The sequence below is a fragment of the Sphingobacterium sp. UBA3549 genome (assembly GCF_002376635.1).
In the GTDB taxonomy this organism is placed as follows: domain Bacteria; phylum Bacteroidota; class Bacteroidia; order Sphingobacteriales; family Sphingobacteriaceae; genus Sphingobacterium.
Window position 1 is genome coordinate 1 of record NZ_DFOE01000015.1, and the last position, 57,671, is coordinate 57,671.

Sequence of the window (57,671 nt, forward strand, 5' to 3'; positions counted from 1 at the left end):
AATAAATTTGAGACAGCTTCTTCTATAAATTTTAATGAGCATATTTCAACGGCCTATTTAGGGACTAATTCTTCAGTATATTATCAATTTTTTGGGTGATATCTACCAGATCAAAGGGTTTTGCGATAAAACCATTGGCCCCTAAGCCGCTTGCGATCTCTGGTCCATCCACGCTCGCCGAAAGCACGATGATGGGGGTATCTTTAATTTCGGGTGTGCTTCGGATCATCTTGATCAGTTGATCGCCGGAAATTATTGGCATCCAAAGATCCAATAACAATAGGTCCGGCTGATGAGAAATTAATTGCTTCGTCAGGTTGGTACTATTTGATTCGCATATGACATTAAATCCTTCCATATCTAAAAAAAGTTCGAGCATTTCGAGTATCCCTCGGTCATCATCACAGATCATTATCTTTTTAGTCTGCATATTTGTTAGTTATTGTTTACAATGGGTAATGTAAAATTAAAAGTAGATCCTTCCCCCAGCTCACTTTCTACCCACAATGTACCGTTGTGATTGACAATGATCTCGTGCGAAACGTAGAGACCAATGCCCAAACCCGGAAACTTTTTTTGTATATGGCTGACGCGGAAAAATCTTTCGAAAATCTTTAATCTGTCCTGATAGCTTATTCCCATACCGTAATCTCGCACAGAGACCTTTACAAAGTTAGCAACCCTATGAATACTAACTTCAATTTTCTTAGATTCTGGCGAATATTTAATAGCGTTTGATAGCAGATTATTGAGTACTTGGATAATCTGTAGTTCATCACCCTCCACGATACTATCCGAACTGCCTGAAAAATGAATATCAGCGTCAGGCACGGCCAGTCGCATACTCTCTACGGCGTCTTGAATCGTCTTATCGATCTCAAATGGTTCCATGTGCAGTTCCAAATTTCCAGATTGAATTTTAGAAGTATCCAAGAGTTTGGCTATAAGCAGGTTTAGCCGGTCGATATAGGATGCTATTTTATCTAATGTAGAAATATACTTTGGATCTGTATTTTCGACACTGAGCCGCTGTACAATCTGAAAAAGCCCCTTAATCGTTGTCAGTGGCGTTTTGAGCTCGTGGCTTGCGATAGACAAGAAATCATCTTTACGTCGGTCTTGCTCTTTCTTTTCAGTGATATCTTCGATCGCGATGAGGATCCGGTCTTTGTATTTGCCTTCAAATTCAATGCGGTAGGCATTCAGCAACATCACTTTTCGCCCAATATAAGGGAACGTATGATCCACTTCATAATCGATCACTGGATTATTGGTAGGCAGTATCTGTGTAAGCATTTCCTTTAACGATGCAATATCCCATTGCTGGTTACCCAAGTCAAATAACTGCTTTCCTACAGTTTCCTCTGTAGTGACTTTAAAAGAGTTTAAGAAATGCTTATTTGCGCTCAGAACATCATAATTCGCGTCTAATACCAAGAGACTCTCTCTAACTGTTTCAATAATACTGGATAAAAAACTTTCTTTGTCCTGAAGTTCTTTCGTCCTCTGCTGTATTTTGAGCTCGACATGTGACTTTTCTTCACGAAGATCGTGTTCTGCTTTTTTTCGATCACTGATATCATTTTGAACACCGATAAAATGTGTCACCTGTCCGTCTTCGTTTTTCACGGGGGAAATAAAAAGTTCGTTCCAAAAAAGGGTTCCGTCTTTGCGGTAATTACGAATTTCGATTTTGCACTCTTCACCCCGCAGAATCGCTTCTTTGATAATTCTACGTTCTTCTTGCGAACGATCTTGCGCTTGTAAAAAGCGGCAGTTGTGACCTATTATTTCCTCTTGTGCATAGCCACTGATGGTTTCGAAAGCTTTGTTACAATAAATAATAGGGTTGTCATGCTGCAAATTGTCTGTAATAATAATTCCCGAATAGGCTGAATTCAATGCTTTTAGATAAAGATCTATATCATTGTTCTTGTTCTCACTACGTTGCTTTGCATTGCTGTTTCCGGAAGGATTTTTTCTCATATACTATAGTATACCATGCTTAACCATGGTGCGCGAATTTAATTTTAAAATTCGAAATTAAATGGAAAACTGCAATAACTAATTTGAAATACCGTATAAATGCGGGTGACGACAAAGTTCGTATTGGCACTGCAGAGTAAACTTGAAATTTAACATAACCGATGGGCGGGGCTGAGTAGATTTATGATATTTAATAAGTTTATATGAGTTTTGTTAAATTGTTTATTTTTAGTTTTTTATGTTTAAAAATATTTTTGATTTTAACCGTTGATAATTTTAATTCTATTTCCTTATTGTCGGTCTAGGAATGTCGAAAACCTCTTGGAGACCTTTGTCATGCACTGCCAGAGTGTTGCTATCGTGTTATATTCGTTTTATGAGCAATCCTATTTGAAAAATTATCTAAAACATGAGCCGTACAGCAAATAAATTGAAGGGAATATTTCTTTATAAATATCATATTGTATTGATGTGCAGTGATATGTGTTTTTTATATATACTAAAGGTGTAATATGTGAATTAAGCTGTTGGGTTATTGAGAATAAAAATTATTCCTAAACATAAAGACCTTCTGTATTACGTGACAAGGCAAGTGGACAAGCGGCCAAGGGGTTGAAGTTGGGGGCTAATTTAAAAAAGACATCATAACGTCTTTCTGACGGATTAAATGTAGTTGATGTATGGCGGATATATAAAAAAAGTGCAACGGTTGCCCGGTGCACTTCGCAAGAAGATAAATAGATATCTCCTTGTGTGTTTACTTAATTATGCGATACGTACGTTAACTGCGTTAACACCTTTTTTACCGTTTTCTACATCAAATGTTACACTGTCATTTTCGCGTACTTCGTTGATTAATCCTGATACGTGTACGAAAATGTCATCTCCACCAGCAGCTGGAGTAATAAAACCAAATCCTTTTGTTTGGTTGAAGAATTTAATAGTTCCTTCTTGCATTGTTTTATATATTATATTAAAGTATTCTATAAATAAATTCGCGTTACGATACGGATATCTTAACCCTATTCAATCGATTTGTTTGCAAGAAATGATGTTTGTAGTTTAATGTGCTTGGGTATATTCAAGTTCAAAAAGGTACTTCACCTATTATTTTGACAACAAAAATTGCTTCTGAAGATGCGAAACTGAGCGGGAAGTGTTATAACTTTTCGATTTCAGAGAAGCAAATTGAGCCGATTATCTTCCAAATATAACTATAAAATATTATTAAACATAGTATTTATGAGCCTATTATTAAAATGAATGAGTAATTCCGCGATTAGGCCATTCTAAAGTAGGTTTTACAGACAAAATAAATTTGCACATCCATTTTTTTAAACTTGATATAGGAAAGCATTTATATTCATTCCAGCACCTACCGAAGCAAATAGGATGATATCGCCTTCATGTATCGATTGATCTTCAATCTCGCCTCGTTTGATGAGATCATATAGTGTCGGGATGGTTGCGACGCTACTGTTTCCCAAGCTATGGATAGTCATTGGCATGACATCGGCTGGGACCGTCATATTGTACAATGCGTAAAATCTTTTGAGAATGGCTTCATCCATTTTTTCATTGGCTTGGTGGATCAGTACTTTTTTTATCGCTCTGATATCGATACTAGCATTTTGAAGGCAAGTTTGCATGGCCAAAGGAACTTTGCTGAGGGCAAACTCATAAATCTTGCGTCCCTTCATCTTAATATATCGCGTTTCCGTATGCTGCTCATGCTGGTATGAAGGTCCAAAATTAAGGTAGTCGGATTCCTCAATGGCGTACGTTGCACTTTCAAAGGCCAAGAGGCCACGGCTGTCATGGGTTGCTTCGACAATTACCGCGCCGGCACCGTCTGCGTAAATCATAGAATCTCGATCAAAAGGATCAGTCACACGTGATAGCGTTTCTGCACCAATAACGAGACAGCGCTTTGCCATCCCTGATTTGATAAAAGCATTGGCATGCAGAACACCCTCATTCCAGCCGGGGCAACCAAATAATAAATCATAAGCGACGCATTTGGGATTGCTGATACCAAGTTTTTTCTTCACTCTGCTCGCTAGGCATGGTACTGTATCTGACTGGATTTTACCATATGGAATATCACCATAATTGTGGGCTAAGATAATATAGTCTAGTGTTTCTGCATCAATACCCGCATCATCAATGGCAAGTTGACCGGCTTTAAAAGCTAGATCGGAAGCGACTTGGTTAGCATCGGCGTAGCGACGCTCTTCAATTCCGGTAATTGCTTTGAATTTTTCGATGACTAGTTGAGACTGTTTAAATGGTAGCCCGTTCTCATCCAAAAAAAGATGATTTTTAAAGTAATCGTTTTTAATGCGATTTGATGGGACGAAGCTGCCCGATCCGATGATCTTAATATTCATAATATTTTCCTTTGTAGGCCTTGAACGGATTTAAATACTGTTAACTACGCTGATTTCTTGTGATCGCTACAGGCATATTTCTAACGTTTTATTTTTTATCGTTATTAATATACTAAATATTGTCGGAATGGGACTAATTTTGTCTTGAACACCATTCTAATAGGGGCTTGTATAAAGATTCCATATCTTTGTTTTTATTGTCTTTATAGCGGCTAAACAATTCGGCGTTAAATTCATCTGCTTTAGGAAATCCTTTTTTGTTCACCATCATATCATTGACGTTTTCGACAATCTGTCCAAATAGATCATAATCTTCGCCAAATTTGTCATAACAATACAAAATGAATAGTCCCCAAGTTAGGTATTCGTCGAACACTTTGACCGGACTTGGGTAATGGACTGTACTTTTATTCGATGCATCTATCCAGAATTCCCGGTTGTTAAATATGGTATCAATCTGTTTTTTATTTTTTTCACTCAGAGGTCCGACGTAGTTATGGTCTATTTCTGTGAAAATGATCCGGGTATTTATTGCTTTCTTAAATTTGGGACTCCAAGATTCGTCTTCACGAAGCGTGGGCAGAAAAAGTAATATTTCTTTGAATCCTTTATATTTGAAGGTGTGTGTTGCATTCATCCCGGCAATGAGGGGCGATGTCAATATACGATAACTGTTGATTTTGTAATTGAATCTTTTTTCTAACCATTCTTTCTGTTCGGCAATGGAAGCATATTCTTCATAGGCGGCGCGAAGACTATCGTAGTAGGGTTTATGCTGTTTATAAAATGCCCGGTATCCAGATTTTCTAATAAACTCTTCCAGTTCTTTTTTATAAGCCGGAATGGGGTTTGATTTGATCTGGTAATTTCCAACTCCTTTTGCCGGAAAAATATAGATGTTCGTCGGTATTAGTTCATCGTCTTTGAACTTGAAGCCATAAACATTTGCTGCTAAAAGAAAATAATTCGTTAAATTCTCTCGCAGTTGTTGGTCAAATTTCTTCACTATAGGTAGATCCGAAAATGCCGTAAAATGTGATTTGACCTCTTCAAAATATTCGGTATTCTGTTTGGTCATGTTTGGATTTTCTTTTCCAAAGTCCGTTATTGAAAAGATAATATAAACGAGTTCCTGTGCTTCATTGATTTCCACAGTTGTCTTGCCATCGTTATGCGCAATATAGGCATTGCTAAAATCCACCTCGCGTTGTTGACATAGGGCCAGATTCCAGGTTAAGATAAAACTTGTTAAAACTAAAATTAGATTTCTTTTCATTGTATTGTTGCTTTTACACGATTATTGACGGTATACCTTCCATGCTTCAGCCTTTATATGCCCGGCGGAGTTGTAAACAATTATGGATTCTCATTATTATATGAAATATTCCACCATGCAATTATAGGGAGATTTCTGCTGTCTTTTAAATAAAATTTGTTCAAGTAAGAATGAATTGCGCGATGTGGAGTGCTTGTGTATCTGGTTTTTTTAATTTAATATTGATTTTAACTTAATATTGAAGAAATCTTGTGCTTTTAATTTTGACATCGCAATGGAACATGTTCAGCCAATCAAATCTTCCAATCAGAAAAGTTTTAATATCGTATACGATAAGTACCATCGACAGATCTTCGGTTTTGTACTCAAGCGTACGCAATCGGACTATATCGCACAGGAGGTCACACAGCTGACCTTTATTAAACTCTGGAACCAAAGAGAGCGACTTGACGATCAGCTTAGTATCTTGGTACAGTTATTTGGGATGGCGCGGCAGGTGATGATCGACTTATTGCGTAAAGAGGCAACAAGGTTTAAATATGAGGGACAGGCCGCTGCAACTCCTTTTACAGACAGCTTGATCCGTGCGATAGAAAACAAAGAACTTTTGCGTATGATGGAAAAGGATATTCAGAACATGCCCAAAATGCGTCGTAAAGTTTTTGAAATGAGCCGTAAGGAAGGTCTTTCCCATAAAGAGATTGCGGCCCAATTTTCTATTTCCACAAAGACGGTGGAACAGCATATCAGTAAAGCACTTCTTCAGCTCAAACAACATCTTTATTCCATCATGCTCTAGGTTCGGCAACTTTAAATGTCGCTTTCCTATATTAAATAATTGTTAAGCACTAAGGGATGTCGTGCCGACCTGCGTAATAGTAGTATGAAGCATGACGAAAAGCAGCATCAGATTAAAAAGCAGATCTGGAAAATGCCCTTCGTGGTAGACGAAATTTTCAAGGACGAGGAATGGGGGCAATTTGATAGTACAGCGATGGAGGACGTTGTACCCACAGATGCGATGAAATCGCAGATTCAAGATGCCATTCAAGACGAGGAAGATGCACAGGGTCGCAAGGTTTTACGGCGGTATCGGTTGATCAAGATGCTTCGATACAGTGCTGCGGCGGCAATTATCGTTTTCTTTCCCTTCCATTTTGTCACATGGTGGACGCAAGATTCAGTTCCGCAGCCTTTTGAACAGCTGTCTGCAGCTAATCCGGTTGTAGAAGCTACAGATATGGCGTGGATTTCGAAAGAAAATAGAAATCTCCAGAGTATAGTTCTAGATCTACCTGATGGATCTCATGTGCGTTTATTCGCACAAAGTCAAATTCGCTATGTGAAAGATTTTGCTGACAATGCCCGCGACATTGAACTTGTGGGTAAAGCATACTTTGATGTGGCTTCAGATCCAAAACGTCCATTTTCAGTACTTGCCAATGGTACTAAAACGACGGCGCTCGGTACATCCTTTACGATTAATACCAAATTAAAACATCAAACTGTGACTGTTGCACTGCATACCGGTAAGGTGCTTGTTTCGTCCCTGAGCGATCATTTCAAAAACGTGTTTCTGGATGGCCCAGGTCAAAATCTGACCGTTTATAAAGGCGGAACAACCCGATTGGACGCCGTGCATAAAGAAAAACCAATAAAAGTACCAGACTTCGCTGTACCTGATTTATTAAATCTTAAAAACACGCCAATGTCCGCTTTGATATTGGGTTTAGAAACAGCATTCAAGAAGCAGATTCATTTGGGGGACAAGAGTATAGCGGCTATTCACTATACTGGTGAGATTGATGTACAGCAAAATTCCTTGAAAGATATCTTGACAACCATCTGTCTAATCAATGAATTGCGCTTTGTCGCCAATGCGGACGGCAGCTACACGCTTTACAAGCAGGAAAATACGATTACCGAACATCTAAACAATTAACAAATATGCTCAGAAAAACAAATCCGCAAAAAAGGAATCTGCTTATTTTTGCATTGCTTACAGCTGGACTTACCCAACTTCATGCACAGCAGCAACAGGTGAAAGGCGCTGTTCAAAATGAAAAGGGCGAGTTCCTCCCTGGTGTCAGCGTAAAAGCTATTCAGGTCAATGGAGGCTCTAGTGTGATCACCAGTACGAATAGCCAGGGACTATTCCATTTTCAGAATTTAGTGGAACATGTTGGTTATCAATTTGTGTTTTCGGCTGTCGGATTTCAGTCCGATACGCTTTCGGGTTATGTCATTGAAGCGAGAAAACCGTTGTCCCTGAATGTAAAGCTTCAGCGAGGCTTGGTTAAATTGGATGAAGTTGTGATTGGTTATGGTCGTGTGTCCAGAAAAGATCTGACAAGCTCGATCACCAGTGTTAAAGCGGAAGATGCGAATGTTGGTGTATTTACCTCACCAGCACAGATGCTGCAGGGTAAAGTTGCGGGGCTAACCATTTCGACAAATAACAGTAACCCCAATGCCACGCCTTCTATTAGCCTAAGAGGTGCTTCAACCTTACGCAGCGGTGAAGCGATGGAACCTTATTATGTAATCGATGGTGTCCCGGGCGCATCGCTGGCCTTGGTGGCGCCAGATGATATTGCCTCGATCGACGTGCTGCGCGATGCCTCAGCGACCGCAATTTATGGCTCAAAAGCGGCCAATGGCGTTATTATTGTCACAACTAAGCGCGGGAAATCAGGGCAGACCAACATCAATTACAACGGTTATCTGGCGATCGATAAGGTGGCTAAGCATTATGAGATGATGAATGCTGCGCAATATAGGTCCTATGTCAATGATAATGGGTTTTCGATGGAACCAACGGACGACCTGGGGGCAGATACCGATTGGCAAAGAACGGTGGAGCGGACAGGGGTATCGAACAACCATAATATATCCATTCTTGGCGGTGCAGAAAAAACACAGTATAGCATTAGTCTCAATACCATCAAAAACAATGGGGTTATCAAAGGGACAGATATGGGGCGTCAGATTGCTCGAGCATTTTTGCAGACCAAGGCACTTAATGACCGGTTGACGGCGTCTTTCAATATCAACGCAAGTATCACCAAGCAGAATGATGTACTCGCTTTGGATCAGGGACTCAGTGTATATGATGCAATGTATTATTACCTGCCTGTATCGCCGATCCGAAATGCCGATGGCTCCTGGTTTGAAAAACCCGACCGTTCGCAATATGCCAATCCACTTTCCTTAATTGAGGAGAATACAAATTTTTCTAAAACAAAGGTCCTTCAGGCACATGCCAAACTGGGCTATGAGATCTTGCCCGGGCTGACCTATAATATTGATCTTTCGATGCAAAATAGGCAGTTCAACAACGCGCAATACTACGCGATGTCTTCAATGGCTGCACGTGGCCAAAATGGCAAATCTATCCGTGCCGCAGTAGAAGATGAACGGAAAGTGATGGAAATGAACCTGAGCTATGAAAAGACATTTGCCGGAAAGCACAAAGTAGCTGCACTGGCCGGTTATTCATGGGAGGAGAACAACAATAACGATGGCTTTCAATTGACGACCTCCGATTATTATAACGATGATTTAAGTTACTATAACCCTGGGATGGCGAATGTAGTTGATTTGTTGGGCTTTGGGAACTATTATCTTTCCACCTTGCGTATGATATCTGTTTATGGCCGGGTGAATTATGCTTATAACAGTAAATATCTGCTACAGGCGACCGTAAGACGTGATGGATCTTCGGCTTTTGGGTCCAACAATCGTTGGGCGACATTCCCTTCGGTGTCTGCAGCATGGCGCCTGTCGGAGGAATCATTCATCCGTGAAAGCGGAATTTTTGATGATTTGAAATTACGTGCGGGTTATGGTGTGAGCGGCAACTCGCTGGGTTTTGATGCTTTTACTGCGCAGTCTGTTCGCGGTGCCTCATCCAAGTTTTTCGATTATGTCAGTGCCGATGGTCAGGTAAGCCCATTGCGCACTTTGATGGTGCTTCGCAATAGTAACCCGAACCTCAAATGGGAAACCACCAGCATGATTAATCTAGGCTTGGATTTCGGGTTGCTGAAAAATCGCCTGACAGGATCTTTGGAGGTCTATAAAAAGAAAACAAGTGACCTGATTTATGATTATCAGGTAAGCAAATCGAAATATATCTATCCGACATTGACGGCCAACGTCGGGGAAATTGAAAACCGCGGGATCGAGCTTACTTTAAATGCAAAGGCGATCGATAAAGAACATTTCAAATGGAATACCGGCTTGGTGCTATCGCACAATACCAATAAGGTGGTGAGCATTGCTAACGAGCAGTTTACCCAGGATTATATCGAATTGTCGGATCTAGGTGGGGCTGGACAGACCAATGTTTTTCAGCAGAGGCTGACACCAGGAGCGCCTATCGGTCAGTTTTATACCTGGGAATGGGCAGGCTACAACGATGAAGGCGTGTCGGTATTTTATGTTCATGATGAGAAGACTGGAGAACGTACCGGCGAAACGACCACCACACCACAGAAGAAAGATCAGGCTGTGACGGGAAGTCCACAACCCAAGTTGACATTGGGTTGGAACAATAGTTTTTCGTATAAGAATTTTTCTTTAAACGGAATGTTTCAAGGTGCTTTTGGACAGAAAATTATGAATGCTACCCGAGCGCGTAATTCCAACGTTGTCGGTAACGCAGGACAGAAAAACGTGCTTGCGAGTGTCGTGGAAACCGAGCGCATGACGGATATCAATGCGCATTACCTATCCGATCGTTACCTGGAAAATGGAAGCTACCTTCGTTTGGCTTATGTTACGTTGGCCTATACGATACCGATGAAAAATATACCGATTAAAAATCTAAGGGTATATGCAACGATGAATAACGTGTTTGTACTGACGAAGTATAAAGGAATTGATCCCGAGGTGGGCTTGGGAGGCTTGACACCGGGAATCGATAACCGCCAGACCTACCCACGCACACGTACGTTTATGTTTGGCCTTAATTTTAATTTATAAGACAGCGCTGTGGGATGGAAAACTTCTTATCGAAACAATCCTGTTGACATAAATGGAGTATGCCACACGGCCTATAGAACAAGAAATAATTTATATGAAACCAACACTATTTATTCGCTTATTTACTTTATCAGCATTGAGTTTTTCGCTGGGATCTTGTACCGATCTGGATGTTGATATAAAATCACAGCTGACGGAATTTCCAGATTCGGAACGTGCAGCTGAGGCAATTCTTGCTGATGTATATGCAGCTTACCGTGGCGCAATGGGGCGCGATCATTGGATGGCCCAAACACTCTCAGCAGATGAGGCCGTGAGTGTTTCCATGGGGACAGACTGGTTTGATGGCGGCCGATACCGTGAATTTCATGTGCACAATTGGAATGCCGACAACGGCCTCTTACCAAGTATCTGGAACGATGCTTCCACTGGAATAACCTTAGCCAATAATGCCATTGAATTATTTGGGGAAGATAAAGAAAAGCTGACGGCACCCGCCCGTGCCATCCGTGCTTATTATTATTTTATACTGATGGATAATTTTGGTGCTGCACCGTTGATCACAGGGCCTGTTGATGCCGTTCCTGCACGTTCAAGCCGTGCTGAAATTTGCCGTTTTATTGAGACCGAATTGCTTGCGGTGAAGGACTTGCTGCCGACCACAGTTTCTGTAGCAACCTATGGAAAAGCAACGAAATATATGGCCGAAGCATTACTGGCCAAGTTGTATCTCAACTGGGCTGTTTATACGGCTGCGGATGTAGCCAATTACAATCCAAGTGCACAAAATGAAAAATTAAATGATGTAGTTGCGATGTGCGATCAGATTATTTCCTCGGGACAGTTTAATCTGACAAGTCACAAGTTTATGGCCAAATTTCGCCCCGATAATGGTTATCAGGTAAAGGATTTTATTTTCGCCATACCTTACGATCGCGAAAAACAACAGGGTATGACCTATTCACGCTTTTGGATACATCGCAGTGCGCAGAATCAGTTTGCCACACTACCTCAAAGTGTTGGGGGAACTTTTCGTGTATTACCAAGCTATTTGGAGAAATTTAATCTGGAAGGCGACGAAAGGAATGCTTCATATATCGGTGGTAAGCAATATTATTGGTCAAATTATGTAGAAGATAAGACTCGTCCTTTTCTGATCAGAACTTCCAAACGCGGCATAGATCAGGATTATAATGCTGCAGATGCAGATGCGCAGTTTGATTGGCAGCTGGAGACCACGAAAGAAATTACGTTGCGTTCGGATGGCGCGGCCACGCTCAATGTGGGTAATGACCAAAAGGGGCGCTCGATGGGGTACAGATCCATTAAGTTTTATATGGACGTAGCCGTTACCTCAGCCAATCAGCGGAATCAGAGCAACGATGTACCGGTATTTCGCTATGCCGATATCCTGTTGATGAAAGCGGAGGCTATACTCCGTGGGGCTGCTGCCACCAGTGGTCAGACTGCACAATCCCTGGTTAATCAGATCCGTACCTATGTCAATGCACCTGTACTCACGGCAGCCCCAGATCTGCAAGATGTATTGGATGAGCGTGCAAGGGAGTTTGCCGACGAGTCCTGGCGTAGAAATGATCTGATCCGTTACGGAAAATTTGAAGATAACTGGGGATTCCGATCGCTGTATCCTGCCGGGATGAGCGAGAAGTTCCGTCGTATTTTTCCCGTACCAACAACTGTATTAAACGTAAACACCCACTGGCAACAGAATCCTGGTTATTAAAATCTATTGATGAAACGCAGAACTTTTATGAAAAATTCCCTGGGCACGGCGATTACAGCCGGCCTGGGCGGAATTACGCTCAGCAGCTTCGGCCTGACAAAACCCACGCAACTTGAAAGCGAAGATATACGACAGCATTTAAAGCCCAAAGATGCTTATGATCTTCATTTTATGGCTGTAGGCGACTGGGGACGCAACGGTGCTGACCATCAGTTGGCCGTAGCAGGACAGATGGGCCAATGGGCCGATCAGCACCCCAATGACTTTATCATTTCTACCGGTGATAATTTTTACCCCTCCGGCGTGGTCAGTGAGCATGATCCCTTGTGGCATTATTCGTTTGAAAATATCTATACCGCATTTTCGCTGCAATGGGACTGGTATCCCATTTTGGGAAACCACGATTATAAATCAGATCCCGATGCGCAGGTGCGCTATAGCGGTATCAGCAGGCGCTGGAAGATGCCTTCGCGTTATTACAGCAAGACATTTGCGCTCAAGGATGGGGAAAAGGTCCTGATGGCTTTTATCGATACCAACCCGATGATTCCTGAATTTTACAGTAACAGCGAGTATGGGCCACATGTTGCGGGACAGCAACCCGAGAAACAGCTCGCCTGGCTGGATCAGCTACTGGAAAATTCGGATGCACATTGGAAAATTGTTATCGGCCACCATCCCTTGTATACGGCAGGACCGCGTACAACGAATTATGACACGCTGGCCGTGCGAAAGGTCCTGGAATCTATTTTTGAAAAGCGGGAAGTTGATATATACCTTTCTGGACATGAGCATTCCCTGCAGCATTTGAAAGTTGAAGGCAAGAAGTTTCATCAGTTTATCTCGGGAGCAGGATCCGAAATAACCCCGGTGAAAACAGATTTACCGTATGGCCGTTTTGCGAAAGATCAATACGGGTTTTTCTATTTCTCGGTCAATAGTGGAGAAATTGCTTGTCAGGTTATCAGTCATGAGGGTATAGAGCTGTATCGGACGGTGGTTACAAAAGTATAACCCAGATTCGTACCTGCTTCGTACCTTATTCGGATGCGATACAGATATTGTACAGGTACTGAACAGATATCGTCCAGACCCTGAACAGGAATTATCTGTTCGGAAGCTGGTCAATAATGGTTGCAAGTCTGTCCATCTCCGAAGGTGGTACGAACACAATACGAAGACAATATGAAGACATTAGCGTTCGAGATAAAAAACACACAGGCTAGCCTGCGTTAAAAAAGAAGCCTTCATCGGACGCCTTTTTTGAGCGTTAGATGAAGGCTTCATATTTTTGTGTTAAATAGATATGCTGCAGGACTTAGCTGCGAAAAAGAACACAGCGAGCCATACAAGTCCTTTGGCCAGAAAGAAGAGGAATGCTCCAATTCCGGCACGCTTAAGCCATTTTGATTTTTTATCTTTTTGCTCCATTTAAGGAATTAAACACTATCGCTCTTGTTTTAGTTTGCACTGGCAATAGGAGTGAATACTTCGCCAAAGTTATAAAAAGTTTGGTTAGCAATCTCCACTGCGCGATCATAAGTTGACGGATCTTCGGAATATTTGTTTAATACCGTTGTAAAACCAGCCCACATATCACGACTATTTTCGCCATAACCTTCAAAGAAGGAAGTTCCTTTGGTAACGCCATATTTGTTGAGCATCTGTACGATGTACGGACCACCCATGATTGAACCTTCCAAAACATATAATGATGCAAGTGCTTCCTGTACATTTGCTACTGCTGGAGCATTTGCTTCAGGCAGGTTATCTACATTACCACCCAAGGCTTCAATATCACTTTTGATGTACGATGAATTACGGCGTTCGGCCAAATCTGGCAATACTTCTGCGGTTACAAAAGGAGCGATGCTATCTTCTACAGCGCGGAAATAAGCATAAAAGCCTTTTAATACTTCAGCATAATCTGCTTCAGAACGAATATTTTTCAATTGGCGCACGATCGTTCCTTCTACGTTTTGGTGAGCTGCGTGCGTTTGCTCTTTGATATGTTGACTTAACATGTTTCTGTTTTTATTTATAACGATTCTATACAAAGATTTGTATTTATTTTCACAAATTTATGCTGTTTTCTGCTTTATCATCTATGAAAAATGGTTTTAATTTAAACAAGAGTATGACAAAATTCAGCTGTAATAGTTTCTTACTTTAATTTGAAATTTGTTTTGAGTAGCAAATTTTCTTCTGCTGGCAAGGGAAAATAAGTAGCGGATGAAATTGCCTTGATACGTTGGTCTCTGGCAATATCTTTTAATGCCGCTCCAAGCCAGGCTTCCTTTGGATCCCCGGGATGGCGGGAGGTATCGACCGGAGCTAAAGGCAGGTCTACGGGTATGCCGTCAAAATAATCCGACCAGCCATCGGCATTTCGGATAAGAAATGAAGCCAGGTAAATATCGAAGGCTCCTACACGTATGGAAAAAAATCCGACGGGTTTGCCAAAGGTTTGCTGGCCGATGAGTCGCAGCGGAAGATAGGGTTTGAAACTGCTAATCAAAAGCTCACTAGCCGAAGCTGTACGATCAGAGACAATACAGGATAACTGCTGCAAAGAATTGAAATGCCCCTTTTTGATAAAGTAATGTGTATTGGCTTTTTCACTATAATCTACATCAGCCATTGTCGCGGGGCGTCCTTTATATTGGACCACTTTGCCACTGGCATCCAGATAGGGTTGTTTAAGGAGTAGTTTTGCTCTGCCTTGCTGCACATTCGGATGAAATTGCTCGCTGAACATAACTTTTTTATCCAGTCTGGCCGGGCTAATGAGGTTGGCTAGATATTCGGCTGTTTCCACATAACCGCCACCGTTATGACGTAGATCGAGGATTAGATGAGTAACTTGCTGCTGTGCGAGTTCGGCCGCAAGTTGATCCAGTTCGGCCTTCACTGTCTGGAGCTCTGGAAAAGAGGGGATGTATACATAAGCAATCCGTTTATTACCTGCGGTCCAGTAAGACAGGTGTGTCGCATACCGATAGGGGGTGGTGGTACTTGCCATGTGACCGCTACTTTTCTTTTCAGTCCGACGGCGTTCCAGATACGAATATTTGGGCTTATTGGGAATGGTTGACCATTCATAGGGCTTATCATTCTTGCGCAAGGCGTATTGGCTGAGCGCAAAAAGTTCACGTTCGTAGGCTGTTTGCTCAGGTTCTATTTGGGCATATTTTGCCCGCGGATCAAAAGTGGTATACGAAGGGAGAGATTCCTGCCAACGGTAGAGCTGTTTGGCATACAGGTATATAGAATCGAGTGTGAGTTCTTTTTTTGTTCCTGTTTTTGGACTAATAAGTTCATCGGGTGAAGTCGCTGTTCTGCTGTTTTGCTGGCAAGCCGAGATAACGGCTGTAATAAAAAATAGACCAATTATTTGGCGGAGTAGACTCATTATTTGATGCGCGTTTTATCCTTTACACTTGTAGCTGATCGGATACAAATTATATAATTATCTGAAATTTAATACTTTTTTGCTTTTTTATTTAATATAAAAGCCTAATTTTGTGCCAATTTATTTAATTTTTGATACCTCCGCTGCTGTGGAGTACTCAAATGTCCCAAAGCTAGTCCCTTTGGGATTTTTTATTTTAGGGCAATACTGGCCGCTCGGTCTTGGTCGGTACGCTCGATAAGCTCTCCAAAAAAGCCACGATATTTTCCTGTTCTTTACTGCTCAATCGGACGTTTTGAATATGCGGCGATAAGGTGCCATTGATCTGTTGTCCTGATTTTTGGGGCATGCCCTGACTCAGCAGGTTGATCAGTTCACTTAAGCTTGCAATACTACCATTGTGCAGGTAGGGTGCAGTATGGACTACATTGCGCAGGCCCGGCGTACGAAATTTACCTTTGTCTGTTTCCAGTCCTGTTGCCTCAAAGCGACCATTGTCCAAGGCACCTTTGCTGGTAACAGCATAACCCAGGTTATGAAAATCGAGATCGGTAAAGAAGGCACCATTATGGCAGTTGATACATTTCCCTTTTGTGCGAAAGAGATGGAGACCTTCAAGCTGTACATCATTTAATGCCTGGTAATCTCCTTTGATAAAACGGTCGAAGGCGGTTTCACCACTGCTAATTGATTTTGAATATGCTGCTATAGCATCCAGCAATCCTTCGACGGTCATCGTTTGCGTAGTATAAGCCGCTTCATATAAACGAAGGTATCCAGGTATAGCTTGCAGCTTAGCGGGTAAAGCAGTCGTATTTCCGCCCATTTCGATCGGGGAGTTGATGGCTTCGGTGATCTGCTCTCGATAAGTCTTTGCGCGGCTATCGTGGAAGAGTTTGCCTTCCAGGTACCAGACATTTTCCATGGAAGGTGTATTGCGGTGATGCAGGGCCATGCCATCTGCCGTTGTTTTTTGGTCGATCCAGTAGGTGTCCGGATTATGACATGAAGCGCAAGTCTTCATGCCATTACCGGTGCGGGGGTCGAAAAATAAGGCTTTGCCAAGTGCTACAAGCTCGGCCTTATCTTTCGATGGGTTTTCGGGTATAGCGGCCAGTTCACGTACCTTGATATTGTTGTACCAAGCGGCGGCTGGCCATTGTGCTGCCGACTTACTATATTGTTGGCGTAAGGTTTCTTCTGGCAAAGTCGGAGCTGTAGGCTCTTCTGGGACAGAAGCGCTCTTGCTGCAATTGCATAGTACCAGTGCCACGAAGCATGCTGCGATCAATTGCATTCCGTGATAGCGAAAATACGCGGGCAAAAATATCGTAGGCAAGGCGTTAATTAATTTAAAGTGATACTAAAATCACCTTCTGACAATAACTTCCCGTTTTTATCCATCATCTTCAAGGATTTAATTGCGTTTCCCTGTACAGATACGGGAATGGGTAGCTTTATCGTCATCGCTGCAACATCAAAGACTACATTGTTGATAGTATATTCGTTATTGAGGTTATCAATCGCTATAAAATGGTCAAAATCTGCCTTGAAATAAAGTTCATAAGTCTCTTTACTATTTATGTTCAGCACCAGGTCGCCGCCCTTTTTGCCAGTATAAAACATACCTTGCCATTGTATGACGTTGTATAATGTTGGTAAGAATACTTCAAAAGCATCGGTGAGCACCGTGTAGCGTCCAGAGATCAGTTTGATGTGGTAGATGCCAGGTCTAAGATCTTCTGGAGTGTTGAATTGTGCGATAAAAGATGTTGGAGGTTGAGAAAAAGAAAGTAAGGTTTCTTTTCCATCCTTATCGACCAGATAGCCCTTGGTTTGCGCCTCGTCTGGCAGGATATTTTCTCCTCGTACTACAAAATTCTCATTTTTTGGGTAACTAAGGTAATATTTACCTTCGGCCAGATTCATTTTTGCCTGTATCAGAGGCTGGTTGTACTGGAATACCAATGTATAATTTTTGCTGGATCCGTCCTGTGCCCGCACAGTATAGGTAATTGGTTTGTCGGATTGTAACTGTATTGCTGTCCCAGATGCAGGAATAATTGTCGCTAATTCCGAAATTTTAATCGTAGGCGTAATGCTTTCGGGCTGCTCCACCAGGGGTGGCCAATATAAGATAATCTGGTCATTCACGATGCTAGCTGATAAGGTTTTACCATCAGCGTCCTGAATGCTAAAGGATTCGATGTCATTGTAGGGTAAGCTGGGGTATTCGGTTTTACAGGACCAGCATGTTAATGCTAGCATAAAAATAGCTAGAAATTGAAAGTTATGTATTTGTTTTTTCAAAAATGAATGTTGCATAATTTTTTTTGGTTAAAAAATCGTTATGCGGATGATGATTAGGTTATAAAGATCCGCAACCCATCCACCAGGTTGCGGGATCTTCTATTCATTAAAATAGGAAAGACTATAGTGCCTTAACTTCGATATTGATATCTGCTTTTACCTCTAAGCCAGTAATATTTCTTTGGCTGACATTGCTGAAGTTAAGCAGTTTGACTGCATATTTAGCGCCTGTTCCATCATTAACTAATACAGTTAATGGTTGGACAGCTTCGTTTCCATGAGTAACTGGATCGTAGGCATACCATTCGTTATTACCTTGCGATGATACTGAAGTCGCAGTTGCCCAATCTGCCGCTGTAACGGAAGAGATGTCTTGTGTTATAGTTCTGATTGAATAGCCTGGATTTGCTTTGATTGAACCATTTACATGGCTAAAGAATGCGACCTGGCCGGAGGCGCTTAAGCTTTGTGCTCCTGTAGCAAGATTTAAATAAACTGCTGGCCAAGTTGATGCTGCGGCAGGACTCCACCATTGGCCAACTACTGTGTAGTTGCTGTTTGCTTTAGCTTGCTTTAAAGCCAAAGGAGCTGTTGCTGATTCTGTTGTTGGAGCTGCTGCCCATACTGCTGCCGATAGCACAGTCACGGCCATCGCTGATTTTAAGATAGTTTTGATGTTTGAGTTCATGTTGAGATCTCCTCTTGTTTTAATTTATTTAATTTTGATGCCACTATGGCATACTGTGGATGCTTGTTTATATTTAAGCCTATCGTATAATATCCTATAGTGACAGGCTCAAATTTTATTACAGTGCTTTAACTTCAATAATAGCATCTGCCTTCATCTGAGTTTCACCATTAATTACCCTTTGCTGTATATCGGAAAAGTTGTTAAGTTTTAATGCATACAGTGCGCCAGAAGGGTTTCCAACTAATACAGTAATTGGTTGTATTGGCCAAATACTTATAGTCGATAGGTCAAACTCATACCATTCATTATTTCCTAATGAAGATACCGGCGTTCCAGATAGCCAGTCGTTTGCCGATACAGAAGAAATATCTTGCATAACCGTTCTAAGTTCAAAACCTGGATTAGCACTCAACGTTGCATTAGCAAATCGAGAGAATACGACTTGACCATTATAATTCAAACTTTGGCTACCCGTTGTAAGATTTACATAAACAGCTGGCCAATTATTTACACCTACAATATTAGCCCATTGACCAACTACAGTTATATTATTGGATGCTTTAGCATGTGAGAGTGGTAAAGATTCCGTTAACGGAAGTTGTTTTGGCAATACAGCATATACTGCTGCCGATAGCACAGTCACGGCCATAGCAGATTTTAAGATAGTTTTGATGTTTGAGTTCATGTTGAGATCTCCTCTTGTTTTAATTTATTTAATTTTGATGCCACTATGGCATACTGTGGATGCTTGCTTATGATTCCGTTATTGTACTTGGAGATAACTGTGTCTTTACAACATCGGCCCAGTCTTTAAATTGGAACTTAACCTGTACGTTTTCAAATGTTCCCGTCGGAAGATCTGCAGGTAATGAAACTGTCATTTCTGTTCTCGTGTGCGACTTGATAATCAATGGATAATCTTTGCCATTGAGTGTCATAATAACGGCTGTAGGATCTAAAATCACTTTATCTAAGTTGGCTTTAATAGTCCAATCCTTATTTTTTGCCAAATTTAGTCCCAATAAGCTAACAATTACATCGGGTTGGCGATATGTAATCTTGAGCGGATTGGCCAATGTAACAGTATGATTTAGATTGGTTACCTCAACATCATAGGTGCCTGCCAAAATATCGGATGGAATGCGATTTTCTCGCTCAGTTCCCGTGTAGGATAGTTGATAAGTACTACCCGATACTTTCAAGCTATTGGGCGTAGACATCTTATAGCGTACTTTAGTTTCTTGATTAATAAGTGCAATACTTACCAATGAAGGATTGGTATGCATAAAGGTTCCATTAATCGCCGGGAAACCAGTGCCAGGACCTTTTGTAAGGATAAGAGACGAAGTTGTATAAAACTGAGCCTCAAAAGTCGGTGTGCTTTGTAATTCAATCTTTAAGCTATAAGTTCTAGTGGTACCTGTAGCGGACTTTACGGTATACGTCTGGTTCTTTTCATCTGTTTTAACAGGTAAAATTTCTTCTGCAATACTGGCTCCATTGGAGAGTGTAATGCTCGGATCTATCACCAATAAACCATAGTAGTAGGGGACATATACGGTAATGGTATTGGCCTCATTGTCGACGGCTCCATAAATAACTTCGTCATTGGGGAGGTTGGTGACTTTGTATTCCAGTATTTTGTCTGCTGGAAGTAAGGCTAATTCTTCCGTTTTGGTGCAGCGGGTTAGCAGCAATCCTACAAAAAGGAAGCTTAAGATGCTGTATAATCTTTTCATGTTAGTTTAGTATCTAATAAGTACGCTATACTTATTTTTTTAGTTAGCAATTGTAAATTTGGTACTGCCAGCTTTGGCAAGTACATATTGGAAAGAAAAGTAGGGTGTAGGCGAATTTGTATACCAATCCTTCGAATCGAGCAGATCTTTGTAGATACTCTGCATTTTGATCTTGGCGTAGTTTCCATTCGCCGTACGGACAACTAGGGTATGCCCTTCTATAGGCCAGCAGACGTGTTTTTTGTTTTCAGCACCCCCGCCTTTGAACGTACCGTTAAAATCATACAGATACCAGCCCAAGCCTTCTCCAAAATCACCGGAGTTATCAGTACCATATGCTTTTTCACCTTTGCGAAACTCGGCGTCTGAAGGGATATCGATTACATCTTCAAACTTTTTCTCGACAATCAGGATTCCGCCTTTGCCTGGGCCACCTTTACCAAATCCGTTTGCTGTATTGTTGCAATTGATAAAACTGCGATATATTTCTGAGCAAGAAATGTCCCATCGTGCAGTTAGTTTATAATCCGACGTCACAGCTTTGTTCTGTTCCAGGCTGTAATATATTGGTGATTGCGCCGTGGTTGGTGCACTTCCAGCAGGTAAGTCTTCTCCAAAATTCTTAACAGTAATCAAGCGGTTGAACATAGCTTCTGGTGCAACAGGATCTGGTTCAGGCTCTACTACTGTGGGGTCGCTTTTGCTACAAGACCCCAACACAATTAAAAATGCCAGTACCGGTATGAATTTTAATAGGTTGCTGTGTTTCTTTATTTTCATTGTTACTAGTTTTTTTTGTTAGTCAATACTTTGTCCCTTTTCTATACATGCAGTAGGGCTGTTAGTATGTTATTTTTATTTAAATTTATTCTAAATAATAGTAAAGATAAAATCTTTTGCTGATAAAGTGTGTATGAAAATTGGTATTTAATATATTTTTTTCGGTTTTTGATTGTTGGTTAACAAAAGCAGCTGGAATTTTAACCAGCTGCTTTTGTTAATGCTATTTAAATTCTTGGTAATCGATGGAGTAGAAAACATAGTTATCTGACGCCATTGCTTTATTTGGTGTCTCATTGGAATATACGCTGTTGACTTTAAATTTAAAATAAGGCTTTCCATCTTTTGAAAGAATAAACGTACGGTCTTTAACAGCTATAACATGGTGTGTTGTCATATCGTAACCAGCCCATCCAATAGCAGTAGGAGTTAATGCAATACCAGCTTTGTTGTCAGTCAATGTTGCAAATTGATCCGCTGAATTGACAGTCTCATAAGCTTTATCTATATAAGACAGTGTAAATGATTTTGCAGTGTTTGCGATCACATCCATGACGCGTTGTTGTGCGATTAGGGTTAATGGGGCATCAGCAGTTTGTAGCCCATCGTTCTCCTTAAAGTCGAAATAATAGGTTTGCGCTGCAGTTGTTGTTGCTTTTCCATCTTCACCGATTGTAAATTGTTTAAAGTTACGAAGTGAATAGGTATTGCCTGTACGCTTGATTGTTCCTTGTGTATTGATGGTTTTGGAAACCTTTGTTAAATCAACAGTTTCACCGTCTTTGACCATAACCTTAGCTTGGTATTCCGGCTCGACTTGCTCCACCTTATCATCATCCTTACTACAAGAAGTAAAACCTAAACTCAATGCACATAGCAGTGCTGCTGTTGTAAATAATCTATTCATCTTTAATTTAATTGTGTAATTTTTCCTTATTATAATGTGTTTGTATTTAAATATTTACTGCCATCCTGCTGTACATAATATTTAAATGTGTAGTATGGGGCAGGCCAGTTCAGGTTGGTTACCGCCGCTGGATTTCCTTTATAGGCATTGATCAGCTGTAATTTGGCATATTTGCCATCGGGTAAGCGAATCGCATAGGTACGATTGGGGAGCGCCTGCATAATATGGGTGCTCAAACTATAACGAAACCAGCCATCCGAACCATCGGTTGCTGCCCAGCCAATTTTGTTGACTTCACTTTTGTTAAACTCTTCATCCGAAGGGGCTACAGTGACACTCTGATAGGCTTGTCGTAGTAAAACCACAGCGGTATTGTTGACTTGACCGCCATAACCTGGATTGTATTCATGCTGGGCATTGTTCACATAGATCTCCGAATTGTAAGGACCTGTAAAGGCAATATCCCAATCTTTTGTTTTAAGCCACTGCGCTGAATCAGCTTTGGTTTTAATCCATATTTGCTTTTGGTCTTTAAAACGAAAAAGAAACGTAAAAAATGGTCTTTGCTCTTTTCCTTCAGTACCTTCACCCATGGCTGCATCGGTATCGCCAGCAAGATCTTTGATCAAGGTACTTTTGCCATCTTCTAATCCGATAGTATAGTCTTTGTCTTTCCCACAGGATACCACTGTCAATAACAATAGTGCTGAAAAAATACAACGGCCAATCTTCTGAAAGGAAAGCCAGATGCTACATTCTCCAATAATCATTCGAATCGTTCTCATCTTTTATCTTGTACTTGGTGTGCTAAATTCTTGTTCATTAGTCCTTATTATTCTTTTATCCAACGGTAGCTGACGCCGCCCATAATAACACGTCCAGGTTGCCCGAGTAAATAACGGCTGGTAAAATTGAAGAGATTGTCACCGATCAGACGGAAGGTCAACCTTCTGTTCATCAGACTCTTTTCTACTGTCATATTAACCAGTGTGTGATAGGGGATAAAGATGTCGTATTTGTCGATAAACTGGTTGCCATTGTATTCCTGAAAAGGTGTGGCACTTCTGAAATTAACCCGCGCATTGACGTTGACACCCCAGGGTTTATATTCATATTGGGCTTTTGCGTTGAACATGTGTCTCGAACGGTCCTCAATACCCCAATAATCCGATTTTTTGCTCTGGCGATATTCGCCTGTAGCGGGATCGTTGATCTGGTTGTAGGGATAACTGCCTTTGGCAATACTGTCCAGTACACTCAGGTCTTTGGCAATCAGATATTGATAGCCCATAGACAATTGCAGATCTTTGGTTGCCTGATAAGTCAATGAAACTTCAAAACCTTTATTCATGGCTTTGGGCAGGTTGCGGTAGCTATAGATCTGTGCGACTTTGGTACCATTACCTACACTAACCGTGTTGATCTCATTGTTGATCCGATGGTAGAAGACCGAGAAATCGGCCTGAAATCTATTGGACGGACTCCAGGTCAGTCCAAGATTATTTGAAATGCTGGTTTCGGCTTTGAGGTTACCCGCCACCAAATTGAGCATATAGCTGTTTTTATAACTCAGTTCTCCGGCTTGATCCATGGCTGCAATCACATCGGCTACGCGTTCTGAACCGACGACCAAATAGTTGGCTGCTGGATTGAAAAAGACCTGATAGCGCATCTTATAGTCGGGTGCTTTGAATCCTGCGCCAATACCGCCTTTTATTAAGAGGGTAGGACTGACATGGTATTGCAGACCCAAACTCGGGCTGAGATGACCATTGTAGACGTTGGTCTGATCGTAGCGTAAGCCCAGCGTAGTTAGCAATCGGTCTATTGGTTTCCACTCAGTCTGCAAATAGGCAAAGGCACTATTCAAAGATCGTTTGGCATCCAGATCTTGGTTGTCCATGAGTTCGAGGCTACCGCCTATACCGCCGGTGAGTTTGACCTGTTGTGCAGGGCTATACGCAAATTGCTGTTCGATACGGTGTACATTCTGACCGAACTGCTCGGCACTGGCTACAATACCCTGCTGTAACCATTGTGCGGCAATCTGAGAGTGGAAACGCGAGAAATAATAACGCGTCATGCTGCGCAGTCCCGATTCAAAATTATGGTCGTAACTTGCCGAAAGATTGATGTCCTGATCTTTTTGTTTATCTTGTAGTGTAGCCGATTCAGACCAGGCATTGATCATTTCAGATTCCCGGGCTGCATAGCGCCCTGTCACACCTAAAGTCCCATTTTTGCTTGTACGATAACGTACTCGACCCTGGAAACTATAGTTGGTATAGGGGGGGAAAGTGGTACTCTTGGAGTCCAGATACTGCTTGTCGGTATTAAAACCATCTGTGCGGTAGTAATTGCCCGAAAAGACGGCGCTCCCACGTTGATTAGCAAAAGGTGTTTCTGCTTCCAGTGTTGCATCAACGGTATTGAGACTGCCATAAAGAATCGATGCCTGTGCCTGTGGTGTGATAGCACCATGACGGGTGATGATATTGATGGATCCACCCAGCGCATCACTTCCATATAAACAGGAGGAAGCTCCCTTGATGATCTCGATGCGCTCTATGTTGGTCACCGAAATACGGGATAGGTCAAAGTTTCCACTATTGCGGCCCAGCATGGGCTGTCCGTCCACCAGCACCATCACATAGTTGCTGCTGAAGCCCTGAATCTGCACACCTACCGCTCTGGATCCTCCGGCAATATCGTTCACAATGGCAATACCGGTCTGCTCTTTGAGCACCTCATCGAGCCGACGGCTGCCCATAAGTTCAATCTCGCGCTTGGTGATGACCTTGACGGGCATAGCCGCATTTTCGGCCTTGATAAGATTGTCGACAGCCTGCGCTTTTCCCTGCACATCAACGATATCCATCTGACGGTCCTCGGCTTTTAAAACTAGGGTTAATTGCTGATTTTTATCTTCTAAATCGATGACCTGCCGTTGCTGCTGATAACCCAAAGCTTGTACTTGGAGTTCATAGCGACCCGCGTAAAGCTGATTGAACTGAAACCTCCCTGCAGTATCTGTTTTAAAAGCATATTTATCTGGATAAAGATAAACGGTCGCATTGGCGACGCCTTTATTGGATTCGTTCTTTAATACACCCGAGATTTTCCATTTTTCCTGTGCTTGCACAGTGTAGATCTGGCAGGCGCATAGGGCTATCAGGGTGCTTGTTCGAATAGATGAGATGCTTTTAAACACTATTTTTATTTTTACTAATTCTAAATAATGTTACAAAAAACGGTAATCCAACTCAATTTTTCTCTATGCAAAATGTCATAAATTCTATTTTATCCGTTTTTTATAGACTGAAAAGTAGTTTGTTTTTGGAGTTATTTTGTTGTTAATTAGTTTGTTATTGCCTTTTTTGTGGTATAACACGCTATTCAAATAGATTGGATATAATTTGTATTTAGACTGATTATTGATTTGTTTTGTGCTCAAGTTGAACGGCGAGATTCAAAATCCATACTTGGAAATCCGCCATTGTCATCCTGGAGATAAAGAATTACGATGAGTAGATTTTATGTTATTATACTGTGTTTTTTGATGCAAATCGGTGGATGGGCGAGGGCACAGCAGAGAATTATTACGTTAAACAGTTCGTTGACCGAAACGGTCTACGGACTGGGAATAGGCGAGCACATGGTCGCTACCGATGTGACAAGTATATCACCCAAAGCGGCGGCGGCCTTACCGAGGGTAAGCAAGAATCGTTCGGTGTCGGCCGAAGGTTTATTATCTTTTAAACCAAGCATTGTCATTGCGAATGAAGGTGACGTATCCAAAGCGGTCATTCAGCAAATTCGCGCAGCCGGCGTGAAGTTTGTCTCCATTAAACCCAACTATTCTGTTCCGGGTGCACTTCGTTACATCCAGGAGGTCGCAGATGCCGTCGGTGAATCCGCTGCCGGTAAAAATTTGGTTACCCGAACAAAATTAAGCCTGGATCATACCCTAGAATTGGTGAAAAAGGAAAATCAAGGTAAAGCAGTGCCCAAAGTATTGTTTTTATATGCCCGTGGTACAGGTACCATGAGTGTGGCGGGTAAAGGCAGCAGTCTGGACGCGATGATTAATTTGGCTGGTGGTAAAAATGCGGTTCAGGAATTTTCGGATTTCAAACCCTATACCACTGAAGCGCTGGTACAGGCCAATCCAGATATTGTATTGCTATTTGATTTTGGCGCAAGTAGTCTTGGCGGTGAGGACGCTATCCTCAAATTGCCGGGCATGCGTATTACGAATGCAGGTAAAAACGAACGTATCTTGGTGATGAATGCCTCGCTGCTGGTCAATTTCAGTAACCGGCTGCCAGACGCAATCTTAGAATTGCACCGTGGATTTGGAAAAGTGATGGATTCAAAATAAAGCCGGTGCAAAAGAAACAGAAATTTATCCTATTGGCTTTGGGCCTGGTATTGGGTGTTGTAAGTATTGTTGCCTTGGGGATGGGGGCCTACCATATTCCGTCCGCCGATATCTTAACGATGTTGACGCAAAAATTGCACTTGGGGAGTGCCGAAGGTGTACATAATATGCAGGAAGATGTTCTTTTTGAGATTCGTATGCCGCGTCTTTTGCTCGGACTTTTGGTGGGAGCAGCACTTGGTATATCCGGTGCTGCGATCCAGGGTATATTCCGCAACCCTTTAGCGGAGCCCGGATTGATCGGAATCTCATCTGGAGCTTCTCTTTTTGCGGTATTGATCATTGCCTTTGAGACTTTTCTCTTTACCTCTTTGGCTGCTTGGATTGGGTATTATATATTGGCTTTTGGCGCTTTTGTGGGCGCTGGTTTAACCGCTTTTTTGGTTTACCGTATTGCGAGTAAAAATGGGCGTCCCAATGTGACAACGATGTTGTTGGCGGGTATTGCTATCAATGCTTTTGCAGGTGCGCTAACGGGTCTGATGACCTATATGTCGACGGAGCAACAGTTACGTACCATCACTTTTTGGATGCTGGGCAGTCTTGGCGGGGCTACCTGGGATAACCTTAGGGCTTTGGCGCCATTTATTTTGATTCCGGTACTGATCTTGCCTTTTTTTGGAAAGTCGCTGAATGCTTTTTCCCTTGGGGAGCTGCAGGCGGATCTTTTGGGTATGCGTACCGATCGCGTCAAACGCTGGGTGGTTGTCTTATCCACACTTGCTGTGGGAGCATCAGTTGCGGTATCGGGTATCATTGGTTTTGTGGGATTGATTGTTCCACATACTGTTCGCCTGATGGGCGGAGCGGATCACCGATTTGTGCTTCCTGGTTCATTGTTATTGGGAGCACTGGTGTTGACATTGGCAGATGTAATTGCCCGGGTTGCTGTTGCACCTATTGAATTGCCCATCGGCGTGATTACAGCTTTACTGGGCACACCGGTATTTTTGTATATTTTAATCAAAGATAAATAGTCTTTTGGCAGAGGCTTTAAAAATAATTGCATTATGCTACGTGTAGAGAAGATCAACTACGAAGTGAACGGACGAAAGCTCTTGAAAGACATTACCTTTCAGGTGCGCAAAGGTGAAATTCTGGCAATCCTCGGAGCTAATGGCGCTGGTAAATCGACGCTGATGGGGGTGCTTTGTGGTGAAAAGAAACCGGATTCGGGGGCTGTTCATCTCAATGGCAAGGCGCTGTCGGCATACGAGCCTGCGGCTTTGGCCAAATGCAGGGCTTTACTGAGCCAACAGCAGCAGATGACATTGAGTTTTAACGTAGAAGAGATTGTGCTGATGGGGCGCTATCCGCATTATAAGAATACGCCCAAACAACAGGACTATAAGATCGTGGCCGAAACCATGGAACTTTGTGGGGTATCTGCTTTTGCTGAACGGGATTTTTTGAGCCTCTCCGGCGGTGAGCAGCAGCGTGTTCATCTTGCACGTATCCTGGCGCAGATATGGGATAATCCGGATGCGCTGTTGTTATTGGATGAACCTATTTCTGCATTGGATCTGCACTATCAGCAGAAAGTACTTGCCATTGCACGTGCGCTTGCCCGAAAAGGATTTATGGTGGTGCTGATTGTGCACGACGTCAATTTTGCCGCCATGTATGCCGATCGTATTCTGATGCTCAAAAATGGTCGAAAGCTCTTTCATGGTACTCCAGTTGAAGTATTGGCCCAAAAAGAGATTTATACCATCTTTTCGGTCGAGTCCAATGTCATTATGAATCCAAGAACATTGAAACCTTATGTTCAGTTGGAGGAAATGGATATTGACTTGGATTAATCATGTTATTTAGAAAGATTATAATAATTTTAGAATACCATCTTATTTCGTTAATTTTAACTGCTTCAGGCTTATTTAGGATTTGTAATCATGTTGGTGAAAAGTAAAATAGTAGAGTTGGCAGATTGGCTTTTTGAAGAAGAAATTCCGGACGGCTATGTTCCCGACAAACCTTTGGTCGAAAATAGGATATCCATATCCAAGGATCCCGTCCATATGGAGAATTTTCAGCTATCGACTTCAGGATTGTTTATCTTGCATTCGAAAATGCAGTTTGATCTGCCAGTACAGGTGCTTACAGAGATCGAGGGAGAGACCATAACCAGCCAGTTTATTTTCTTTAAGCCGACGGACAGCAAACTGCCTTATGGCATGAGCCGGCATAATATACGCTACATTCCTTCGGTCAAATCCATCCATGAAGTGGAACCCGGTATTGAATATACGTATTTTATAGCCGTTATTTCCAAGGAGTATTACCTCAATCTGATCAAACGCGATTCGTTATTGCATCAGCAATTTGTACACGAGATTGAAAAAGGTGAATACGTCTCTTTCTCTGAAGAAGATCTGATGGCGACCTACGAGATGCAGCATACCATAACCGAGCTGATCGAATCCAAAAAGAAGGGTGAAATCCGTAGGCTTCATACCGAGTCGCGAATTGTTGAGCTGCTGATGTATCAGTTTGAGCAATACAATGAGAAAACTGAAAGCAGTGATTCGCTCTTTCATGAGGAGGACGTACAGCGATTGGAGATGGCAAGACAGATTCTTGAACAGCGTATTGCCAATCCACCGACCCAAAAAGAACTGGCAGCGGAGGTGCTGACCAGTGAAAGTAAACTGCGTAAGGACTTTAAGGAATATTTTTCTGTGACCATTCACGACTACCTCACGCGGGTGCGCATGGAAAAAGCCAAAAGCTATCTGCTCGAAGATAAGATGACAGTTTACGAGGTTGCATTGTTAACTGGCTATGGCCATCAGAATAACTTTAGCAGTGCTTTTAAAAAATATTACGGGATCTCGCCCGGCGAGCTCAAAATCTAATTAAATTTTTCTTGCTACCTGCCTTTTTGAATAGGAAAAATGAGATCTTCTGAGATTGCGTAACATTGATATTTAATCGATAGTTCCCTGCTGTCAATTCCTGTAAATTTGCTAAATGCAGGTAGGATGATCTGATGCTCAGAGACTAAAAAACAGGGTAGGCGAAGTTGCCGCTTTGGTGGTATAACGATACTCACGCCAGGATGTAGGTGTCCGCTAATCCGGAAGGATGATGGATCGATTGCTTCGGAAGGATGATGTTTAAATTGTATTTGCTGTAGAGCAAAAACTTCGTCATGGTGTTGGATAGCAAATTGCTCGGTGATATTTTTCGATAGCCGATCATGATTTCCTTTGACCAGGTGGAGCTGGAGCCCAGTATATTTTTTTCTAAACTCTTCCAATAACAGAACTTCACGATTGATGCTTGCATGAACGAGATCACCGACGACAATAACTTGATCGGGTTTATAGTGATCTACTAATTCTTCAAGTCGTTTCAGATCGGCAATAGCTGTATCAGTGGGGATGGCAATGCCGTTTTTTCTGAAATGTGCAGCTTTGCCAAGATGGAGGTCTGATAGGATCAATGCTTTTTCTGCTTTCCAAAATATAGACCTTTGATTGTTAAGTGTTAATTGTTGTTTATTGAATGTGATTGTTTGTTCAAAAAGCTTCATCTTCTACGTTTCTTTTTTTGCGCGTTGGTCTTTTCCATTCGTTGAATACGTTCAATCAGTACCTCACTCGACAACGACTGCCGAAGACTGTCCACCTTAATGGGAAAGCTTAGTGGCGTATATTCTTCGACAAAGGTATAACGTATTTTGCTATTATTAATCCTATCGAATGCTTTTACTAAACGATATTCTTCCAATTGCTGATTGAATACTTCGCTAAAAGCTTGTTTGAGGAGTAAATTGTCGGGATCGTGTTCCATCAGTACCCGGAAAATAATTCCAGATGAAGCTTGTAAAGATTTGTTATTTTGCTGGGTGCCCGGATAGTTTTGGACAACCAATCCTGAAATTACAGCGATATCTCTAAATTTGCGGCTAGCCATTTCTGCGGAATTTATGCTGCTTATTACATCTTCCATTAGATTTTTACGGCTCAATACTTCTTCGAGCTGTGTTTGGGTCAGTTGAATTTCTTTATCGGAATAGAGCTCAAACCCATAATCATTCATGGCCATGGAAAAACTGATGGGATACAATTTGCTGATACGATAAGCGACGAGGGCAGCCATCACTTCATGTATTAGCCTGCCTTCCAAAGGATAGAAGAAGAGGTGATAACCTTCTCTGGTTTTGATATGCTCAACCAAGAATTCCGATTCGCTCGGTACTGCAGAAAGGGAGGATTGCTTTGCTATAAGGGGAGCTAGGAATTGCAGTTCTTTTTCGTTTGATGGGGGATTTTGGGATTCCGAGAGCTTTTTGCGAAGAAAGTGACTGAGATTGGACGAGAGCGGTAGTCTGCCGCCAAGCCAGCTTGGCGTTATGGCTTTTCCGGATGAATTTTTTACAAATACAGTCATGTCCTTAACCATAATAAGTTCTAAGATTCGTCCTGCGAGTATGAACCGTTCGCCTTTTTTGAGTTTGCTTATGAAGTATTCTTCGATCATTCCGATGTAGCCGCCCGAAAGAAATTTGACACGCATCATGGCATCGCCTACAATGGCACCGATATTCAGCCGATGCAGCAGAGCCAAACGACGGTTTTTGATAATCCAATTTCCCTCTTCATCCTGTATAACTTTGTGGAATTCTTCGTAGCGTTTACCGATTTTTCCGCCTGCGGTAATAAAATACATGCACCATTGCCATTCTTGCTCTTCCATATATCTAAAAGCATGGGTATTAGCGACAGTCGCATGCAGTTCTTCCGAACGAAATCCTCCGCCCAAGGCGATCGTTACCATGAATTGAACAAGCACATCAAAAGTCTGCACCATCGGATCGCGGTTTTCGATGGTTTGCGTTTTCACTGCATCTTTCAATGCTGCAACCTCAATAAGTTCCAGTGAATGTGTTGGAACGAAGTAGATGGTTGATGTTTCGAAAGGACTATGTCCACTTCTACCAGCACGTTGCATAAATCGGGCTACACCTTTGCTTGATCCAACTTGAATAACCGTATCCACAGGCTTGAAATCTACACCTAAATCCAATGAAGAGGTGGATACGACAGCCTTAAGTTTACCGCTGCTGAGATTCTCCTCGATCCATTCACGTATGTGCGCATCTATAGAGCTGTGGTGGAGGGCGATTTGTCCAGCAAAGTCGGGGTTAGCCTGTAAAAGGAGCTGGTACCACATTTCACTTTGGCTGCGTGTATTCGTGAAGAGAATCGTGCTTTTACTGTTGAGTATAATAGGAACGACTTGATCGGCGAGGTTTCCTCCTAAGTGACCTGCCCAGGGCAGTAGTTCCACTTTGCTGGGGTAAATTGGTTTGATTGCAATCCTCTTTTTTTCTTTGGCAACAATTTGAATGCGTTTTTTTTCTGTTGGTAATAGAACCTCCATCGCTTCGTTAAGATTGCCAATTGTTGCTGTAATACCCCAAACACGCATTGTTCTATATTGTGATTTGAGGAAAGCGAGAGCAAGTTCGACCATAACACCGCGTTTATTGCCCATAAGTTCATGCCATTCATCGACCGTGACACATTGGAGATTCTTAAAATACTTTTCGCGTTGTTTGTGCGCGAGTAGCAAATGCAAACTTTCTGGTGTAACGAGGAGGATATCAGGCATCGATCGTGTCTGTCTGGCTTTCACCTTGGCATCGGTATCCCCGTTGCGAACCTCGACTACCCAATCCAGTCCGATATCGTCTATGGCTTTTTGCATGGCACGGGCAAGATCTTTTGCTAAAGAGCGTAATGGAGTTATCCACAGTAGTTTTAACCCCTTTTGGTAGCGCTCTGGCTTATTTAGAAAATCTATCAATACCGCCATAAATAGCGAAAAAGTCTTTCCAAATCCTGTGGGAGCGATGACCAAACCACTGTAGCCCTGTGCGTATTTCTCCCAGGCCTTTGTCTGAAAGCTAAAGGGACTATTTCCTTGAGATTCAAAATAATTGTTTACAATTCGGAATCCCTCACTTTGTACTATTTTATCGCTCACTGTATGCTATCAAACTTTTATTGTATCAATTTTTTAACGTTATCCAATTCGTCGATTTCCGCAGCAGTTTTATCTTTTCGCCAGCGCAATATCCTCGGAAATCGCAATGCTACACCAGATTTGTGGCGTTTACTGTATCCTATTCCTTCAAAGGCAATCTCAAAAACAAGTTCGGGTTTAACCGTTCTCACCGGGCCAAACTTTTCGATTGAATTCTTTTTCACAAATCGGCTCACCTCAAGGATTTCCTTGTCGGTAAGTCCTGAATAAGCCTTGGCGATAGTGACTAAATGATCTCCATCTTTTACGGCAAAGGTATAATCTGTGTAATGAGCACTGCGGCGGCCGCTTCCTTTTTGCGCGTAAATGAGTACAGCATCGATGCTCATCGGATTTACTTTCCACTTCCACCAATCTCCTTTTTTGCGGCCTGCATGATAGGTGGAATCTATTCTTTTAAGCATAATTCCCTCACTGTTAATTTCGCGTGCTGCCGCCTGAATATGCTGGAGTGCTGTCCAGTCCTGAGCATGTATCAAGGTGGACAATTCTAAAATAGTATCCCGATTTTCGGCATGGAGTTTTTCTAGTAAAGAACGCCTATAGGCTAGAGGCTCATTGCGGAGATCGTTGCCATCGAGTTCCAATAGATCATAAAGGTAAACTGAAATAGGGACTTCGTCTCGAAGCGCTTTCGGAATCGTTTTGCGATTGATCCGTTTTTGAAGTTCGGAAAAGTTGAGTACCTGTCCGTCTTTGACAGCAAGAATTTCTCCATCCAGCACGAAATCTCCTTTCCACTGACCAAGTGCTGCCGTAATTTCCGGAAACTGGGCGGTGACGAGCTCTTCGCCACGAGACCAGATGTGGATATCTTCACTGCGTTTGATCAGCTGTCCGCGGATGCCATCCCATTTATATTCAGCTTGCCATGAGGTAATCTGTCCTAGCTGCTCAGGATCTTTTTCAACGGGATAAGCGAGGCAAAAAGGATAAGGTTTGGACAGTTTTGTATCACTATATGCACCGCGAACAAGCTTTTCGAACTCGACTTCATTCGGATTCCACTCGCCCATGATGCTATGTGCTACAGCACTGGCTTCGGTACCTGTATATTGCGCTATGGTATTGATAAGGCCTTTTGCGGAAACCCCCAAACGGAAGCTTCCGCCAAGAAGTTTGTTAAAAATAAAACGCTCGACTGTCGTCAATACATTCCAGGAATGTAGAACAAAAGTTTTCTTTTCCGTAACTGAGGCATGTTGCAGGGAGATAATTTCATCCATCCACTCGCTTAAGCTTTTTTCTATCAGTTGCGATGCAGGTGGTAAAAGTAAGGATAAGGTCTCAGACAAATCTCCTACAGCTGCGTAAGATTCGACAAATAACCATTCAGGAATTTCTGTTATTTCTAATGTCCAAGTCTTGAGGTCCTTTACTGCAATGCTACGTTTAGGTCTTTTTCCTGTCATCAGTGCTAAAAACCAAAGTTTGTCTTTTTCAGAGGCTCGATTGAAAAACTCCAAGATAGCTTCTTTTTTCAAGTTCGTCTTATTGCTGCTATCCAATGCATTGATTAAGTTCGCAAATTCTTTCATGGGCTATCTTAAGTCGTTTGGGGCTGAGGATCTTCTTCGTCACCGTACTGAGTCGTGACTTCTTCGGCTTCGATACCGATTTCATTGAGGTATTTGGCGAATGTTGCCGTCTGCCCGTGTGTGACATATACTTTTTCGGCCGCGCTTTCACGTACAGCTTGCAGTAAACCAGCCCAGTCGGCGTGGTCACTGATCGCAAATCCTGCATCAGCACTACGCCATCTTCGTGCACCTCGAATTTGCATCCATCCCGAACAGATCGCATAAGCCATATTAGGTATCTTCTGAAGGGTCTGGCTATCCAATAAGGCAGGGGGAAGCAATACAATCTGGTTGTCCAGTACTTTGACGCCATCCTTTAGATCTACAATTTGATAGGGCGGTAATCCTATCCCTTCTTGACGATAAGCTCCATTCAGTTTAGCAATACTATAATGCACAAATACTGGACCCATCTCATGGACTGCATTTAGAATGCGCTGCGATTTTCCGAGTGAATATCCTATAAATACAGACGTTTTTTTATTGCTCTGATTGTTTTTGATCCACGACTGCAAGCGTTCATTTTGCGTAGCAACTGATTCCCAACGATAAATGGGTAGACCAAAAGTGCTTTCTGTAATAAGTTCATGACACTTAATTGGTTCAAATGGCGTAGATAAGCCGTCGTCCTGTATTTTATAATCTCCTGTAAATACAACCACCTTCCCTTTATATTCGAGTCTGATCTGGGCGGAGCCAATGATGTGCCCCGCGGGATGCAAAGAAACACGTACACCATTAATCTGTATTGGTTCATTGTAAGCCAGTCCCTGAACTTGAATATCAGGACCTATGCGGCTTCGAAGGATATTTACTGTAAAATGATGACAGAGGTATTTTTTCATTCCCCAGTGAGCATGATCTGCATGACCATGGGAGATAACTGCCAGATCAACAGGTTTCCAAGGGTCAAGATAAAACTTGCCCGGAATACAGTATATACCTTTCGATGTAAAACGTATCATATAGCAATAAAACAGCCTTTGACACACTAAAGTTTTACTTATTTCATTCCTATAGATCTAGCTTTTGGTATTCCTCAATTCGATTAGTGGTATTCAGTTAAATTTTTTTAGATTTGTTAACCTTGATGCTAAGTTCAAATACACTATGATATTAATTGTTGATGATAATCCGGATAATATTTACTCGTTACAAAAGTTACTTGAATCCAAAAATTTTGAAGTTGATACCGCTCATTCTGGGGAGGAAGCTTTAAAGAAGATTTTAAAATATAATTATGCATTAATTATACTGGATGTTCAGATGCCGGATATGGATGGCTTTGAAGTGGCTGAAAATATTGCAGGGTTTAGCAAAACGAAAGAAACTCCGATAATATTTTTGTCGGCTGTAAATACGGATAAGCGTTTTATCACGAAAGGGTACAATTCGGGCGGTTTGGATTATGTAACCAAGCCTGTTGATCCTGATATTCTCCTGTTGAAAGTCAAGACATTCTATCGGTTATATGAACAGACGCAAGCACTTAAAGATGTTCAGCAAACGTTGGAACTGGAAGTGGAACGGCGAAAGCAGGCACAGAAAGAATTAAGTTCGAAAGTAGACTATTTGCATACACTTCTGGAGTCTCTGCCACAAATCGCTTTTACATGTAATCATGAGGGGACTATTGATTTTGTGAATGGCCGCTGGTTTCAGTTTTCTGATGATGCTGTAAAGTTTCCGCAGACATATCCTGGCGATCCATCTATTGAGAGGGAGCTTCATGCCAGTCTTCATTCGGGAAAACCACTCGAAATGGAGGTTCGTATTCAAAGGCGGGCTTGTGGTGAATATCTGTATCAACTTTTGCGTGTGTGGCCCATTTTAGAAAAAGGCGAAAGTAAATGGGTAGGAACATTTACAGATATTGACGCACAGAAAAAGGCAGAAAAGGAAAAAGATGAGTTTCTTAGTATCGCGAGCCACGAGTTGAAAACACCATTGACAAGCATAAAGGCATACATGCAATTACTGGATCGAAAGCTAAAATTGGATGAAGAGAGCGCCGAAGCAAAATATGTAACACGGGTGCAGGGGCAGGTAGATAAACTTAATAGCCTGATTTCTGACCTTTTGGACCTTTCAAAGATCGATAACGGGAAGTTGTTGATTAATAAAAAAGTATTTCCGCTTGAGCATATGGTGAAAAGTGCGATAGACTCCATTGTCCAGACGCATGACCAAAGCAATATGAAACTGCTAAGGACAGGTGATGTTACAGATGTACAGATTTATGGTGATGAGATCCGCCTTGAACAGGTGCTGGTTAATTTTTTGACCAATGCTTACAAATATGCTGCTGGTACGGAAAAAGTAATTGTTGACTGTACTGTTATTGGTGATACCGTAAAAATCAGTGTAATTGATTTCGGAATAGGAATACCTGTGGAAAAGCAGGCCGATGTCTTTGAGAAATTTTACCGTGTAGAAGAAACGTCATTTGATTTTCAGGGACTAGGTATAGGACTTTATATCTGCGCTGAAATTATTCGTGCCCACCAAGGAACTATTTCTGTTGAAAGTTCGGGTGGACAAGGAGCTACATTTTCTTTTACTTTACCTGTAACTATACCCGAAGATGCCAAATACTAAGATGCTCAGTAATATAACTTGGGGAATCGGGTTTTCTTTGATTGTGCTGCTCATGAGTTCTACGGCTTCCTATATCGGAATTCAGGAACAAAACAGGCATCGTCGGGAGCTTGCCGTGACAAGAAAGATTATCAATATATCGAATAGCGCGCTTAATTCTTTGCAAGGAGCTGAAACTGGGGATCGAGGGTTTCTATTAACCGGAAAGGAGAGCTATCTAGAGCCTTTTAATAATGCATTAGCGAACTTACCTGCCGAATTAAAGGAAATGGATATGCTAACTCATCAGGACCCGGTACAAGGGGTTAAGGTGGATAGCTTTCTAACAGCAGCAAACTTGAGGTTGGAAATTTTAAAGGAATCGGTAGCTACCAAAAGAAAGGGTGGGGTGGTTAGCGTAGCGCAGTTGGATCGCAGTAAAATGGTGATGGACAGATGCCGTCAGATTATCGATGAAATTATTCAATATGAGGAAGAGAATATTGACCGCAAATCGGCAAAAGTGGATAATTCCTCTTCAATTACGACATTATTTATTGTAATCAGTGCTTTACTTTCACTTATCATTACCAGTTATTTTTATGTTCGGTTACGGGTAGATTTCAAAAAACGCCTGACGCTTGAAAAATCACTTCGGGAAAAAGATGAAGTAATTTCAAAACGTTTAAATTTAATCCAAAGGATTACTAATCGTATCGCATTGGGGGAATACGATGTAAGGGTGGAAGAGGTGGAGGATGACGATCTAGGAGCGATAGCGAAATCTGTTAATAGGATGTCTAAAGCGCTGCAGAAATCCTTTGGCCAACTTACGGATAATGACTGGCTGCATACGGGTTATGCTCAACTCTATATAGGACTAATGGGGAATAAAAACCAAGATGCTATTGCTGCGGACTCCATTAAAACCCTTGTGAGCTATATGGAAGCGGTTAGTGGTGCAATTTATATTCTTAATGAAGAGAGATTGATCTTAATGGGTACCTATGGACTGGATAGTCAGGTGCAAAAATCTTTTTTACCTGGCGAAGGCTATATCGGTCAGGTATATAGCGACCGGCAAACAAAGACACTAAATAATATTAATACGGCGGATTATGTAGTAAGTTTTGCTAACGGAAAAATTAATGTGCCATATATTCAATTCTTACCTTTATTGGTTGAGGATAAAGTGCTAGGAGTATTAGAAATAGGCCAAATGAATAATTTTACTGCGGTTGAACTGACATTTCTACATGAATGTGCCAGACAGATCAGCATTGCGCTGATGTCTGCCAAGGCACGTGCAAAGATTCAGACATTATTGGAAGAGACCCAAGTGCAATCTGAAGAGCTGTTGACACAACATGCGGAACTTGAGAGTTTAAATGCAGAACTGGAGGCCCAAACCCTACGTCTTCAATCTTCGGAAGAGGAATTGAAAGTTCAACAGGAGGAACTGATACAATCCAATCAAGAACTGGAAGAGCGTTCTCGATTGCTTGAAGATAAAAATCTAATGATTGCGGAACGCAATAAGGAAATCCAACTGAAGGCGGAGGAGCTGGCGATGAGCACGAAATATAAATCGGAATTTTTAGCCAATATGTCGCATGAACTCCGTACGCCGCTCAATTCAATCTTGCTACTTTCGCGGTTACTGTCAGAGAACGTCGATGAAAATCTGAATTCAGATCAGATTGAGTCTGCCAAAGTCATTCAGAGTTCGGGATCAAGCTTGTTAACACTTATTGATGAAATCTTAGACCTTTCTAAAATTGAATCCGGCAAGATGACTTTGGAATATACAACGTTGGATCTGAACGATATCTTATCAGATTTAGATAGTCTGTTTTTGCCAATTGTACAAGAAAAGGGATTGGTTTTCAAAACGAATATCAGCGATAAGGTGGCTACAAGATTTGAGGGGGATCGTCTTAGAATAGACCAAGTCCTTCGCAATTTGATTTCGAACGCAATAAAATTTACCAAGGAAGGTGAGATACGCCTGGATATTTACGAAGATTCCCAGGATAAGGATAAGTTGGTTTTTGCCGTTATTGATTCTGGTATCGGTATACCTCTTGATAAGCAAAAAGTCATTTTTGAAGCTTTTCAACAGGCAGATGGATCGACAAGAAGAAAGTATGGAGGTACAGGTTTAGGGCTGTCTATTAGCCGTGAGATTGCTCGTCTTTTGGGTGGAGAGATTCGGTTGGAGAGTGAGGAGGGGAAAGGCAGTACATTTTTGTTTGTTATTCCAACATATAAAATTGAGGTTAGTGAGGTACTGACAAAGGAAGAGCAGCTTGTTGATGAGATATCTTCAGAGGTGGAGGACGTCATTGAGCTAATTAAAGAAGATGGTTATGATCCATTAAAAATTCCTATCCCCGAGGAAATACCTGATGACCGGGATACGATTAAAGAGGGTGATAAGGTAATATTGATTGTTGAGGACGACGTTAATTTTGCTAAGGCCCTATTGAAGTACACACGCACACAAAAGTATAAGGGAGTGGTGGTGGTGCGTGGTGACCACGCTTTGCCGGCAGCATTAAAATACAAACCTGCTGCTGTTTTATTGGATATACAATTGCCCGTGATGGATGGATGGGCAGTGATGGATCGATTGAAGGGGAATAAGGAAATACGTCATATCCCCGTGCATATCATGTCCTCCCTAGCGGTAAAAAAAGAAAGTTTATTAAAAGGAGCGATTGATTTCATAAATAAGCCTGTTGCCTTAGAGCAAATGACAAACATATTTCAAAAGATTGAATTGGCTCTAAAGTCCTCGCCGAAGAAGGTACTTATTGTGGAGGAAAATCCCAAACATGCAAGTGCACTATCTTATTTTTTAAGTAGTTTTAATATCTCCCTCGAAGTAAAAAATAACGTTGAAGACAGTATTACAGCTTTGCGAACGGCAGACGTTGATTGTGTAATTTTGGATATGGGGGTGCCAGATGAAATGGGGTACAATACCTTGGAGGCTATTAAGCAGCATGAAGGTCTTGAAAACTTACCTATCATCATCTTTACCGGAAAAAATCTGTCCAAGTCTGAGGAACTTAAGATAAAGAAATATGCAGATTCAGTTGTGGTGAAGACTGCACATTCCTATCAGCGTATTCTTGATGAAGTCGGATTGTTTTTGCATTTAATAGAGGTCAATAATGCAGATGATATAAAAAGGAAAAATAATGGATTAGGGTCATTAACCGATGTATTGAAAGGAAAGAAGGTACTAGTAGCTGATGATGATGTTCGCAATATCTTTTCCTTGACCAAAGCTTTGGAGAAATTTCAGGTAAAGGTCCTTCCGGCCATGGATGGCAAAGAGGCCCTAGATGTCCTTGCTTCGGGGGAATCCGTCGATATCGTGCTGATGGATATGATGATGCCAGAGATGGATGGCTATGAGACAATCAAAAATATCCGTCAGGATTCCCAATACGTCGCACTACCAATTATTGCTGTTACGGCAAAGTCGATGATTGGTGATCGGGAGAAATGCATTCAGGCTGGTGCGTCTGATTATATTTCCAAACCGGTGGATATTGATCAATTGTTGTCTTTATTGCGTGTGTGGTTATATGAAAATTAAGGAAGGTTGGATATATGGATAAAAATAAAGTGATATTAATTGTAGACGACGATCAACGAAATATCTTTGCACTGCGTTTGACTCTAAAGGCCAAGGGATATCGGGTTTTGAGCAGTAATTCTGCTCTTGATGCGATCCGACTATTGGAAACTGAAGATCAGATTGACTTGGTTTTGTTGGATATGATGATGCCTGAGGTAGATGGTTATGAAGCAATCCAGTTAATCCGAAAGTTGAATTCCAATAGTCGGTTACCTATTATAGCTGTGACGGCACAAGCGATGAGTGGGGATAAAGAAAAATGTTTAAATGCTGGGGCGCAAGCTTATGTTTCGAAACCTATTGACGTTGATAAATTGGCGCTTGAAATTGAAAGATTGATTTAGATGTTGGGCTATAATATTATAAGAGACGATGAGGTCGATATCTTGCTTGAGGATATATACCGTCAATATGGCTATGATTTTTTGCAGTACAGTAGAGCTTCCATCAAGAGAAGAATCAATCGAATTATGACCAACGATCGATTGGCAAGCTTTGCTGAACTCAGATTTGCTTTGAAAGACAATGTCGAATTTCTACAACACTTCGTTGAAGAGATTACTGTAAATTTGACAGAGATGTTTCGGGACCCGCTGTTTTTTCGGGAACTTCGAGAAGAAATTCTTCCTCAATTGGGAACCTATCCTTTAATACGGATCTGGGTTGCTGGCTGCTCTACAGGTGAAGAGGCGTATTCTATGGCCATTTTGTTAAAAGAAGCTAATCTATATCATAAGTCATTGATTTATGCGACAGACATTAACCCTAGGGTTCTTGAAATTGCGCGTAATGGCGTTTACCCGTTGAGCTTGGTCAAGACTTTCTCCGAAAATTATATGGAATCAGGCGGGAAGCAGGATTTTTCGAACTATTATACTGCTAATTATGAGTGGGCAAAATTTGATGATGAATTGAAAAGAAAAATGATTATATCAACGCATAATTTGGTGTCGGATACTTCGTTTAACAGTTTTCAATTGATTTTGTGCCGCAATGTGTTGATTTATTTCAATAAGGAATTGCAGGAACGAGTTTTTAAATTGTTTGACTTGAGTCTTGAAAATTTAGGATATTTGGGTTTAGGTAGTAAAGAAACGATACGATTTTCTAGCATTCAGCATAACTTTACGGCTGTTGGGAATCAAAAAATTTGGAAAAAACTTTATACATTGTAGCCGTATACTTTTAGATATGATTTTCTGCCCAATATTAAACGTAGCGAGCAAAGTATTTTAACTATTTTATGAGTAAAACAAAAACTGTATTGATATTTGATGACGATACCATTATTTTGGAAGTCATAACTGTTGTATTAATTGATTTAGGGTTGAATGTTGAAGTTTCCGAAACTTCACATGACATTATCCCACGGGTCGAATCTTCTAAGCCAGATCTCATCTTGATGGACAATTGGATTCCCAATATAGGAGGTGTGGAAGCGACTAGATTGCTGAAAGCCGATGCTCGATTTAATCATATTCCCGTAATTTATGTTTCGGCCAACAACGATATTCAATCGCTGGCTGATCGTGCTGGAGCAGATGATTTTCTATCCAAACCATTTGATTTGGAAGATCTAGAAAATATTGTAAATAAATATATCACTTAACAAAATTGGTGTGCGTATCTGCTCGAAGAGTTTCGGAATGATCCCTTTTTTTGTACTCTCTAAAACTACAATAAAAAAAGCCTTTCAGAAATGAAAGGCTTTTTCTGCGGAGAGTGAGGGATTCGAACCCCCGAACCTGTGACAGTTAACGGTTTTCAAGACCGCCGCATTCGACCACTCTGCCAACTCTCCGCGACAAAAGTACGAATTTTTACTCTTCCACCAAATTTTATTTTATAAATCGAACTTATTGAGCTTTTATAAGCTGAATATCAGCACTAAATTTTACTTCATCACTTACCATCACGCCACCCGTTTCCAGTGCAGCATTCCAACTAAGTCCAAATTCCGAACGTTTTATTTTACCTTCTACAATAAATCCAGCTTTGGTATTTCCCCAAGGATCTTTCTGTATACCTGCAAACTCTAAGTCGAATGATACGGGTTTAGTAACATCACGTATCGTCAGATTTCCTTTAATCTCATCATTTTCTAAACTCGTTGCTTCGAAAGTAATCTCAGGATATTTTTCTACATCAAAGAACTCTGCGCTTTTTAGGTGGCCATCACGTTGTTCATTACGGGTGTTGATAGATGACGTATCAATAACCACTTTCGCAAGCGCATTTTTAAAATCTTCTCCCTCTGCATCAATATCTATTTTAAAAATGTCAAAGTTTCCTTTAACGTTTGTGATCATCATGTGTTTTACTTTGAATTCTATCTCGCTATGTGCGGCGTCTAATTCCCATTTTCCTTGTGCCATAATTGTATGTTTTTATTATTTGTTTAATAACACAAAGGTAACAGCTGTTTTATTCATTTTGTTTGACCTACATCAATAAAATAATCTTGTTGAAATGCAACTAGTTATTGAAAAACCACAAAAAAATAGAAGTGATATTTTGGAAATATGATGCAAATGCCTACTTTTGCATTACCGAAAGAAACGCGCCAATAGCTCAGCTGGATAGAGCATCGGTTTTCTAAACCGACGGTCTCAGGTTCGAATCCTGATTGGCGTACCAAAAGTGTTAAAAATCGGCCTTAATAACATTATTAAGGCCGATTTTTCATTTTACTAGTTTTGTAACTAGTCAGATTGAGGCCTGTGTTAACGATTTAACGGCATTTTCTGGATCATACGGGAAGTTTGGGGGTAAAGTTTGGATATGATCCGATTTATTGTTTTTATAATTTTCAAAAATTCTATTTTGTAGCATATTTTCCGACAGCTATCAGCGATTACAGGTCAAAAATTGCGATAATTAAACCAACTTATAAGGACAGGTTTACTAAATGGCAATAATGGATCAATATGGACACATACTTCCTAACTTTATTTTGTAAATTGCAATATGATAGGTAGCTATATGGAAAGAAATTCAAATGGAAATCCAGTATTTAATGATTAGAAGTTCCGGTTTCTTACCACTTTTGTGATAACAAGATGGATGCAGACGAATGTGCCGAAATTGTACGGAAAGGTATCAAACAGGCTACTACACATTCTTTAACAGCATTGCAAATCAACAAAGAAAGTTACCTGCAATTAGAGACCTAGCTATCATCACCGATTGGCATGGAATTCCCAAAGCGGTCACCAAGACCGTTAAAGTGGAGATTGTAAGGTTTAAAGATATGACAGCTGAGTATGCTTTTATCGAAGGTGAAGGAGATTTATTGGAAAGAAGTACATTGGACTTATTAAATGCGCGAATTGAGCAAGCATAATTTAAAGCCAACTATTGAAATGGAACTTGTCTGCGAGTACATTGAGACGATCTGGCCAAAGAAATAATTGGATGAGTAATAGTGATTACCCAAATTGCCGGAGAGAGCTGTCGGCTGAATCTCCATATTAATAATTTGGGTTACAAAAAAGAGAGTTAATATGGAGGAGAGATTCAAAAAACAAATATGTGAGGTAGCTAAACTGATCCCACAGGGACGGGTGACGACCTATGGGGCGATTGCCAAGGCCTTAGGTTATCCCAATCATTCGCGGCATGTTGGCAAGGCAATGGGTGGATGTCCGGCCGATGTTCCGGCCCACCGAGTGATTTCAAGTGGTGGATTGTTAGCAGTGCCTGGATTTCAGGAACGTTTGGAAGCAGAGGGGCTTGTTGTGAAGAACTTTCGAGTCAAGGATTTTAAACAGTTGTTTTGGGATCCAATGAAGGAATTAATTGATTAATTTAAAGAAATGAAATACTGTGCTTTTCTACGTGGAGTCAATGTAAAAGGAACTAATATGAAAATGGCAGATGTTTGCCAGGTCTTTAAAAATGCAGGTGTGGCGGATGTAAGTTCGATACTCGCTTCTGGAAATATTATCTTCTCATCTGACCAGCCGGCAGAACTGCTGAAGCGCCTAATCGAAGAATGCATGTCGACACATTTTTTCTATGATGCATCTCTGTTTATCCGGTCAAAGGAAGAAGTGTGTTTACTGGAGAAAAATAATCCTTTCGATAAGCATGAGGATTTTAATGTATATGCATTTGTGGGAGTAGATGGAGTCGAAACAATATTGATGGACGAATTCAACAATTCAATGCATTTGTCAGGGGAGAACGCTGAAATAGTCAACGCTATTTTTTATTGGCAAGTGCCCAAAGGAAATACCTTGGATTCTGCGTTTGGAAATGTGTTAGCGAAAAAGAATTTGAAAAATAAAATGACGAGCCGTAATATAAATACGTTTGGGAAGGTATTGAAAAAAATGGGCGAATCATAAAATGAGCCCATTTCTATTTGGGCTCTTTGTCTTTTCAATACTTTTCTCAGCACTGATTTATTGTTCTTGATCAATCTCAGCGGATTTAGCCCAGATGTTAATATGACCGTCTTTTGCATAGAGATCTATTTCTTGAATCTCCTCTTGACTAAAAGACAGATTTCTTAGCGCATCTACACAATCACTAACTTGCTGCGGTTTTGATGCACCGATCAGCGCCGATGTTACCTGTTTCTTACGTAGGACCCAAGCGATAGCCATCTGCGCCAGAGATTGTCCTCTACGCTGTGCGATAGCATGTAAAGAAAGGATATTTTTCTGATTCTCTTCGTTTAGGAATTTTTTCTGAAGTGATTTAGATTGCGAAGCGCGGCTGTCTTGAGGGACGTCATGCAAGTACTTGTCGGTGAGCATGCCCTGCGCCAGCGGGGAAAATACAATAGAGCCAATTCCTATCGACTCCAAGGTGTCAAGCAAGCCGTCAGTTTCTACCCATCTATTAAGCATGGAATAGCTTGGCTGGTGAATAATAAAGGGTGTCCCTAATGATTTAAGGATCGTATAAGCTTCCTTAGTCCTTTGCGAATTATAAGATGAAATACCTATATAAAGCGCTTTTCCGCTACGGACCAAATGATCCAGCGCCAACATGGTTTCTTCTAAGGGGGTATTGGGGTCGAAACGATGGGAATAGAAAATATCGACGTAGTCGATACCCAGTCTCTTAAGTGATTGCTCACAGCTTGAGATCAAATATTTACGGCTGCCCCATTCTCCATATGGCCCATTCCACATGTGATAACCTGCTTTTGATGAAATGATTATTTCGTCCCGTAAGCCGTGCAATTGTTCATTTAATATTTGTCCAAAGGCTTTTTCGGCACTTCCAGCAGGTGGTCCATAATTGTTTGCAAGATCGAAATGCGTAATGCCAAGGTCAAATGCCGTTGTACAGATATCTACTTTGGTTTGATGAGGCGTGTCGTCTCCGAAATTATGCCACATGCCTAAAGATATTGCGGGCAATAAAAGGCCGGATTGGCCGCAGCGGTTATAGATCATATTTTGGTATCGGTCTGGATTTGCTGTATACTGCATAATTTTTGATAAGTTTCCTATAAACTAAGATAAATTTTGGCTTATTTGCAAATTTTAATTGCAAGCTATGCTCGAAAATTTTTAGAGTGAGGAAATTTTAGGATAAATCTTGAACTATTTTTAGTGTAGTGCGAAATATAAAGAAAACTGTTCGAGTTTGGCTTTGGCAAAGCTAAATTTAATGTATTTTTATACACATTAAAAAATTGTTTTATGGAAGTGATAAGGAAAGTTCAGATCACACTATGGTTTGTCTTAATTACTGTAGTCAATTGTTATGCACAGTCAAAACACCTGCTTTTTAAGACCGAATTCGGTAATTTTAAAGCTGTGCTTTATGACTATACGCCTCATCATCGTGATTTGATGTTGCGTTCAATTCGAGATCATGTTTATCACGACGCTTTATTTAATCGGATTATCGAAAATTTTGTTGTTCAGGGTGGAGAGCATGATATAGATATTGCAAAACGTGAGGCTGCAGATCCTCTTCATCAACAACCACGACTGGCGGCAGAGTTCGACGATCGTGCTTTTCATAAAATGGGCGCACTTGGCGCCGGACGAGACGGCAATCCCGAAAAGGCGTCTTTTTTGAATCAGATCTATTTTGTTGTTGGGAAGAAAATTACAGCAACGGAACTAGATAATTTGGAATTAAAGAAAGGTATAAAATATACTGCTACACAAAGGAAAGAGTACCTAAACAACGGTGGGCAGCCAAGACTGGATCATGATTATACTGTTTTTGGTGAAATTTATGAAGGTTTTGAGGTAATTATGAAAATTAGCCGGCTAAAAACGGACAATCAAGATTATCCACTTCAAAAAGTGCCCTTCCAGATTGTTGAGATTAGTAAATAATCGTATAAACCCTTACTAGACGCTGCATGTAGCTATTCCAGCAAGGGTCCTTTTTTTTTAAGCTAAAAGGCAACTGTTTTAGGATTCGATCCAGAAAATCCCATTTCTGGCAATGATTGAATAGTTTTGATGTCGTCTTCTGTCAGCTCGAAACTGTCAATGGCTAAATTTCTCTTTATATTATCTGGATTGGTCGATTTCGGCAGGGGTAAGATTCCTTGAGACAGCGCAAATTTAATACAGATTTGCCCAACACTTGTATTTTTTTCTTTTGCCAGTTTAAGGAGTGTCTCATCGCGTAATATTCTTCCAGAACCAAGCGGCGACCAAGCCTGAACAAGAATGCCATTGGACTGACATAGCGCCACAGTATCCTTCTGAAGATAACCCGGATGAAATTCAATTTGATTCACGGCAGGTACTACTTTGGCTGTCTCCAATAATTTTTCAAGGTACTCTTTTGGGAAATTACTCACGCCAACGGCTTTTACCTTTCCCTGCTCATATAAATCTTCAAAGGCTCGCCATGTATCGGCATTGATTTTGGCCCAGTGCTCAAATTGCGTCTCGTTGGCAGGCCAGTGGATTAAGTAAAGGTCAACATAATCCATTTGTAGATCATTTAGCGATTTTTCGAAAGCTGCGGTCGTTTTGTCGTATCCGCGCTCGGTGTTCCAGAGCTTTGTGGTAACAAATAATGAATGGCGGTCGATTCCACTGTCTTTTATGGCCTTTCCAATACTCTTTTCATTTCCATAAATAGCTGCTGTGTCAATATGGGTATAGCCGGCGTGAAGTGCTTCTCTAACTGCCTGATAAGCTTCGTTTCCATCGGGAATTTGCCATGTTCCAAACCCAATGGATGGAATTTCAGTTCCATTGTTCAATTGAATTGATTTCATTGTCAGTTGTTTTTTGATTTGAGCTAAAATAGGGTTTCGGTTGATGCCTCTAGTCACTGAAATGTCAAGAGGAATACTTTTAAGCTAATGCGATAGTGTTTATTCGGTATAGCCAAAATATATTTATTTTGACAATTTTATTGTCAAAATGGGTCCGATTCCTCGTAAATTATGGCATTAATTCTTATCTTTAGGCGAATTTTTGAGAAATTCAGATTTTTCAATGAGTTCACATAGCATTAAAAATTAAACATATTTCTAATAGATTACTATGTCAAACAAATCAAAAATTGTTTGGACAAAAACAGATGAAGCTCCTTTATTGGCGACTTATTCGTTTTTGCCTATTGTTCAGGCGATTACAGCTACAGCTGGTATCGATGTTGAATTGAGGGATATCTCCTTAGCGGGCCGTATTCTTGCTAGCTTTCCAGAATTTTTAAAAGAAGATCAAAAAATTGGTGATGCGTTGGCCGAGTTAGGGCAGTTGGCAACAACTCCTGAGGCAAACATCATTAAATTACCAAATATCTCCGCTTCAATTCCTCAGTTGAAAGGTGCTATCGCTGAACTACAGCAAGCAGGGTACGCTGTTCCCAATTATCCGGATGAAGCCACAACAGAAGAGGAAAAATCAGCAAAAGCTAAATATGCGAAAGTATTAGGTTCTGCTGTGAATCCCGTATTACGGGAAGGAAACTCCGATCGTCGCGCGCCTAAAGCAGTTAAGAATTATGCAAAAGCAAATCCTCATAAAATGGGTGCTTGGGCGAAAGATTCCAAAACAAAGGTTGCTTCGATGACGTCAGGTGATTTCTATGGTTCCGAGCAATCTGTAACTGTTGAAAATGATGGTCAATTCAAAATTGAGTTTGTGGATGAACAAGGTGCAGTAACGGAATTAAAGGGGCTTTCACCATTAAAGGCTGGTGAGGTCATTGATTCTTCAACCTTGAGTTTAACGGCTTTGAAAGGGTTTGTAGTAGATGCTATCGCAGAAGCTAAGGCGGCAGGTGTATTGTTGTCTGCGCACCTAAAGGCGACAATGATGAAGGTTTCTGACCCGATTATATTTGGTGCTGTTGTAGAAACTTACTTTGCTGATGTTTTTGCGAAGTATGGTGACTTGTTTAAAGAGTTGGGTATCAACAAAAACAACGGATTAGGCGAAGTGTATGCTAAAATCGCTGGTCATGCAAAAGAGACTGAGGTTAAGGCTGCTATTGATGTTGCTATTAAAAACGGACCTGCTTTAGCGATGGTAAATTCGGATAAAGGAATCACCAACTTCCATGTTCCTTCTGATGTCATTATTGACGCTTCTATGCCAGCGATGATCCGTATCGGTGGTAAAATGTGGAATAAAGATGGTCAAGAAGAAGATACAATTGCCATGGTTCCTGACCGCTGTTATGCCGGTGTTTATGAAGCAACTATTGAAGACTGTAAAGAGCATGGTGCATTGGACCCTAAAACAATGGGTTCTGTTCCCAATGTTGGTTTGATGGCGCAGAAAGCGGAGGAGTATGGGTCACATGACAAAACTTTCCAGGCTGCAGGAAACGGTGTCATCCGCGTAGTAGATGCTTCAGGTGATGTTTTCATGGAGCAAAAAGTAGAGGCAGGTGATATCTTCCGTATGTGTCAGACCAAAGATGCTCCGATTCAGGACTGGGTGAAATTGGCTGTAAATCGTGCACGTTTGTCGGAAACACCTGCTGTTTTCTGGTTGGATAAAAACCGTGCTCATGATAGAGAGATCATCAAAAAAGTAGAGAAATACATGCCTGATTTTGATACAACAGGTTTAGACATTCGCATTTTATCGCCTATTGAAGCAACGAAACTGACTTTGGAGCGCATCCGCAAGGGAGAAGATACGATTTCCGTAACCGGCAACGTATTGCGTGATTATTTGACAGATTTATTCCCAATTTTGGAAGTTGGTACATCTGCTAAAATGTTATCTATTGTTCCGTTGATGAATGGCGGCGGTCTATTTGAAACGGGTGCTGGTGGTTCTGCTCCAAAACACGTGGAGCAATTTCTTCAAGAAGGTTACTTGCGCTGGGATTCATTAGGCGAATTCTTGGCACTAGGTGCTTCGTTGGAACACTTGTCTCAAACGCAAAGTAATCCGAAAGCGCTGGTATTGGCGGAGACTTTGGATGAAGCTACGGAGAAATTCTTGGCAAATGACAAATCTCCAGCCCGTAGGGTTGGCCAGATTGATAACCGAGGGTCGCATTTCTATTTGACGTTATACTGGGCTCAGGCTTTGGCAGCACAGACAAAAGATGCTGAATTGGCTGATAAATTCGCTTCCGTTGCGAAGGTTCTTACAGAAAATGAAGCTAAGATCAATGAGGAGTTGATTGCTGCGCAAGGTAGTGCTCAGAACATCGGTGGGTATTATTTTCCGAACGATGAATTGGCAGCGCAAGCAATGCGTCCATCGGAAACATTGAATCAGGTTGTTGCTAACATATAAACGGTAGTTTTTTAAATAAATATAAAAGCCTGTATCAAACGATACGGGCTTTTATATTACCCTTCTATGAAACAAAATATCTGCTATTTTAGTGAATATTTGACACCTGTAAAGGTCATTTTAACAGGTATGATATGCCCGTTTTTGTCAAATTTCATTTCTTCAATACAAGTTACCCGCTCGTTAGCTCCCTCTTTGCCAAGCGGTCTTCGGTGATATACAATAAAATATTTTTCTTTGTTTGGTATTTTGATGACCGAGTGATGCCCGGCTCCAACCGCTACTTCGGGATCCCGCTCCAGTATCGTTCCTATCCGCTCAAAAGGGCCAAAAGGGGAGTTGGCGATGGCATAAGCGACTTTGTAGTCGGGGCCAGTCCAGCCACCTTCAGACCACATAAAATAATATTTCCCATCTTTCATAAACATAAATGGGCCTTCAACATAATCTTTAGGAGTGATTTCTTTATAAAGGCTGCCGTCTTCGAAAGGGACCAAACCCGTGAAATCTGGTTTTAACTTAACCAAATTGCAGTGCTTCCAACCGCCATAATACATATAAAAAGTTCCATCTTTGTCTTTGAAAACAAACTGATCTATGGGTTGTGCACCATTGATAATGTCATTGATTAAGGGTTTACCTAAAAGATCAGTGTAAGGGCCATCTGGCTTGTCGGCTACAGCTACTCCAATCCCGCCAATCTCTCCCTGATGAACATCGTTTGCTCCAAAAAATAAATAATATTTTCCTTTATTTTCCAATACTGCGGGTGCCCACATGGCTTTTTTTGCCCATTTTACGTTACTGTTATCCAGGATGCGGCTGTGCTTTGTCCAGGTAGCTAAATCTGAAGATGAAAAGGCATCGAAGAATATCTGTTCTTCATAAGGCGCCGAATAGGTTGGGAATATCCAATATTTATCCCCGTACACAATACCTTCAGGATCAGCGTAATTTCCAGTTATAACGGGATTCTTTTGAGCAAAAACTGTAGCGGATAAAAGTAGTGCTGTTGATGTTAAAATTGTTTTAATCATTGTATGGTTTTAAATTGATAAGATACAGTATCCAATTGATGGTGGCGTAGCAAAATGAATCAATTTTATGCTCATTTGTCTCACGAGCTATCTATTTGTTAAAATTTTGTTAAAACAAAGTTTTGCTTTCGATTGTTTCCGATTTATTTCACATATTTGTTTATGTCGTTTCCGAATGGCATAAATACTTTTCATAAAATAGGTTAATAATATGGCTAAGACACCCAAAGTTTCCCAGACTTTGGGTGTTTTTTATTCCCGCTCCGACCCAAATATCATCACTAGTTTACCGTTATAATACAAGTTTAGAGTCTGTTCTGCGATATCGAATTGAATTTGCTTTTGTTCGAATATTTGGAAGAACTCATTTTCTATGTGTATGGTGTTACACGAACGCATAGTACTTGCTAGGTGGGTAACGGTGATTTTATTGCCTTTAATGTCAAATCCGCCCCAAAAAATGTTACAGCCCGTCGTGCCGTCGATTGTACCATTCTTGGCATCGAATCCCAGGCTCGCCTTACTTGAGCTGACATCCTTTCCATTCAATTGAAGTAATTTCCATTTAAACCGAGCTAGAAAGGCCGCTACGCTGGGCAATTCATTTGTACGTTCTTTCGAAAGGATGTCAATTAAACTGTAATTGACAGTGTCAGTATCTCTTCGTTTCGTTTTCTTTACACGAACACGGTAGCGGTAGCCTTCCTGATAATCAAAACCATGAATTGGTGTACTCAGATATTTCCATTTATTCGATTTTTCCGATTTTATTTGGAGGCATTTCATTTGCCCGAGCTTTGGCGCATACACATAGTTTTCTCCAACCTCCCAGATTCCGACTTCAGTATTTTCCATTAGTGATTTGGATATTATTTTTATCAAGCTATATCTCGGATGCGAGTTGTTTTTGTGTTTGCGGACTAGGATATTGTATTCAAATTTTGGGTTATAATCAAACTTGAAAATTTTAGCATAGAATTTCTCCCAATCATTGCTATTATAGTATTTAACTAGATAAGGTGGAGCTTCCGAAAGTCCTGACTTCACTTTTAACCGAAAAGAAGAGCCTTGGGCTAGTAAATTGTGGAATGGTAATAAGAGAACTAAAAAAATTAATAACAAATGGTGTATTGAGGACTTCTTCATAAACTGTAAAGTAAATATCAATAAAAACGTATCTTTAAACATGAATATTGCACGAGTGAAGGTATACCTACTGTTCCTTTTTTTTCTACTAAGTCTGCAGGTCTATAGCCAAAATAGGAAGGATTATTTTAAAACACAAATAGCCCTCGGAGAACTGACCGATCCACAATTGAAAGAAGTATCTGGCATTACAGCGGCGGCTAGTTCAGGTAATTTTTGGGTACATAATGATAGTGGCGATGGGGCACATATTTATTTAATTAGTCGTGATGCCCAGCTATTAAAAAAGATTACGCTTGAAGGGGTGTCCGTGGTTGACTGTGAGGATATCGATCGGGTAAAGATTGGCGACACCTATTTCCTTGTCCTTGCGGATATCGGTAATAATCTCAGAAAAAGAACCTGGGTATGTCTTTACGTGTTTCCGGAGCCTCAGGCAGAAGATCCCGAACTTATTCCCAAAAAGTCAATTCGTGTAATTTATTTAAAATTTCCCAATAACCAACGCTTGGATGCCGAATCGGTAATGATAGATCCCATAGACAAAATGTTGTATTTGATATCTAAACGTGAATTCCGATCGACTGTTTATAGTGCTCCAGTATTTAGCAATCCTAAACAGCAATATTTTACTTTAGATAAAGTTGTCGAATTACCCTTAACTTTTGCAACAGGGGCTGCTATAGATCTGACAGGGACTAAAGTACTTGTAAAGAACATTACACATATATTTTACTGGCAGAGGCACGCTAGGGAATCTTGGGAGCAGGTGTTTAAGCGAAGGCCCACTATTTTACCTTATCAGGTGGAACCGCAGGGAGAAGCAATCACATTTGACAGCATGGGAAGCGGATTTTACACGATAAGTGAACGCCCATTCGGTTTAAAGTCCTATCTTTATTTTTTTGAAAAAACGCTATAATTTATGATAAACACTGTATCTATTTCTGCAAATTCAAATGATCGATTTCGTATCGCCGATGTCGCTAAAAATTGGTTTTTCCGTGAGAGAAGGGGCGCTCCGGTGCTCACGGTCCTCATTCTTTTTTTTTATTCCTTTACGGTATGTTATGCCGCCAAAGTTGATACCCTATCTGTTCCAAGCCATTCCATGAACAAAGGGATTAAGACTGTGGTCATTCTTCCTCAAAATTATTCTAAAGAAATCAATTACCCAGTGCTGTATTTGTTGCATGGATATTCAGGCAATTATAGTAATTGGATTAAGAACTCGAGTGTGGGTGCATTAGTAGATCAATATGGTTATGTGGTGGTCTGTCCTGACGGTGGTTTTGGAAGCTGGTATTGGGATATGCCGAACGACAAGAATTATCAATATGAAACTTTCGTGTCTAAGGAGTTGGTTGAGTACATAGATCAACATTATTCGACGATTAAAACCCGGGATGGAAGGGCAATAACAGGGCTGAGTATGGGCGGACATGGTGCTTTGTCATTAGCGATTAAGCATCAGGATATATATGGTGCAGCAGGCAGCACAGCCGGCGGAGTAGATTTTAGGCCTTTTCCGATGAACTGGGAAATTAAAGACCGTATTGGGAATTATGCCGATGTACCACAAGAATGGGATAGCCGTGTGGTTATCAATATGGTTCCAAAATTGGTTAATAATAAGCTTCGTTTAATGATAGATTGTGGTAAGGAAGATTTTTTCTATGCTGTGAATGTTGCACTGCACGATAAATTGATGTACCATAATATAAATCATACTTTTGTTACAAGCGAAGGTGGGCATAATTGGGAGTACTGGTCTAGGTCCATAGTGTATCAGATGGCTTTTTTCAAAGGGTATTTTGGTGAATCGGAAAAAAATAAGAATAAAAAATAATAAATATTTGGCTTAAATGAATAAATTACTATTTTTGCTAAACAGAGACCTTAACTAACAAATTATAAACTTATTATTAAGCCTTACGAATTGTAAGGCTTTTTTATTATTTTCAGCAAAATTTTTGATTTTACTTGATTATGTTTAGACCTATAAAGGTTGTTTTTTGTTTTTCCTCCCTTGTGTTTTGCGTACAGCAAGCGTATAGTCAACAATCTAAATCTATTTCCGGATTTGTAAGGGACAGTATCAGTGGTGAAAATATTATTGGTGCTGTCATAAGGAATGATATGGAAAAGAAATCTACAGCTTCAAATAAATATGGATTTTTTAGTTTCTCGATCCGAGATGGGAGCAGACCTCTGGAAGTTTCGTCTGTTGGTTATAAGACAAAGGCCTTTTCTGTTCAATTTGATAGGGATTCAACGTATATTGTTCAGCTGGTTCCAGAGGAAAATCAACTAGCGGAAGTAACAGTGACAGGCAGTAGGCGAAAATCAATTAAAGATTTGACTCCCGGCCTTACCCAGTTCAGTCCAAAAGAAATTGAAAAAGTTCCTGTGCTTTTTGGAGAAAAAGATATTTTAAAAACTATTCAGTTATTTCCAGGAGTGACAGGTGGCGGAGAAGGAAGTAGCAATTTTTATGTGCGAGGTGGCGGTGGTGATCAAAATCTCATTTTACTGGATGAAGCCCCTGTTTACAACAGTTCCCATTTGTTTGGTTTCTTCTCGACATTTAATTCAGATGCAATTAAAGATGTCAATTTTTATAAAGGAGGTGTTCCTGCACAATATGGAGGTAAAATATCATCTGTAATGGAAATAACAACTCTAGATGGAAATAACCAGCATTTCAATGTAGAAGGGGGCTTGGGGCTTATCGCTTCAAGACTTAAAGTGGAGGGGCCAATCCAAAAGGGGAAGAGTTCATTTATGATCTCCGGCAGGCGTACTTATGCAGACCTTTTCTTAAAACTTTCAAATGATGAAAACATAAAGAAGAGCGCATTATTTTTTTACGACCTCAATGCAAAACTAAATTACCGGATCAATGATAAAAATACCCTTTATCTCTCAGGATATTTTGGCAAGGATGCCATGGCTTATCATGATTTGTTTGATTTCAATTGGGGAAATGCTACCGGCACAATGCGTTGGAACCATGTTTGGAACAATAGACTGTTCAGCAATACAACGCTCATTTTTAGCAAATTTAATTATCAGGTTAAAATTGAGGACGATAGCAATTTTAAAATTCGTTCTGATATCTATAATTACAATTTTAAACAAGACTTTCAATACAGCCTTTCTGACGGTCACAATTTAAAATTTGGATTACAGGGAGCATTACAAGAGGTCCGACCAGCAAGTATCGAAGCCGGCGAGGATTCGAAAGTGAATTCATTACAGATTCAACATCGAAAAGGTGCCGATGTAGCAGCTTATCTAACAGATGACTGGTCCGTCACAGACCGCGTAAAATTAAATTACGGGCTGCGGGCTTCTGCTTATGCCACTTTGGGGCCAGGAACTTTCTATGCATTCGATAATAATGGAGAGGTGGTAGACTCTACTTACGTGGGTAATAACAAAATGGCGAAAAAGTACTTTTATCTGGAACCTCGTGTATCGCTGAATTACGCTATCAGCAATTTAGCCACTTTAAAGGCATCTTTTAACACAAATGTTCAATATTTGCATCAATTGAGTAATACGACGAGCAGTCTGCCAACTGATCAATATGTATTGAGTAACAATACAATTAAGCCCCAGTTATCCAACCAGTATTCACTTGGCTACTTTCGGAATTTCGCCTCCAACAGATATGAATTCTCTGTGGAAGGTTATTATCGCGATTTGAAAAATCAGATCGATTATAGAAACGGAGCCGATTTGCAGGCAAATGAATTGTTGGAAGGAGAATTGTTGTTTGGAAAAGGTCGAGCTTACGGAATCGAATGGTTCCTAAAAAAGAGATTAGGACGATTCAGTGGTTGGCTTAGTTATACTTTATCGAAAAGTGAAAGGCAATTCGAGCAGATCAATAATGGTGAATGGTTTAACGCTCGTCAGGATAAAACCCATAATATAGCCCTTGTAGGACAGTATCAACTAAATCCGAAGTGGAACCTTAGTGCTAATTTCGTTTATTATACAGGGGATGCCGTTACCATGCCTGCGGGTAAATATTTTGTTGACGACCGTGCAATTTTTTACTACGATAAAAGGAATGGCCAGCGGATGCCTGCTTATCACCGCCTAGATTTGGCAGCAACGTATGATATCAAGCGAACAAAGAATAGTTACTCCAGCTTATCTTTTGGGTTATACAATGCATATAATAGAAAAAATGCCTATTTGATTGACTTCAGAGAAAAAGAAGGGCAATCCAATGTCACTGAGATTTATCGAATAGCATTATTTGGGACTATACCATCGATTACTTGGAACTTTAAATTTTAAAAAAGAATGAAGAAGATATTGGGTGCCATCGTTGTTGCACTAGTCACACTATGGGGATGCGAAGATAAGATCGATCTGGAGTTGCCAGAAAATACAGGTCAGTTGGTTATCACAGCCGACCTAATGGTCTCGGATCAACAGCATGAAATTAGTATTCAAAAGGTCGTAAGCATCAAAGACTCTCTGTTTTCACCGATAACTGACGCGGAGGTGATCATTACAAATATGCAGAATAATCGCACTTACACCTTTTTAGCGGGGAAAGATGGCGTTTATACCAATAAGAGCTTGCGTTTACAAGAGAAGGTCACATACCAGTTGCAGGTACGGACAGCCGATGGAAGGGAAATCGTTGGAACATCAAAGGTGCCAAGTTATGTAGATGTAGATTCTATAGGGCTATCGGAGCGGGTTATATTTACAGACACAATTTATTACCCAACGCTTGTATTCATTGACCCACCAGAAAAAGGTAATTATTATAAGTATAAAATGTCGGTAAATAGTGGTAAATTACGGTTTATTGATGTTTTTAGCGATAAATTTAATAACGGGCTTGAAGTACAGCATGATATTATAGACCGCGACAGGGATCTAAAAGTTGGTGATCGGGTGCGTATTCTCCGTCAGTGTATCGATGTAGGGGCCTACAATTACTGGAATAGCTTTCAGATGATTAATCCTGGTGCGGCTTCACCGTCCAATCCTATTTCAAATCTGAGCAATAATGCGCTGGGTTATTTTAGTGTTAGTGTTGGTAAGTATTACGAATCCGAAGTCACTTTTGCCCGAGGTAAATCTTAATCTATTCTCGCAAGCTGATAGTTGTTTTTTAACAAAAACTCTATCGTTTTAGGTAGGGCATATTTGACACGGGGAATGGCTTTGATATTATCATGAAAAATGATAACAGAGCCATTTTTAATATTAGATAAAACGTTTTCT

49 protein-coding genes, 2 tRNA genes and 1 pseudogene (1 of these 52 running past the window's edge) are annotated in these 57,671 nt (G+C 40.9%); 24 read left to right on the top strand and 28 right to left on the bottom strand.

The features are described from left to right. Nucleotides 1-64 precede the first annotated feature (64 nt). The 5 genes from B2W36_RS08105 to B2W36_RS08125 form a co-directional block, all read right to left on the bottom strand. A complete protein-coding gene (locus tag B2W36_RS08105) occupies nucleotides 65-430 on the bottom strand; it encodes a response regulator (protein ID WP_209579874.1) in 366 nt (121 codons plus the stop codon). 5 nt (nucleotides 431-435) lie between these two features. Then, nucleotides 436-1,986 (bottom strand): PAS domain-containing sensor histidine kinase, encoded by a 1,551-nt coding sequence (locus B2W36_RS08110; protein WP_293881294.1) that lies wholly within the window; start codon nucleotides 1,984-1,986, stop codon nucleotides 436-438. A gap of 765 nt (nucleotides 1,987-2,751) precedes the next feature. After that, nucleotides 2,752-2,943: a cold-shock protein gene (locus B2W36_RS08115; protein ID WP_046676064.1), complete on the bottom strand. Its 192-nt coding sequence runs from the start codon at nucleotides 2,941-2,943 to the stop codon at nucleotides 2,752-2,754. A gap of 377 nt (nucleotides 2,944-3,320) precedes the next feature. Further along, nucleotides 3,321-4,376: a 3-oxoacyl-ACP synthase III family protein gene (locus B2W36_RS08120; protein WP_293887383.1), complete on the bottom strand. Its 1,056-nt coding sequence runs from the start codon at nucleotides 4,374-4,376 to the stop codon at nucleotides 3,321-3,323. Between the two features lie 133 nt (nucleotides 4,377-4,509). Next, nucleotides 4,510-5,652, bottom strand: a complete 1,143-nt coding sequence (locus tag B2W36_RS08125; RefSeq protein ID WP_293887385.1) for a DUF4932 domain-containing protein — start codon at nucleotides 5,650-5,652, stop codon at nucleotides 4,510-4,512. Between the two features lie 274 nt (nucleotides 5,653-5,926). On the opposite strand from B2W36_RS08125, the gene B2W36_RS08130 reads away from it, so the two are divergent. The 5 genes from B2W36_RS08130 (at nucleotide 5,927) to B2W36_RS08150 (ending at nucleotide 13,396) form a co-directional block, all read left to right on the top strand. After that, nucleotides 5,927-6,451 carry an RNA polymerase sigma factor gene (locus tag B2W36_RS08130; protein WP_293887386.1) on the top strand — a complete coding sequence of 175 codons (525 nt, stop codon included), beginning with the start codon at nucleotides 5,927-5,929 and terminating at the stop codon, nucleotides 6,449-6,451. Between the two features lie 84 nt (nucleotides 6,452-6,535). After that, complete coding sequence (locus B2W36_RS08135; RefSeq protein ID WP_293887387.1) at nucleotides 6,536-7,594, top strand: FecR family protein; 1,059 nt, start codon at nucleotides 6,536-6,538, stop codon at nucleotides 7,592-7,594. 5 nt (nucleotides 7,595-7,599) lie between these two features. Next, nucleotides 7,600-10,638, top strand: coding sequence for a SusC/RagA family TonB-linked outer membrane protein (locus B2W36_RS08140; RefSeq protein WP_293887389.1), 3,039 nt, complete (start codon nucleotides 7,600-7,602; stop codon nucleotides 10,636-10,638). Between the two features lie 94 nt (nucleotides 10,639-10,732). Continuing rightward, nucleotides 10,733-12,382 carry a RagB/SusD family nutrient uptake outer membrane protein gene (locus tag B2W36_RS08145; RefSeq protein ID WP_293881316.1) on the top strand — a complete coding sequence of 550 codons (1,650 nt, stop codon included), beginning with the start codon at nucleotides 10,733-10,735 and terminating at the stop codon, nucleotides 12,380-12,382. A 27-nt stretch (nucleotides 12,383-12,409) separates the two neighbouring features. Continuing rightward, nucleotides 12,410-13,396, top strand: coding sequence for a metallophosphoesterase (locus B2W36_RS08150; protein WP_293887391.1), 987 nt, complete (start codon nucleotides 12,410-12,412; stop codon nucleotides 13,394-13,396). A gap of 446 nt (nucleotides 13,397-13,842) precedes the next feature. On the opposite strand, the gene B2W36_RS08155 is transcribed toward B2W36_RS08150, so the two are convergent. The 11 genes from B2W36_RS08155 to B2W36_RS08205 all read right to left on the bottom strand — a co-directional run bounded on the left by B2W36_RS08155 (nucleotide 13,843) and on the right by B2W36_RS08205 (nucleotide 25,432). Next, nucleotides 13,843-14,406 carry a biliverdin-producing heme oxygenase gene (locus B2W36_RS08155; protein ID WP_293881320.1) on the bottom strand — a complete coding sequence of 188 codons (564 nt, stop codon included), beginning with the start codon at nucleotides 14,404-14,406 and terminating at the stop codon, nucleotides 13,843-13,845. A gap of 140 nt (nucleotides 14,407-14,546) precedes the next feature. After that, complete coding sequence (locus B2W36_RS08160) at nucleotides 14,547-15,794, bottom strand: S41 family peptidase (RefSeq protein WP_293887393.1); 1,248 nt, start codon at nucleotides 15,792-15,794, stop codon at nucleotides 14,547-14,549. A 196-nt stretch (nucleotides 15,795-15,990) separates the two neighbouring features. Next, on the bottom strand, nucleotides 15,991-17,133 hold the full coding sequence (locus B2W36_RS08165) for a cytochrome-c peroxidase (RefSeq protein WP_293881324.1): 1,143 nt from the start codon (nucleotides 17,131-17,133) through the stop codon (nucleotides 15,991-15,993). Between the two features lie 8 nt (nucleotides 17,134-17,141). Next, a complete protein-coding gene (locus tag B2W36_RS08170) occupies nucleotides 17,142-18,119 on the bottom strand; it encodes a hypothetical protein (protein WP_293887395.1) in 978 nt (325 codons plus the stop codon). Between the two features lie 106 nt (nucleotides 18,120-18,225). Beyond that, nucleotides 18,226-18,792 carry a hypothetical protein gene (locus tag B2W36_RS08175; protein WP_293881328.1) on the bottom strand — a complete coding sequence of 189 codons (567 nt, stop codon included), beginning with the start codon at nucleotides 18,790-18,792 and terminating at the stop codon, nucleotides 18,226-18,228. A 118-nt stretch (nucleotides 18,793-18,910) separates the two neighbouring features. After that, complete coding sequence (locus tag B2W36_RS08180) at nucleotides 18,911-19,480, bottom strand: hypothetical protein (protein WP_293881330.1); 570 nt, start codon at nucleotides 19,478-19,480, stop codon at nucleotides 18,911-18,913. 67 nt (nucleotides 19,481-19,547) lie between these two features. Then, nucleotides 19,548-20,534 (bottom strand): hypothetical protein, encoded by a 987-nt coding sequence (locus tag B2W36_RS08185; protein WP_293881332.1) that lies wholly within the window; start codon nucleotides 20,532-20,534, stop codon nucleotides 19,548-19,550. A gap of 39 nt (nucleotides 20,535-20,573) precedes the next feature. Beyond that, nucleotides 20,574-21,314 (bottom strand): HmuY family protein, encoded by a 741-nt coding sequence (locus B2W36_RS08190; protein ID WP_293881334.1) that lies wholly within the window; start codon nucleotides 21,312-21,314, stop codon nucleotides 20,574-20,576. A 223-nt stretch (nucleotides 21,315-21,537) separates the two neighbouring features. Then, nucleotides 21,538-22,221: a hypothetical protein gene (locus tag B2W36_RS08195; RefSeq protein ID WP_293881336.1), complete on the bottom strand. Its 684-nt coding sequence runs from the start codon at nucleotides 22,219-22,221 to the stop codon at nucleotides 21,538-21,540. A 29-nt stretch (nucleotides 22,222-22,250) separates the two neighbouring features. After that, nucleotides 22,251-23,006, bottom strand: coding sequence for an HmuY family protein (locus B2W36_RS08200; RefSeq protein ID WP_293887396.1), 756 nt, complete (start codon nucleotides 23,004-23,006; stop codon nucleotides 22,251-22,253). Between the two features lie 47 nt (nucleotides 23,007-23,053). Then, nucleotides 23,054-25,432 (bottom strand): TonB-dependent receptor, encoded by a 2,379-nt coding sequence (locus tag B2W36_RS08205; RefSeq protein WP_293881340.1) that lies wholly within the window; start codon nucleotides 25,430-25,432, stop codon nucleotides 23,054-23,056. Nucleotides 25,433-25,744: 312 nt separating this feature from the next. Between B2W36_RS08205 and B2W36_RS08210 the strand changes: the two genes are divergently transcribed. The 4 genes from B2W36_RS08210 to B2W36_RS08225 all read left to right on the top strand — a co-directional run bounded on the left by B2W36_RS08210 (nucleotide 25,745) and on the right by B2W36_RS08225 (nucleotide 29,517). Beyond that, nucleotides 25,745-26,602: a heme/hemin ABC transporter substrate-binding protein gene (locus tag B2W36_RS08210; RefSeq protein WP_293881342.1), complete on the top strand. Its 858-nt coding sequence runs from the start codon at nucleotides 25,745-25,747 to the stop codon at nucleotides 26,600-26,602. Nucleotides 26,603-26,607: 5 nt separating this feature from the next. After that, nucleotides 26,608-27,639 (top strand): FecCD family ABC transporter permease, encoded by a 1,032-nt coding sequence (locus B2W36_RS08215; RefSeq protein ID WP_293881344.1) that lies wholly within the window; start codon nucleotides 26,608-26,610, stop codon nucleotides 27,637-27,639. Nucleotides 27,640-27,672: 33 nt separating this feature from the next. Then, on the top strand, nucleotides 27,673-28,464 hold the full coding sequence (locus B2W36_RS08220; protein ID WP_153847555.1) for a heme ABC transporter ATP-binding protein: 792 nt from the start codon (nucleotides 27,673-27,675) through the stop codon (nucleotides 28,462-28,464). Nucleotides 28,465-28,554: 90 nt separating this feature from the next. Continuing rightward, nucleotides 28,555-29,517, top strand: coding sequence for a helix-turn-helix transcriptional regulator (locus B2W36_RS08225; RefSeq protein ID WP_293881348.1), 963 nt, complete (start codon nucleotides 28,555-28,557; stop codon nucleotides 29,515-29,517). Nucleotides 29,518-29,531: 14 nt separating this feature from the next. On the opposite strand, the gene pdeM is transcribed toward B2W36_RS08225, so the two are convergent. From pdeM to B2W36_RS08245, 4 genes are read right to left on the bottom strand one after another with little or no spacing between them, the layout of a single operon-like run. Beyond that, a complete protein-coding gene (gene pdeM / locus B2W36_RS08230) occupies nucleotides 29,532-30,197 on the bottom strand; it encodes a ligase-associated DNA damage response endonuclease PdeM (RefSeq protein ID WP_209579914.1) in 666 nt (221 codons plus the stop codon). Then, the gene (locus B2W36_RS08235) at nucleotides 30,194-32,656 is read right to left on the bottom strand and encodes a ligase-associated DNA damage response DEXH box helicase (protein WP_293887398.1); all 2,463 of its coding nucleotides are present in this window, start codon (nucleotides 32,654-32,656) and stop codon (nucleotides 30,194-30,196) included. Before B2W36_RS08235 ends, pdeM begins: the two co-directional genes overlap by 4 nt. Nucleotides 32,657-32,673: 17 nt before the next feature. Further along, the gene (locus B2W36_RS08240) at nucleotides 32,674-34,254 is read right to left on the bottom strand and encodes an ATP-dependent DNA ligase (RefSeq protein ID WP_293887399.1); all 1,581 of its coding nucleotides are present in this window, start codon (nucleotides 34,252-34,254) and stop codon (nucleotides 32,674-32,676) included. An 8-nt stretch (nucleotides 34,255-34,262) separates the two neighbouring features. Beyond that, nucleotides 34,263-35,261 (bottom strand): ligase-associated DNA damage response exonuclease, encoded by a 999-nt coding sequence (locus B2W36_RS08245; protein WP_293881355.1) that lies wholly within the window; start codon nucleotides 35,259-35,261, stop codon nucleotides 34,263-34,265. A gap of 145 nt (nucleotides 35,262-35,406) precedes the next feature. Between B2W36_RS08245 and B2W36_RS08250 the strand changes: the two genes are divergently transcribed. From B2W36_RS08250 to B2W36_RS08270, 5 genes are all read left to right on the top strand, one after another. Then, complete coding sequence (locus B2W36_RS08250; RefSeq protein WP_293881357.1) at nucleotides 35,407-36,894, top strand: ATP-binding protein; 1,488 nt, start codon at nucleotides 35,407-35,409, stop codon at nucleotides 36,892-36,894. Nucleotide 36,895: 1 nt separating this feature from the next. Then, the gene (locus B2W36_RS08255) at nucleotides 36,896-40,483 is read left to right on the top strand and encodes a response regulator (RefSeq protein ID WP_293887400.1); all 3,588 of its coding nucleotides are present in this window, start codon (nucleotides 36,896-36,898) and stop codon (nucleotides 40,481-40,483) included. A gap of 14 nt (nucleotides 40,484-40,497) precedes the next feature. After that, the gene (locus B2W36_RS08260) at nucleotides 40,498-40,869 is read left to right on the top strand and encodes a response regulator (RefSeq protein ID WP_293881361.1); all 372 of its coding nucleotides are present in this window, start codon (nucleotides 40,498-40,500) and stop codon (nucleotides 40,867-40,869) included. Next, nucleotides 40,870-41,700 (top strand): CheR family methyltransferase, encoded by an 831-nt coding sequence (locus tag B2W36_RS08265; RefSeq protein WP_293881363.1) that lies wholly within the window; start codon nucleotides 40,870-40,872, stop codon nucleotides 41,698-41,700. It abuts the gene before it with no gap. Between the two features lie 68 nt (nucleotides 41,701-41,768). Then, a complete protein-coding gene (locus B2W36_RS08270) occupies nucleotides 41,769-42,134 on the top strand; it encodes a response regulator (protein ID WP_293881365.1) in 366 nt (121 codons plus the stop codon). 107 nt (nucleotides 42,135-42,241) lie between these two features. Here B2W36_RS08270 and B2W36_RS08275 read toward each other — a convergent pair. After that, nucleotides 42,242-42,326: transfer RNA gene (locus B2W36_RS08275), tRNA-Ser, on the bottom strand. A gap of 55 nt (nucleotides 42,327-42,381) precedes the next feature. Next, nucleotides 42,382-42,900, bottom strand: coding sequence for a YceI family protein (locus tag B2W36_RS08280; protein WP_293881367.1), 519 nt, complete (start codon nucleotides 42,898-42,900; stop codon nucleotides 42,382-42,384). Between the two features lie 185 nt (nucleotides 42,901-43,085). Between B2W36_RS08280 and B2W36_RS08285 the strand changes: the two genes are divergently transcribed. The 4 genes from B2W36_RS08285 to B2W36_RS08300 all read left to right on the top strand — a co-directional run bounded on the left by B2W36_RS08285 (nucleotide 43,086) and on the right by B2W36_RS08300 (nucleotide 44,874). Beyond that, nucleotides 43,086-43,162, top strand: a tRNA-Arg gene (locus B2W36_RS08285). 436 nt (nucleotides 43,163-43,598) lie between these two features. Further along, on the top strand, nucleotides 43,599-43,868 hold the full coding sequence (locus B2W36_RS08290; RefSeq protein ID WP_293887401.1) for an ASCH domain-containing protein: 270 nt from the start codon (nucleotides 43,599-43,601) through the stop codon (nucleotides 43,866-43,868). Between the two features lie 160 nt (nucleotides 43,869-44,028). Further along, complete coding sequence (locus tag B2W36_RS08295; protein ID WP_293881371.1) at nucleotides 44,029-44,331, top strand: MGMT family protein; 303 nt, start codon at nucleotides 44,029-44,031, stop codon at nucleotides 44,329-44,331. A 9-nt stretch (nucleotides 44,332-44,340) separates the two neighbouring features. After that, the gene (locus B2W36_RS08300; protein WP_293881373.1) at nucleotides 44,341-44,874 is read left to right on the top strand and encodes a DUF1697 domain-containing protein; all 534 of its coding nucleotides are present in this window, start codon (nucleotides 44,341-44,343) and stop codon (nucleotides 44,872-44,874) included. Nucleotides 44,875-44,931: 57 nt separating this feature from the next. On the opposite strand, the gene mgrA is transcribed toward B2W36_RS08300, so the two are convergent. Beyond that, on the bottom strand, nucleotides 44,932-45,972 hold the full coding sequence (gene mgrA / locus B2W36_RS08305) for an L-glyceraldehyde 3-phosphate reductase (protein ID WP_293881375.1): 1,041 nt from the start codon (nucleotides 45,970-45,972) through the stop codon (nucleotides 44,932-44,934). A gap of 213 nt (nucleotides 45,973-46,185) precedes the next feature. On the opposite strand from mgrA, the gene B2W36_RS08310 reads away from it, so the two are divergent. Next, nucleotides 46,186-46,836 (top strand): peptidylprolyl isomerase, encoded by a 651-nt coding sequence (locus B2W36_RS08310; RefSeq protein ID WP_209579950.1) that lies wholly within the window; start codon nucleotides 46,186-46,188, stop codon nucleotides 46,834-46,836. Between the two features lie 62 nt (nucleotides 46,837-46,898). Here B2W36_RS08310 and B2W36_RS08315 read toward each other — a convergent pair whose 3' ends face one another. Further along, on the bottom strand, nucleotides 46,899-47,738 hold the full coding sequence (locus B2W36_RS08315; RefSeq protein ID WP_293881378.1) for an aldo/keto reductase: 840 nt from the start codon (nucleotides 47,736-47,738) through the stop codon (nucleotides 46,899-46,901). Between the two features lie 271 nt (nucleotides 47,739-48,009). Here B2W36_RS08315 and B2W36_RS08320 point away from each other — a divergent pair, with 271 nt between their 5' ends. Then, nucleotides 48,010-50,229, top strand: coding sequence for an NADP-dependent isocitrate dehydrogenase (locus B2W36_RS08320; protein ID WP_293881380.1), 2,220 nt, complete (start codon nucleotides 48,010-48,012; stop codon nucleotides 50,227-50,229). 83 nt (nucleotides 50,230-50,312) lie between these two features. Here B2W36_RS08320 and B2W36_RS08325 read toward each other — a convergent pair whose 3' ends face one another. The 3 genes and pseudogenes from B2W36_RS08325 to B2W36_RS22630 form a co-directional block, all read right to left on the bottom strand. Continuing rightward, nucleotides 50,313-51,266 carry a glycoside hydrolase family 43 protein gene (locus tag B2W36_RS08325; protein ID WP_293881382.1) on the bottom strand — a complete coding sequence of 318 codons (954 nt, stop codon included), beginning with the start codon at nucleotides 51,264-51,266 and terminating at the stop codon, nucleotides 50,313-50,315. Nucleotides 51,267-51,518: 252 nt separating this feature from the next. Next, a complete protein-coding gene (locus B2W36_RS08330; RefSeq protein ID WP_293887403.1) occupies nucleotides 51,519-52,121 on the bottom strand; it encodes an META domain-containing protein in 603 nt (200 codons plus the stop codon). 18 nt (nucleotides 52,122-52,139) lie between these two features. Then, a pseudogene (locus tag B2W36_RS22630) lies at nucleotides 52,140-52,454 on the bottom strand (DUF4377 domain-containing protein); the annotation flags it as partial. Between B2W36_RS22630 and B2W36_RS08335 the strand changes: the two are divergent. The 4 genes from B2W36_RS08335 to B2W36_RS08350 all read left to right on the top strand — a co-directional run bounded on the left by B2W36_RS08335 (nucleotide 52,453) and on the right by B2W36_RS08350 (nucleotide 57,530). Further along, on the top strand, nucleotides 52,453-53,334 hold the full coding sequence (locus tag B2W36_RS08335; protein ID WP_293887404.1) for a hypothetical protein: 882 nt from the start codon (nucleotides 52,453-52,455) through the stop codon (nucleotides 53,332-53,334). The pseudogene B2W36_RS22630 and the gene B2W36_RS08335 sit on opposite strands and share 2 nt — an antisense overlap. Nucleotides 53,335-53,337: 3 nt before the next feature. After that, a complete protein-coding gene (locus tag B2W36_RS08340; protein ID WP_313448179.1) occupies nucleotides 53,338-54,261 on the top strand; it encodes an alpha/beta hydrolase family protein in 924 nt (307 codons plus the stop codon). Between the two features lie 140 nt (nucleotides 54,262-54,401). Further along, nucleotides 54,402-56,726, top strand: a complete 2,325-nt coding sequence (locus tag B2W36_RS08345; protein WP_293887405.1) for a TonB-dependent receptor — start codon at nucleotides 54,402-54,404, stop codon at nucleotides 56,724-56,726. Nucleotides 56,727-56,732: 6 nt separating this feature from the next. After that, nucleotides 56,733-57,530 carry a DUF4249 family protein gene (locus B2W36_RS08350; RefSeq protein ID WP_209579970.1) on the top strand — a complete coding sequence of 266 codons (798 nt, stop codon included), beginning with the start codon at nucleotides 56,733-56,735 and terminating at the stop codon, nucleotides 57,528-57,530. Here B2W36_RS08350 and B2W36_RS08355 read toward each other — a convergent pair. Next, nucleotides 57,527-57,671 carry the 3' portion of a polysaccharide deacetylase family protein gene (locus tag B2W36_RS08355; protein WP_349678859.1) on the bottom strand. 407 nt of this gene lie beyond the right edge of the window, so only the last 145 of its 552 coding nucleotides appear in the window; its start codon lies beyond the right edge, outside the window; the stop codon is at nucleotides 57,527-57,529. The two genes, B2W36_RS08350 and B2W36_RS08355, sit on opposite strands and share 4 nt — an antisense overlap.

Coding starts and splice junctions, on each gene's coding strand:
- B2W36_RS08105 (WP_209579874.1), bottom strand. CDS start 430: ATGCAGACTAAAAAGATAATGATCTGTGATGATGACCGAGGGATACTC.
- B2W36_RS08110 (WP_293881294.1), bottom strand. CDS start 1,986: ATGAGAAAAAATCCTTCCGGAAACAGCAATGCAAAGCAACGTAGTGAG.
- B2W36_RS08115 (WP_046676064.1), bottom strand. CDS start 2,943: ATGCAAGAAGGAACTATTAAATTCTTCAACCAAACAAAAGGATTTGGT.
- B2W36_RS08120 (WP_293887383.1), bottom strand. CDS start 4,376: ATGAATATTAAGATCATCGGATCGGGCAGCTTCGTCCCATCAAATCGC.
- B2W36_RS08125 (WP_293887385.1), bottom strand. CDS start 5,652: ATGAAAAGAAATCTAATTTTAGTTTTAACAAGTTTTATCTTAACCTGG.
- B2W36_RS08130 (WP_293887386.1), top strand. CDS start 5,927: ATGGAACATGTTCAGCCAATCAAATCTTCCAATCAGAAAAGTTTTAAT.
- B2W36_RS08135 (WP_293887387.1), top strand. CDS start 6,536: ATGAAGCATGACGAAAAGCAGCATCAGATTAAAAAGCAGATCTGGAAA.
- B2W36_RS08140 (WP_293887389.1), top strand. CDS start 7,600: ATGCTCAGAAAAACAAATCCGCAAAAAAGGAATCTGCTTATTTTTGCA.
- B2W36_RS08145 (WP_293881316.1), top strand. CDS start 10,733: ATGAAACCAACACTATTTATTCGCTTATTTACTTTATCAGCATTGAGT.
- B2W36_RS08150 (WP_293887391.1), top strand. CDS start 12,410: ATGAAAAATTCCCTGGGCACGGCGATTACAGCCGGCCTGGGCGGAATT.
- B2W36_RS08155 (WP_293881320.1), bottom strand. CDS start 14,406: ATGTTAAGTCAACATATCAAAGAGCAAACGCACGCAGCTCACCAAAAC.
- B2W36_RS08160 (WP_293887393.1), bottom strand. CDS start 15,794: ATGAGTCTACTCCGCCAAATAATTGGTCTATTTTTTATTACAGCCGTT.
- B2W36_RS08170 (WP_293887395.1), bottom strand. CDS start 18,119: ATGCAACATTCATTTTTGAAAAAACAAATACATAACTTTCAATTTCTA.
- B2W36_RS08175 (WP_293881328.1), bottom strand. CDS start 18,792: ATGAACTCAAACATCAAAACTATCTTAAAATCAGCGATGGCCGTGACT.
- B2W36_RS08180 (WP_293881330.1), bottom strand. CDS start 19,480: ATGAACTCAAACATCAAAACTATCTTAAAATCTGCTATGGCCGTGACT.
- B2W36_RS08185 (WP_293881332.1), bottom strand. CDS start 20,534: ATGAAAAGATTATACAGCATCTTAAGCTTCCTTTTTGTAGGATTGCTG.
- B2W36_RS08190 (WP_293881334.1), bottom strand. CDS start 21,314: ATGAAAATAAAGAAACACAGCAACCTATTAAAATTCATACCGGTACTG.
- B2W36_RS08195 (WP_293881336.1), bottom strand. CDS start 22,221: ATGAATAGATTATTTACAACAGCAGCACTGCTATGTGCATTGAGTTTA.
- B2W36_RS08200 (WP_293887396.1), bottom strand. CDS start 23,006: ATGAGAACGATTCGAATGATTATTGGAGAATGTAGCATCTGGCTTTCC.
- B2W36_RS08210 (WP_293881342.1), top strand. CDS start 25,745: ATGAGTAGATTTTATGTTATTATACTGTGTTTTTTGATGCAAATCGGT.
- B2W36_RS08220 (WP_153847555.1), top strand. CDS start 27,673: ATGCTACGTGTAGAGAAGATCAACTACGAAGTGAACGGACGAAAGCTC.
- B2W36_RS08225 (WP_293881348.1), top strand. CDS start 28,555: ATGTTGGTGAAAAGTAAAATAGTAGAGTTGGCAGATTGGCTTTTTGAA.
- pdeM (WP_209579914.1), bottom strand. CDS start 30,197: ATGAAGCTTTTTGAACAAACAATCACATTCAATAAACAACAATTAACA.
- B2W36_RS08240 (WP_293887399.1), bottom strand. CDS start 34,254: ATGAAAGAATTTGCGAACTTAATCAATGCATTGGATAGCAGCAATAAG.
- B2W36_RS08245 (WP_293881355.1), bottom strand. CDS start 35,261: ATGATACGTTTTACATCGAAAGGTATATACTGTATTCCGGGCAAGTTT.
- B2W36_RS08250 (WP_293881357.1), top strand. CDS start 35,407: ATGATATTAATTGTTGATGATAATCCGGATAATATTTACTCGTTACAA.
- B2W36_RS08255 (WP_293887400.1), top strand. CDS start 36,896: ATGCTCAGTAATATAACTTGGGGAATCGGGTTTTCTTTGATTGTGCTG.
- B2W36_RS08260 (WP_293881361.1), top strand. CDS start 40,498: ATGGATAAAAATAAAGTGATATTAATTGTAGACGACGATCAACGAAAT.
- B2W36_RS08265 (WP_293881363.1), top strand. CDS start 40,870: ATGTTGGGCTATAATATTATAAGAGACGATGAGGTCGATATCTTGCTT.
- B2W36_RS08270 (WP_293881365.1), top strand. CDS start 41,769: ATGAGTAAAACAAAAACTGTATTGATATTTGATGACGATACCATTATT.
- B2W36_RS08280 (WP_293881367.1), bottom strand. CDS start 42,900: ATGGCACAAGGAAAATGGGAATTAGACGCCGCACATAGCGAGATAGAA.
- B2W36_RS08290 (WP_293887401.1), top strand. CDS start 43,599: ATGTGCCGAAATTGTACGGAAAGGTATCAAACAGGCTACTACACATTC.
- B2W36_RS08295 (WP_293881371.1), top strand. CDS start 44,029: ATGGAGGAGAGATTCAAAAAACAAATATGTGAGGTAGCTAAACTGATC.
- B2W36_RS08300 (WP_293881373.1), top strand. CDS start 44,341: ATGAAATACTGTGCTTTTCTACGTGGAGTCAATGTAAAAGGAACTAAT.
- mgrA (WP_293881375.1), bottom strand. CDS start 45,972: ATGCAGTATACAGCAAATCCAGACCGATACCAAAATATGATCTATAAC.
- B2W36_RS08310 (WP_209579950.1), top strand. CDS start 46,186: ATGGAAGTGATAAGGAAAGTTCAGATCACACTATGGTTTGTCTTAATT.
- B2W36_RS08315 (WP_293881378.1), bottom strand. CDS start 47,738: ATGAAATCAATTCAATTGAACAATGGAACTGAAATTCCATCCATTGGG.
- B2W36_RS08320 (WP_293881380.1), top strand. CDS start 48,010: ATGTCAAACAAATCAAAAATTGTTTGGACAAAAACAGATGAAGCTCCT.
- B2W36_RS08325 (WP_293881382.1), bottom strand. CDS start 51,266: ATGATTAAAACAATTTTAACATCAACAGCACTACTTTTATCCGCTACA.
- B2W36_RS08330 (WP_293887403.1), bottom strand. CDS start 52,121: ATGGAAAATACTGAAGTCGGAATCTGGGAGGTTGGAGAAAACTATGTG.
- B2W36_RS08335 (WP_293887404.1), top strand. CDS start 52,453: ATGAATATTGCACGAGTGAAGGTATACCTACTGTTCCTTTTTTTTCTA.
- B2W36_RS08340 (WP_313448179.1), top strand. CDS start 53,338: ATGATAAACACTGTATCTATTTCTGCAAATTCAAATGATCGATTTCGT.
- B2W36_RS08345 (WP_293887405.1), top strand. CDS start 54,402: ATGTTTAGACCTATAAAGGTTGTTTTTTGTTTTTCCTCCCTTGTGTTT.
- B2W36_RS08350 (WP_209579970.1), top strand. CDS start 56,733: ATGAAGAAGATATTGGGTGCCATCGTTGTTGCACTAGTCACACTATGG.